Source organism: Microbacterium sp. LMI13-1-1.1, assembly GCF_040815625.1.
GTDB classification, from domain to species: domain Bacteria; phylum Actinomycetota; class Actinomycetes; order Actinomycetales; family Microbacteriaceae; genus Microbacterium; species Microbacterium forte.
Genome location: NZ_JBFPNL010000001.1, coordinates 453,744 through 508,273, shown reverse-complemented (window position 1 = coordinate 508,273; position 54,530 = coordinate 453,744). Strand labels below are relative to the sequence as shown.

The 54,530-nt window shown below is 67.3% G+C and carries 59 protein-coding genes, 1 tRNA gene and 1 other RNA gene (2 of these 61 cut by a window edge); 19 read left to right on the top strand and 42 right to left on the bottom strand.

From position 1 onward, the window contains the following. The 4 genes in view from ilvD to MRBLMI13_RS02400 are tightly spaced (at most 51 nt apart) and all read right to left on the bottom strand, a layout consistent with a single transcriptional unit that may run on beyond the window. A protein-coding gene (gene ilvD, locus MRBLMI13_RS02415; RefSeq protein ID WP_042541745.1) for a dihydroxy-acid dehydratase crosses the window boundary here: on the bottom strand, positions 1-1,288 show its 5' portion. It extends 431 nt beyond the left edge of the window; the window shows 1,288 of its 1,719 coding nt (coding positions 1-1,288); it begins with the start codon at positions 1,286-1,288; the stop codon falls past the left edge of the window. Positions 1,289-1,297: 9 nt separating this feature from the next. Then, a complete protein-coding gene (gene otsB, locus MRBLMI13_RS02410) occupies positions 1,298-2,095 on the bottom strand; it encodes a trehalose-phosphatase (RefSeq protein WP_367820729.1) in 798 nt (265 codons plus the stop codon). Between the two features lie 45 nt (positions 2,096-2,140). Continuing rightward, on the bottom strand, positions 2,141-3,550 hold the full coding sequence (locus MRBLMI13_RS02405) for an alpha,alpha-trehalose-phosphate synthase (UDP-forming) (RefSeq protein ID WP_042541747.1): 1,410 nt from the start codon (positions 3,548-3,550) through the stop codon (positions 2,141-2,143). 51 nt (positions 3,551-3,601) lie between these two features. Next, complete coding sequence (locus MRBLMI13_RS02400) at positions 3,602-4,873, bottom strand: MFS transporter (protein ID WP_367820732.1); 1,272 nt, start codon at positions 4,871-4,873, stop codon at positions 3,602-3,604. 233 nt (positions 4,874-5,106) lie between these two features. On the opposite strand from MRBLMI13_RS02400, the gene MRBLMI13_RS02395 reads away from it, so the two are divergent. After that, entirely contained in the window at positions 5,107-5,385 is a 279-nt protein-coding gene (locus MRBLMI13_RS02395; protein ID WP_042541749.1) for a hypothetical protein, read from the top strand. A 4-nt stretch (positions 5,386-5,389) separates the two neighbouring features. On the opposite strand, the gene MRBLMI13_RS02390 is transcribed toward MRBLMI13_RS02395, so the two are convergent. From MRBLMI13_RS02390 to MRBLMI13_RS02380, 3 genes are read right to left on the bottom strand one after another with little or no spacing between them, the layout of a single operon-like run. Beyond that, the gene (locus tag MRBLMI13_RS02390; RefSeq protein WP_367820734.1) at positions 5,390-6,592 is read right to left on the bottom strand and encodes an acetyl-CoA C-acetyltransferase; all 1,203 of its coding nucleotides are present in this window, start codon (positions 6,590-6,592) and stop codon (positions 5,390-5,392) included. Between the two features lie 23 nt (positions 6,593-6,615). Continuing rightward, entirely contained in the window at positions 6,616-7,266 is a 651-nt protein-coding gene (locus MRBLMI13_RS02385; protein ID WP_194286025.1) for a 3-oxoacid CoA-transferase subunit B, read from the bottom strand. A gap of 1 nt (position 7,267) precedes the next feature. Next, entirely contained in the window at positions 7,268-8,041 is a 774-nt protein-coding gene (locus MRBLMI13_RS02380) for a CoA transferase subunit A (RefSeq protein ID WP_042541751.1), read from the bottom strand. A gap of 103 nt (positions 8,042-8,144) precedes the next feature. Here MRBLMI13_RS02380 and MRBLMI13_RS02375 point away from each other — a divergent pair, with 103 nt between their 5' ends. The 4 genes from MRBLMI13_RS02375 to MRBLMI13_RS02360 all read left to right on the top strand — a co-directional run bounded on the left by MRBLMI13_RS02375 (position 8,145) and on the right by MRBLMI13_RS02360 (position 11,164). Beyond that, positions 8,145-8,930: an IclR family transcriptional regulator gene (locus MRBLMI13_RS02375; RefSeq protein ID WP_309687985.1), complete on the top strand. Its 786-nt coding sequence runs from the start codon at positions 8,145-8,147 to the stop codon at positions 8,928-8,930. A gap of 65 nt (positions 8,931-8,995) precedes the next feature. Then, entirely contained in the window at positions 8,996-9,433 is a 438-nt protein-coding gene (locus MRBLMI13_RS02370; RefSeq protein WP_367820737.1) for a MarR family winged helix-turn-helix transcriptional regulator, read from the top strand. Then, entirely contained in the window at positions 9,430-10,656 is a 1,227-nt protein-coding gene (locus tag MRBLMI13_RS02365; RefSeq protein ID WP_367820739.1) for an MFS transporter, read from the top strand. The genes MRBLMI13_RS02370 and MRBLMI13_RS02365 overlap by 4 nt, the downstream gene beginning before the upstream one ends. A 34-nt stretch (positions 10,657-10,690) precedes the next feature. Then, entirely contained in the window at positions 10,691-11,164 is a 474-nt protein-coding gene (locus MRBLMI13_RS02360) for a YbaK/EbsC family protein (RefSeq protein ID WP_042541755.1), read from the top strand. 7 nt (positions 11,165-11,171) lie between these two features. Here the strand turns inward: MRBLMI13_RS02360 and MRBLMI13_RS02355 are convergent, their stop codons facing one another. After that, positions 11,172-11,585: a hypothetical protein gene (locus MRBLMI13_RS02355; RefSeq protein ID WP_153302166.1), complete on the bottom strand. Its 414-nt coding sequence runs from the start codon at positions 11,583-11,585 to the stop codon at positions 11,172-11,174. A gap of 106 nt (positions 11,586-11,691) precedes the next feature. Continuing rightward, positions 11,692-11,764, bottom strand: a tRNA-Lys gene (locus MRBLMI13_RS02350). A 147-nt stretch (positions 11,765-11,911) separates the two neighbouring features. Between MRBLMI13_RS02350 and hisN the strand changes: the two genes are divergently transcribed. Continuing rightward, positions 11,912-12,709: a histidinol-phosphatase gene (gene hisN / locus MRBLMI13_RS02345; RefSeq protein WP_367820742.1), complete on the top strand. Its 798-nt coding sequence runs from the start codon at positions 11,912-11,914 to the stop codon at positions 12,707-12,709. Positions 12,710-12,730: 21 nt separating this feature from the next. Next, positions 12,731-13,294 carry a hypothetical protein gene (locus MRBLMI13_RS02340; RefSeq protein ID WP_309687968.1) on the top strand — a complete coding sequence of 188 codons (564 nt, stop codon included), beginning with the start codon at positions 12,731-12,733 and terminating at the stop codon, positions 13,292-13,294. A gap of 30 nt (positions 13,295-13,324) precedes the next feature. Here MRBLMI13_RS02340 and MRBLMI13_RS02335 read toward each other — a convergent pair whose 3' ends face one another. Further along, positions 13,325-13,639 (bottom strand): hypothetical protein, encoded by a 315-nt coding sequence (locus tag MRBLMI13_RS02335; protein WP_056376632.1) that lies wholly within the window; start codon positions 13,637-13,639, stop codon positions 13,325-13,327. Positions 13,640-13,726: 87 nt separating this feature from the next. Between MRBLMI13_RS02335 and MRBLMI13_RS02330 the strand changes: the two genes are divergently transcribed. After that, positions 13,727-14,581, top strand: a complete 855-nt coding sequence (locus tag MRBLMI13_RS02330) for a transposase (protein ID WP_367820745.1) — start codon at positions 13,727-13,729, stop codon at positions 14,579-14,581. A gap of 61 nt (positions 14,582-14,642) precedes the next feature. Here MRBLMI13_RS02330 and ssrA read toward each other — a convergent pair. Next, positions 14,643-15,012: a transfer-messenger RNA gene (ssrA, locus tag MRBLMI13_RS02325) on the bottom strand. A gap of 142 nt (positions 15,013-15,154) precedes the next feature. On the opposite strand from ssrA, the gene MRBLMI13_RS02320 reads away from it, so the two are divergent. Then, positions 15,155-15,823: an SIMPL domain-containing protein gene (locus tag MRBLMI13_RS02320; RefSeq protein ID WP_079112693.1), complete on the top strand. Its 669-nt coding sequence runs from the start codon at positions 15,155-15,157 to the stop codon at positions 15,821-15,823. A 9-nt stretch (positions 15,824-15,832) separates the two neighbouring features. Here the strand turns inward: MRBLMI13_RS02320 and hflX are convergent, their stop codons facing one another. Then, positions 15,833-17,344 (bottom strand): GTPase HflX, encoded by a 1,512-nt coding sequence (hflX, locus tag MRBLMI13_RS02315; RefSeq protein ID WP_042541761.1) that lies wholly within the window; start codon positions 17,342-17,344, stop codon positions 15,833-15,835. A 68-nt stretch (positions 17,345-17,412) separates the two neighbouring features. Here hflX and MRBLMI13_RS02310 point away from each other — a divergent pair, with 68 nt between their 5' ends. Beyond that, positions 17,413-18,054, top strand: a complete 642-nt coding sequence (locus MRBLMI13_RS02310; RefSeq protein ID WP_042541762.1) for a class I SAM-dependent methyltransferase — start codon at positions 17,413-17,415, stop codon at positions 18,052-18,054. Between the two features lie 18 nt (positions 18,055-18,072). Here the strand turns inward: MRBLMI13_RS02310 and MRBLMI13_RS02305 are convergent, their stop codons facing one another. From MRBLMI13_RS02305 to MRBLMI13_RS02225, 17 genes are all read right to left on the bottom strand, one after another. Further along, positions 18,073-18,726, bottom strand: coding sequence for an HAD family hydrolase (locus MRBLMI13_RS02305; protein ID WP_367820748.1), 654 nt, complete (start codon positions 18,724-18,726; stop codon positions 18,073-18,075). Next, on the bottom strand, positions 18,726-19,598 hold the full coding sequence (gene dapF, locus MRBLMI13_RS02300; protein WP_079112691.1) for a diaminopimelate epimerase: 873 nt from the start codon (positions 19,596-19,598) through the stop codon (positions 18,726-18,728). The genes MRBLMI13_RS02305 and dapF overlap by 1 nt, the downstream gene beginning before the upstream one ends. Positions 19,599-19,620: 22 nt before the next feature. Further along, positions 19,621-20,094 carry a GNAT family acetyltransferase gene (locus MRBLMI13_RS02295; RefSeq protein ID WP_079112690.1) on the bottom strand — a complete coding sequence of 158 codons (474 nt, stop codon included), beginning with the start codon at positions 20,092-20,094 and terminating at the stop codon, positions 19,621-19,623. After that, on the bottom strand, positions 20,087-20,614 hold the full coding sequence (locus tag MRBLMI13_RS02290) for a dihydrofolate reductase family protein (protein ID WP_367820750.1): 528 nt from the start codon (positions 20,612-20,614) through the stop codon (positions 20,087-20,089). The genes MRBLMI13_RS02295 and MRBLMI13_RS02290 overlap by 8 nt, the downstream gene beginning before the upstream one ends. 59 nt (positions 20,615-20,673) lie before the next feature. Then, a complete protein-coding gene (gene miaA, locus MRBLMI13_RS02285) occupies positions 20,674-21,612 on the bottom strand; it encodes a tRNA (adenosine(37)-N6)-dimethylallyltransferase MiaA (RefSeq protein WP_367820752.1) in 939 nt (312 codons plus the stop codon). Positions 21,613-21,626: 14 nt separating this feature from the next. Further along, the gene (gene miaB, locus MRBLMI13_RS02280) at positions 21,627-23,174 is read right to left on the bottom strand and encodes a tRNA (N6-isopentenyl adenosine(37)-C2)-methylthiotransferase MiaB (RefSeq protein ID WP_367820754.1); all 1,548 of its coding nucleotides are present in this window, start codon (positions 23,172-23,174) and stop codon (positions 21,627-21,629) included. A 70-nt stretch (positions 23,175-23,244) separates the two neighbouring features. Further along, entirely contained in the window at positions 23,245-23,688 is a 444-nt protein-coding gene (locus tag MRBLMI13_RS02275) for a regulatory protein RecX (protein WP_367820756.1), read from the bottom strand. Positions 23,689-24,123: 435 nt separating this feature from the next. Then, the gene (recA, locus tag MRBLMI13_RS02270; protein WP_042541770.1) at positions 24,124-25,167 is read right to left on the bottom strand and encodes a recombinase RecA; all 1,044 of its coding nucleotides are present in this window, start codon (positions 25,165-25,167) and stop codon (positions 24,124-24,126) included. 267 nt (positions 25,168-25,434) lie between these two features. Continuing rightward, positions 25,435-25,659: a DUF3046 domain-containing protein gene (locus tag MRBLMI13_RS02265; RefSeq protein ID WP_042541771.1), complete on the bottom strand. Its 225-nt coding sequence runs from the start codon at positions 25,657-25,659 to the stop codon at positions 25,435-25,437. A 24-nt stretch (positions 25,660-25,683) separates the two neighbouring features. Then, complete coding sequence (locus MRBLMI13_RS02260; RefSeq protein WP_042541772.1) at positions 25,684-25,992, bottom strand: helix-turn-helix domain-containing protein; 309 nt, start codon at positions 25,990-25,992, stop codon at positions 25,684-25,686. A gap of 141 nt (positions 25,993-26,133) precedes the next feature. After that, positions 26,134-26,616, bottom strand: coding sequence for a CinA family protein (locus MRBLMI13_RS02255; protein WP_367820760.1), 483 nt, complete (start codon positions 26,614-26,616; stop codon positions 26,134-26,136). Next, positions 26,613-27,188 carry a CDP-diacylglycerol--glycerol-3-phosphate 3-phosphatidyltransferase gene (gene pgsA, locus MRBLMI13_RS02250; RefSeq protein WP_056376621.1) on the bottom strand — a complete coding sequence of 192 codons (576 nt, stop codon included), beginning with the start codon at positions 27,186-27,188 and terminating at the stop codon, positions 26,613-26,615. Before pgsA ends, MRBLMI13_RS02255 begins: the two co-directional genes overlap by 4 nt. Further along, positions 27,188-29,926, bottom strand: a complete 2,739-nt coding sequence (locus MRBLMI13_RS02245; RefSeq protein ID WP_367820763.1) for an FtsK/SpoIIIE family DNA translocase — start codon at positions 29,924-29,926, stop codon at positions 27,188-27,190. The genes pgsA and MRBLMI13_RS02245 overlap by 1 nt, the downstream gene beginning before the upstream one ends. A gap of 82 nt (positions 29,927-30,008) precedes the next feature. Further along, positions 30,009-30,503 carry a GNAT family N-acetyltransferase gene (locus tag MRBLMI13_RS02240; RefSeq protein ID WP_367820765.1) on the bottom strand — a complete coding sequence of 165 codons (495 nt, stop codon included), beginning with the start codon at positions 30,501-30,503 and terminating at the stop codon, positions 30,009-30,011. A gap of 70 nt (positions 30,504-30,573) precedes the next feature. After that, positions 30,574-32,250 carry a ribonuclease J gene (locus tag MRBLMI13_RS02235; RefSeq protein WP_042541777.1) on the bottom strand — a complete coding sequence of 559 codons (1,677 nt, stop codon included), beginning with the start codon at positions 32,248-32,250 and terminating at the stop codon, positions 30,574-30,576. A 68-nt stretch (positions 32,251-32,318) separates the two neighbouring features. Continuing rightward, the gene (dapA, locus tag MRBLMI13_RS02230) at positions 32,319-33,296 is read right to left on the bottom strand and encodes a 4-hydroxy-tetrahydrodipicolinate synthase (RefSeq protein ID WP_042541778.1); all 978 of its coding nucleotides are present in this window, start codon (positions 33,294-33,296) and stop codon (positions 32,319-32,321) included. 28 nt (positions 33,297-33,324) lie between these two features. Then, on the bottom strand, positions 33,325-33,771 hold the full coding sequence (locus MRBLMI13_RS02225; protein ID WP_079112683.1) for an EF-Tu/IF-2/RF-3 family GTPase: 447 nt from the start codon (positions 33,769-33,771) through the stop codon (positions 33,325-33,327). A gap of 36 nt (positions 33,772-33,807) precedes the next feature. Between MRBLMI13_RS02225 and MRBLMI13_RS02220 the strand changes: the two genes are divergently transcribed. Then, complete coding sequence (locus tag MRBLMI13_RS02220; protein WP_311879272.1) at positions 33,808-34,347, top strand: NUDIX hydrolase; 540 nt, start codon at positions 33,808-33,810, stop codon at positions 34,345-34,347. 44 nt (positions 34,348-34,391) lie between these two features. Here MRBLMI13_RS02220 and MRBLMI13_RS02215 read toward each other — a convergent pair whose 3' ends face one another. The 3 genes from MRBLMI13_RS02215 to MRBLMI13_RS02205 are packed head-to-tail and all read right to left on the bottom strand — an operon-like array spanning position 34,392 to position 36,435. After that, positions 34,392-35,153, bottom strand: coding sequence for an SDR family NAD(P)-dependent oxidoreductase (locus tag MRBLMI13_RS02215; protein WP_367820768.1), 762 nt, complete (start codon positions 35,151-35,153; stop codon positions 34,392-34,394). Further along, positions 35,153-35,629 carry a dihydrofolate reductase gene (locus MRBLMI13_RS02210; protein WP_042541781.1) on the bottom strand — a complete coding sequence of 159 codons (477 nt, stop codon included), beginning with the start codon at positions 35,627-35,629 and terminating at the stop codon, positions 35,153-35,155. The genes MRBLMI13_RS02215 and MRBLMI13_RS02210 overlap by 1 nt, the downstream gene beginning before the upstream one ends. Further along, entirely contained in the window at positions 35,626-36,435 is an 810-nt protein-coding gene (locus MRBLMI13_RS02205) for a thymidylate synthase (protein ID WP_042541782.1), read from the bottom strand. Before MRBLMI13_RS02205 ends, MRBLMI13_RS02210 begins: the two co-directional genes overlap by 4 nt. Before the next feature lie 95 nt (positions 36,436-36,530). Here MRBLMI13_RS02205 and MRBLMI13_RS02200 point away from each other — a divergent pair, with 95 nt between their 5' ends. The 3 genes from MRBLMI13_RS02200 (at position 36,531) to MRBLMI13_RS02190 (ending at position 38,045) form a co-directional block, all read left to right on the top strand. Further along, the gene (locus MRBLMI13_RS02200) at positions 36,531-36,944 is read left to right on the top strand and encodes a thioredoxin family protein (protein ID WP_367820771.1); all 414 of its coding nucleotides are present in this window, start codon (positions 36,531-36,533) and stop codon (positions 36,942-36,944) included. Between the two features lie 22 nt (positions 36,945-36,966). Next, on the top strand, positions 36,967-37,530 hold the full coding sequence (locus tag MRBLMI13_RS02195) for a DUF4395 domain-containing protein (protein ID WP_367820773.1): 564 nt from the start codon (positions 36,967-36,969) through the stop codon (positions 37,528-37,530). A gap of 89 nt (positions 37,531-37,619) precedes the next feature. Beyond that, complete coding sequence (locus MRBLMI13_RS02190; RefSeq protein WP_042541785.1) at positions 37,620-38,045, top strand: OsmC family peroxiredoxin; 426 nt, start codon at positions 37,620-37,622, stop codon at positions 38,043-38,045. Positions 38,046-38,051: 6 nt separating this feature from the next. Here the strand turns inward: MRBLMI13_RS02190 and MRBLMI13_RS02185 are convergent, their stop codons facing one another. The 6 genes from MRBLMI13_RS02185 to MRBLMI13_RS02160 form a co-directional block, all read right to left on the bottom strand. Further along, a complete protein-coding gene (locus tag MRBLMI13_RS02185; protein WP_052493003.1) occupies positions 38,052-38,486 on the bottom strand; it encodes a hypothetical protein in 435 nt (144 codons plus the stop codon). Further along, entirely contained in the window at positions 38,486-39,226 is a 741-nt protein-coding gene (gene dapB / locus MRBLMI13_RS02180) for a 4-hydroxy-tetrahydrodipicolinate reductase (RefSeq protein WP_042541787.1), read from the bottom strand. Before dapB ends, MRBLMI13_RS02185 begins: the two co-directional genes overlap by 1 nt. A gap of 59 nt (positions 39,227-39,285) precedes the next feature. After that, the gene (locus tag MRBLMI13_RS02175) at positions 39,286-39,888 is read right to left on the bottom strand and encodes a histidine phosphatase family protein (protein ID WP_042541788.1); all 603 of its coding nucleotides are present in this window, start codon (positions 39,886-39,888) and stop codon (positions 39,286-39,288) included. Between the two features lie 80 nt (positions 39,889-39,968). Beyond that, positions 39,969-40,997 (bottom strand): aldo/keto reductase, encoded by a 1,029-nt coding sequence (locus MRBLMI13_RS02170; protein ID WP_042541789.1) that lies wholly within the window; start codon positions 40,995-40,997, stop codon positions 39,969-39,971. A 215-nt stretch (positions 40,998-41,212) separates the two neighbouring features. Continuing rightward, complete coding sequence (locus MRBLMI13_RS02165) at positions 41,213-43,489, bottom strand: polyribonucleotide nucleotidyltransferase (protein ID WP_042541790.1); 2,277 nt, start codon at positions 43,487-43,489, stop codon at positions 41,213-41,215. A gap of 305 nt (positions 43,490-43,794) precedes the next feature. Next, the gene (locus MRBLMI13_RS02160; protein ID WP_367820777.1) at positions 43,795-45,720 is read right to left on the bottom strand and encodes a GDSL-type esterase/lipase family protein; all 1,926 of its coding nucleotides are present in this window, start codon (positions 45,718-45,720) and stop codon (positions 43,795-43,797) included. Between the two features lie 154 nt (positions 45,721-45,874). Here MRBLMI13_RS02160 and MRBLMI13_RS02155 point away from each other — a divergent pair, with 154 nt between their 5' ends. Both MRBLMI13_RS02155 and MRBLMI13_RS02150 read left to right on the top strand, forming a co-directional pair. Then, positions 45,875-46,447 (top strand): DedA family protein, encoded by a 573-nt coding sequence (locus MRBLMI13_RS02155; protein ID WP_367820779.1) that lies wholly within the window; start codon positions 45,875-45,877, stop codon positions 46,445-46,447. 39 nt (positions 46,448-46,486) lie between these two features. Beyond that, positions 46,487-46,663, top strand: a complete 177-nt coding sequence (locus tag MRBLMI13_RS02150) for a DUF5302 domain-containing protein (protein ID WP_091232420.1) — start codon at positions 46,487-46,489, stop codon at positions 46,661-46,663. A gap of 60 nt (positions 46,664-46,723) precedes the next feature. Here the strand turns inward: MRBLMI13_RS02150 and MRBLMI13_RS02145 are convergent, their stop codons facing one another. After that, positions 46,724-48,163: a cation:dicarboxylate symporter family transporter gene (locus MRBLMI13_RS02145; protein ID WP_056377026.1), complete on the bottom strand. Its 1,440-nt coding sequence runs from the start codon at positions 48,161-48,163 to the stop codon at positions 46,724-46,726. A 160-nt stretch (positions 48,164-48,323) separates the two neighbouring features. On the opposite strand from MRBLMI13_RS02145, the gene MRBLMI13_RS02140 reads away from it, so the two are divergent. Continuing rightward, entirely contained in the window at positions 48,324-49,604 is a 1,281-nt protein-coding gene (locus tag MRBLMI13_RS02140) for a sensor histidine kinase (protein WP_367820782.1), read from the top strand. Next, positions 49,601-50,296, top strand: a complete 696-nt coding sequence (locus tag MRBLMI13_RS02135; protein ID WP_367820784.1) for a response regulator — start codon at positions 49,601-49,603, stop codon at positions 50,294-50,296. Before MRBLMI13_RS02140 ends, MRBLMI13_RS02135 begins: the two co-directional genes overlap by 4 nt. A gap of 70 nt (positions 50,297-50,366) precedes the next feature. On the opposite strand, the gene MRBLMI13_RS02130 is transcribed toward MRBLMI13_RS02135, so the two are convergent. The 3 genes from MRBLMI13_RS02130 to MRBLMI13_RS02120 all read right to left on the bottom strand — a co-directional run bounded on the left by MRBLMI13_RS02130 (position 50,367) and on the right by MRBLMI13_RS02120 (position 53,670). Next, entirely contained in the window at positions 50,367-51,719 is a 1,353-nt protein-coding gene (locus MRBLMI13_RS02130; RefSeq protein ID WP_367820786.1) for an FAD-binding oxidoreductase, read from the bottom strand. An 81-nt stretch (positions 51,720-51,800) separates the two neighbouring features. Continuing rightward, positions 51,801-52,445, bottom strand: coding sequence for an FMN reductase (locus MRBLMI13_RS02125; RefSeq protein ID WP_042541795.1), 645 nt, complete (start codon positions 52,443-52,445; stop codon positions 51,801-51,803). A gap of 1 nt (position 52,446) precedes the next feature. Then, entirely contained in the window at positions 52,447-53,670 is a 1,224-nt protein-coding gene (locus MRBLMI13_RS02120; protein ID WP_367820788.1) for an LLM class flavin-dependent oxidoreductase, read from the bottom strand. Positions 53,671-53,779: 109 nt separating this feature from the next. Here MRBLMI13_RS02120 and MRBLMI13_RS02115 point away from each other — a divergent pair, with 109 nt between their 5' ends. Further along, positions 53,780-54,530: the 5' portion of an acyltransferase family protein gene (locus MRBLMI13_RS02115; protein ID WP_367820790.1), read on the top strand. 407 nt of this gene lie beyond the right edge of the window; only the first 751 of its 1,158 coding nucleotides appear in the window; the start codon lies at positions 53,780-53,782; its stop codon lies beyond the right edge, outside the window.

Below are 54,530 nucleotides of genomic sequence, written 5' to 3'. Positions count from 1 at the left end.
GCTCGCGCTCGAACACGCGGGCGGGGCCCTCGAACACGGCGGCGTCGAAGCCGGCCGTCTTCACGACCGCACCCTCGGGCGCGAGCGAGCCGTGCAGGATCGTCAGGCCGCCGGTCGCGTGGATCGGGTTGTCGAACGTGTGGATGACCTCGCCGTCGATCGGCTGCGGGTCGAGATCCGCGAGGTTCTCGGCGAGCGTCTTGCCCGTCACGGTGAGCGCGTCGCCGTGCAGCAGCCCCTCGTCGAGCATCGCCTTCATGATCACGGGGATGCCGCCGTGGCGGTCGACGTCGTTCATGACGTACTTGCCGAACGGCTTCATGTCCGCCACGTGCGGCACCTTGTCGCCGATGCGGTTGAAGTCGTGCAGGCTCAGCTCGACATCGGCCTCTCGCGCGATGGCGAGCAGGTGCAGCACGACGTTGGTCGAACCGCCGAGGGCCATCGCGAGCGCGATGGCATTCTCGAACGCCTCCTTGGTGAGGATGTCGCGGGTCGTGATGCCCTGACGGAGCAGGTTCACGACGGCCTCGCCGGAGCGGTGCGCGAAGTAGTCGCGGCGGCGATCCGCGGCGGGCGGGGCGGCCGAACCGGGAAGGCTCAGGCCGAGGGCCTCGGCCACCGACGCCATGGTGTTGGCCGTGTACATACCTCCACAGGCACCTTCACCCGGGGCGATCGCGCATTCGATGCGCTTGAGGTCCTCTTCGCTCATGAGACCGGCGCGGCACGCGCCGACGGCCTCGAACGAGTCGATGATCGTGACGTCCTTCTCGGTGCCGTCGGAGAGCTTGACCCATCCGGGGGCGATCGAGCCGGCGTAGAGGAAGACGCTGGAGAGGTCGAGTCGGGCGCTGGCCATGAGCATGCCGGGGATCGACTTGTCGCAGCCGGCGAGCAGCACCGAGCCGTCGAGCCGCTCGGCCATCATCACGGTCTCGACCGAGTCGGCGATGACCTCGCGGGACACCAGCGAGAAGTGCATGCCCTCGTGGCCCATCGAGATGCCGTCGGACACCGAGATCGTGCCGAACTGCAGCGGGTAGCCACCACCCGAATGCACGCCCTCTTTCGCCCCCTGCGCGAGACGGTCGAGGCTCAGGTTGCAGGGCGTGATCTCGTTCCAGCTGGACGCGATGCCGATCTGGGGCTTGTCCCAGTCGGCGTCGCCCATGCCGACGGCACGGAGCATGCCTCGGGAGGTCGTCGCCTCGATGCCGTCTGTGACGACGCGGCTGCGGGGCTTGATGTCGATGGGCGCGCTGGTGGAGGGATCATGCGAGGACATGACGGAAGTCTATTCCCGCCGAGAGGTGCGCTCGTCCGCGAGCGCCTCCAGAAGCAGCGCGATCTGTTGTGGGTTCTCCACACGAAGCTCGGCGGCGCTCTCCCCCGGGCCCACACGCACGCCCAGATCATCGCCGGTGAGCACCCGCATCGCGTCCTCGTCCGTGACGTCGTCACCGGCGAAGAGGATCGCGGTCGCATCGAAATGCTCGCGAAGGGCGGCCATCGCGGCGTCCTTCCCCTCGTTCCGAGAGGAGAACTCCAGGACTCGGTGTCCTGCGCGTCGCCGCCAGTGGGGGAAGCGCTCCGCCACCAGCGCGTCGATCTCGGCGAACACCGCCTTCTCGACCTCGGGAGTGGCCGTACGCGTGTGCACGCCCATCCCGAAGGTCTTCGGTTCGAGCTCGGCACCCTCGTAGCGATCGATGATCGGTCGTGCCGCCTCCCACAGCTCCTCACGGGAGCCCTCGGCGGACTCGGCACCGTCGGTCGAGGCATCGCCGACACCCGGGTACCAGTACTGGGCACCGTGCGAACCGGCCAGAGCGATCAGCGAATCATCCGTGTGCTCGGTGATGACTCTCAGGTCATGCATGCTGCGCCCCGACACGTAGGCGACCACCGTGTCCGGCAGAGCTGCGAGCCGCGTGACCTGCGTCGCGACCTCGGGCAGCGCCCTGGCCGCCATCGGGTCGGGGATGAGCGGAGACGCCGTGCCGTCGAAGTCCAGTGCGACGACCAGCCTGGGCGTCGCGGCGATGGCGCTCAGCGCCGGGTCTGCTTCTCCGGGGGTCCAGCTACGGGTCACAGGGTCTCCAATCGAGGCGGTGTCCTCCCAGTATGACCCGGCGGATCAGCGTCGGCGGACCTCCGCGAGCGCGCGGAGGAATGACGACGACCAGGCGTTCACATCGTTCTCCAGCACACGGCGCCGCAGTGACCGCATCCGCTTGCCCTGCTCAGCCGGCGTCATGGAGACCGCCGTCATGATCGCGTCCTTCAACCCGGCGATGTCGTGCGGGTTGACCCGCACCGCCTGTCGCAGCTCATCGGCGGCTCCCGTGAACTCGCTGAGCACGAGCACACCGCGGTTGTCGGCTCGGGTCGCCACGTACTCCTTCGCCACGAGGTTCATGCCGTCGCGCAGGGCGGTCACGAGCATGACGTCGGCGGCGAGGTACAGCGCGACCATCTCCTCGCGCGGATAGCCCTGGTGCAGATACCGGATCGCCGTGTGACCCATCGTGTCGTGGTCGCCGTTGATGCGCCCGACCGCGAGCTCGATCTCGTCCCGCAGGTGCACGTAGGCATCGACGCGCTCGCGACTCGGACTCGCGACCTGCACGAAGGTGACGTCGTCGACGCTCAGCTGGCCGTCTTCGAGCAGCTCGCCATACGCCTTGATGCGGTGTCTGATGCCCTTGGTGTAATCGAGCCGGTCGACGCCGAGAAGGATCTTCTTGGGATTGCCGAGGCTCGCTCTGATCTCGGCCGCCCGTGCCCGCACCTCGGGGCGGGCAGCGAGCTCGAGATACGGAGCCGTGTCGATGGAGATCGGGAACGCCCGGGCGACCGCGGTGCGGGTGCGTCCGTCGTCCGTCGGGATCGCCACTGCTGATCCCTTGACCTCATAGCGCAGGCGACGGCGCACCGCCGTCAGGAAGTACGTGGCGTCCTGCGCGCGCTGGAATCCGATGACGTCGGCGCCGAGCAGACCCTTCAGCACCTGATCACGCCAGGGCAGCTGGGCGTAGAGACCGTGCGCCGGGAACGGGATGTGATGGAAATAGCCGATCGTGACGTCGGGTCTCAGCTCCCGGATCATCTGCGGCACCAGCTGCAGCTGGTAGTCGTGCACCCAGACCGTGCCGTCGGGCGCGACGACATCGGCGGCGGCCTCTGCGAACCGGCGGTTGACCTTGACGTACGCCTCCCACCACTCGCGGTGATACTGCGGCGGCGCGATCACGTCGTGGTACAGCGGCCAGATCGTGTCGTTGGCGAAGCCCTCGTAGTAGTCGGCGACCTCTTCGGCACTGAGCGGCACGGGAATCAGGTCGATGCCGTTGATCTCGAATCGGTCCAGCTCGAGGTCGGCCTGTCCCGGCCACCCGACCCAGGCCCCCCGCGCGCTGCGCATCATCGGCTCGAGGGCGGCGACCAGACCGCCCGGGGAGGTCCGCCACTCCTCGTCTCCGTCAGGACCCACGACCCGGTCGACGGGAAGTCGGTTGGCGACGACGACGAAATCTGCGACTGACATGTGTGGATGCTCCTGACGATGCAGTGGGGGTGCTCCTCAGGCTACAGAAGCTCAGACCGAGGCTACGCGAGGTCGAGTGGCACTGAGGGGCCAATTGACAAGGGCGGCCGTGAACGCTACGCCGGCGGCGATGATCGGCAGGACGAGGGCGCTTCCTGTGCCCACGTTCTCGGCGAGCTCCCCTGCCACCGCCGCGCCGAGGGACTGACCGACGACGATGCCCGAACCGAGCATCGTCATCACCGTGGCCGAGCGTCCGAGCGGGCCGCGCGCGGCGCCGAAGCTGTACTGGGTCACCAGGGTCGGTCCGATTCCGATTCCCATGATCGCCAGTGCGACCATCATCATCGCTGGCGAGTCGACGAGCAGCAGCAGCAGGCTGCCTCCGAGCAGGATGCCCGAGAACAGCAGCCAGCGCGCCCGCAGCGAGAACCGCACCGGAAGCCAGGCGACACCGAGGGCGAGGATCGCCGAGCCGACGCCCATGACGCCGTAGAGGAGTCCCGCCTGCTCGGGGGCGCCTCGATCGGCCATGAAAGACGTGAGCGCCGTGAGCATCGTGCCGAAGAACATCCCCACACCGAGGATTCCGACGACGACGATCAGCAGATGCGGGCTGAAGAGCTCCGACACCTTGGACGGGGCCCTGCCGTCCTCATCTCGGTGCACGGACACGGCGCGCGCACTCGGATGCAGGGCGAATGCGCCGACGAACACCACCGTGAGCACGGCCGCTCCGATCAGCGGTGCCCAGGGAGCGAGCGCCGACGCGAGGATGCCGACGATGAAAGGGCCGAACACGAACACGGTCTCATCGGCGGCGGACTCGTACGCCATGGTGCCCGAGACGGTGCGGGTGCGGAGCGCCTCCGGCATCCGGTCGGCGATCATCGTGACGAGCCTCGATCGAGACATGGGGGCGACCTGCGGGGCTGTCGCACCGATGCCGAAGGCGGCGATCAGCACCAGGGCATCCGCTCCGCCGGTGTAGACGACGAGGGTGAAGATGACCAGCATCGCTCCGTTGGCGATCGCCAGGATGAGCAGCACCGTGCGCTGGCCGAAGCGATCAGCCGCGGCGCCCAGCAGAGGCCCGAAGCACGCCGTGCCCAGGCCGACCGCTGCGGAGGTGAGTCCGCCGAGCGAGAGCGAGCCGCGCGCCGAGACGACGACGGTGAGGACTCCGACGACCATCATCGCGAACGGCAGTCGGGCGATGAACGCGATGATGAAGTACGGCAGGCCCGCGATGCGGAGCAGTCCTGGTGCATCCGGCGTGGGCGTGGGGGCGTGGTGCTGAGGCGTGGGTGTTGCGTGTGTCATGGGCTCTCGCGCGTCCGCGGACGCGGGGTCGGGTGCCGCCGCTGTCCGCCGGAAAGCCGGCGGCCGGTAGATACACGGATTGCGGCCGCGGGCGAGCCGCGACTCCCCCATTGTACCGCGCGGGTCAGAACCGTCTCTGGGTGCGCTCGGTCGACGAGTCTTCGACCTGACAGAATTCGCGCCGAATTGTCAAGGCTGAGCGCCGTGAGGCGGTCGGAAGGTAGCGTGAAGGCATGAACTACCTCTCGGGAACCGGACTCCTTGGCGCGATCATGACGGGAACCACCCTGCTCCGCGGCTCCCGCGACACGCAGCTCACGTGGCGATCTGCGCTCGCGTGGGTGAGCTGGGGCATCAGCCTGGCCCTCGCGATCGGCGCGGTCGTCGACACCCGGCGGGCGAAGCAGGGACGCCCCGTCTCGCCGGACTCGCCCGTCTACGCGAAGCAGCAGCGGGAGCACGAGAAGCAGGCCAAGAAGGAATCGAAGGGCATCAAGCCCCTCAAGCGCTGACTTCTCAGCGTGTGAGGATCAGCGCCTCACCCTGACCACCGCCGCCGCACAGCCCGACGGCAGCGGTGCCCGAACCGCGGCGCGCGAGCTCATGAGCGACGTGGACGACGAGCCGCGTGCCGGATGCTCCGATCGGATGGCCGATCGCGATGCCGCCGCCGTGGATGTTGACGACGTCGCTGCTCAGACCGAGCTCGACCTGCGATCGTGCGACCACGGCTCCGAACGCCTCGTTGATCTCGACGACATCCAGATCCGCCGCTGCGACCCCCTGCTTCTCACAGGCCCGCTCGATCGCGCGGGCGGGCTGGGCCTGCAAGGAGTTGTCCGGGCCCGCAGTCTGACCACTCGCTCCGACGGTGACGAGCACCGGCCATCCCTTGGCCTCCGCGGTGCCGCGAGTGGTGACGACGACCGCCGAGGCCCCGTCGGAGATCTGAGACGAGTTGCCCGCCGTGATCGAGCCGCCGTCGGCGAACGCCGCCCGAAGACCTGCGAGCGACTCGACGGTGGTGTCGGGTCTGATCCCCTCGTCGGCGGTGACGAGCACCGGCTCTCCGCGACGCTGTGGCACCGCCACCGGCACGATCTCGTCGTCGAACACCGCGGCCGCCTGCGCCGCCGCGGCGCGCTGGTGCGACAGTGCGGCGACCTGGTCCTGCGCGTCCCTCGTCAGGTCGTAGCGGGCGTTGTGGCGTTCCGTCGACGCGCCCATGCTCTCTTTGTCGTAGGCGTCTGTGAGGCCGTCGTAAGCCATATGGTCGAGCACCTCGACGCTGCCGTACGTCCACCCGTCGCGCGAACCCATGAGCAGGTGCGGAGCGCTGGTCATCGATTCCATCCCGGCCGCGACGACGACCTTCGCGTCGCCCGTGCGGATCATCCGAGACGCGTCGATGATCGCGGTGAGGCCGGACAGGCAGACCTTGTTCACGGAGTGAGCCGGAACGTCCCAGCCGATGCCGGCGCCGATCGCCGCCTGTCGAGCGGCGTTCTGGCCGGACCCGGCCGCCAGGACCTGGCCCACGATCACGGCCTCGACGTCCGAGGGATCGATGGATCCCTGTTCGAGCGCGCCTCTGATCGCGAACGCACCGAGCTGCGGGGCGGTGAAGCTCGCCAGCTGGCCTTTGAGCCGCCCCTGCGGGGTGCGCGCGGCGGCGACGATGACGACGTCCTGGTCTTTCGGGTGGTCGTGGGCGCTCATCTCAGCCCCTCCGTTCTCTGGGTTCATCGGTCGAGCATCTCTGCGGGAATGGCGAGCGGCGGCTCGGTCGAGTCGACGACCTGTTCCACTGTCACGCCCGGTGCGAGCTCGACCAGGGCGAGACCATCGGGTGTGACGTCGATGACCGCCAGGTCGGTGATGATCCTGTCGACCACGCCGCGTCCGGTGAGGGGAAGCGAGCAGTCGTGCACGATCTTCGCCGATCCGTCTCTCGCGACATGCTCCATCAGGACGATGACGCGCGCGGCGCCATGCACGAGGTCCATCGCGCCACCCGGGCCCTTCACCATCTTTCCAGGGATCATCCAGTTCGCGAGGTCTCCCGTCGCGGACACCTGCATGGCGCCGAGGATCGCGGCGTCGATCTTTCCGCCTCGGATCATGCCGAAGCTCGTCGCCGAATCGAAGAACGCCGCACCGGCGAGCACCGTGACCGTCTCCTTGCCCGCATTGATCAGATCAGGGTCCACCGCATCCTCCGACGGGTACGGCCCGACCCCGAGGATGCCGTTCTCGGACTGCAGCACGACGGTCACGCCGTCCGGCACGTGGTTGGGCACGAGCGTCGGCAGCCCGATCCCGAGGTTGACGTACGACCCGTCCCGCAGCTCGGCGGCAGCGCGTGCTGCCATCTCATCGCGCGTGAGTGCCATGTCAGACTCCTTCCGCAGCGACGGTGCGTCGCTCGATGCGCTTCGGGATGTCAGTGCCGACCTCGACGACGCGATGCACGAAGACACCGGGCAGATGGATGCGGTCCGGGTCCAGCTCGCCCGGTTCCACGAGCTGCTCGACCTGCGCGATGCAGACTCGTCCGGCCATCGCCGCGAGCGGATTGAAGTTGCGGGCCGCCTTGTTGAAGATCAGATTGCCGTGCCTGTCCCCCGCCAGCGCGTGCACCAGTGCGAAGTCGGTGGTGATGGCCTCCTCGAGCACGTAGTCACGTGGCCCTGCCGGCGTGTCGAAGGTGCGCACATCCTTGGGCGGGGACCCCACCGCAACGCTGCCGTCGGGGTTGTAGCGCCGAGGAAGCCCGCCCTCGGCGACCTGCGTGCCGACACCGGTCTGCGTGAAGAACGCCGCGATCCCCGATCCTCCCGCACGAAGCTTCTCGGCCAGCGTTCCCTGCGGCGTCAGCTCGAGTTCGAGCTCGCCCGAGAGGAACTGCCGCTCGAACTCCTTGTTCTCGCCGACGTACGAGGACGTCATCTTGCGGATGCGTCCGGCAGCGAGCAGGATGCCGAGACCCCAGTCGTCGACTCCGCAGTTGTTGCTGACGACACTGAGTCCTGCCGTGCCCTGAGCGAGCAGCGCCTCGATCAGTGCGATCGGGTTGCCGGAGAGTCCGAAACCTCCGACGGCGAGGGAAGCACCGTCTCCGATGTCTGCGACCGCCTCCGCGGCATTCGCCCACTGCTTGTCGATCACGCATTCTCCTTCGAAAGACGTACCTGTTCAGCATCCGCCTCTCCGGCCCCGGAAGATAGGCGGCTCTTGCGATGTGGACGCATCAGGGCCTAGCGTCCACATTATGGAATCCGCCGTCGTCGTTCCGGGAACGCAAGCGATCGCCCGCGCCGCGAAGCTCCTCCGACTGGTCACCTCCAGCGGGCATGACGGCGCGTCGCTGCACGACCTCGCACGAGCCGCTGAGCTGTCTCGCTCCACCGCCCATCGGCTCCTGTCCGCGCTGCGCGCGGAAGGCCTGGTCGACCGTGATGAGTCCACTGCTCGCTGGATGCCGGGCCCGGAGCTGTTCCTCATGGGATCGGTCGCGGCCGCACGCTACGACGTGACTGCCCTCGCTCGGGACATCGTTCGATCACTCGCGGTCAAGACGGAGGAGAGCGCCTTCCTCTCCGTGCGCAGGGCAGACGAGACGGTATGCCTGCTCCGCGAGGAAGGGTCCTTCCCGATCCGGTCGTTCGTGCTGAGCGAGGGCGTCCGGTTCCCTCTCGGCGTGGCAAGCGCCGGCCTCGCCATCCTGGCCTTCCTGCCTGACCACGATGTGGACGCCTATCTCGAACGACATCCCGATCTGGAGACGGCGTGGGGCCGCTCACACGGCGCTCGCCCCCTGCGTACACGCCTCGCGGAGACGAAGGAGCGGGGCTACGCGGTGAACCCCGGGCTCATCGTCGAGGGCAGCTGGGGCATCGGTGCAGCGGTCTTCGATCGGTCGGGGCGGCCTGAATGGGCCCTCAGCCTGACCGGCGTCGGGTTCCGCTTCGGACCCGATCGGATCGGCGACCTCGGCAGGACGCTCCTCGCCCACGCGCACCAGCTCTCCGCGCGGATCGCCGGGGCACGGCGCTGACCTGACCCGATCTGACCTGACCTGACCTGACCTCAGTACATACCAACGGGTATATACTCGGTGGTATGAATCGTCAGGATGTCATTCCCTCACTCGTGCTCTCGGGGTACGCGCTGGGCCGCATCGCCGCACAGGACGCCGGCAACGACGCACCTGCCGCACAGTGGCGGGTGTTGAGCCTGCTCGAGCAGGCGGGGCCGAAGAGAGTCGGAGAGCTCGCGGCCGCGGCGCGCACGACCCAACCCGGGATGACCCGGCTGATAGGGAATCTGGAGCGCGAGGGACTCGTGCTCCGCTCCCCCGACGCCGAGGACTCGCGCGCGATCGCCGTCGCCATCACCGACCCAGGCTCCCGAGCGCTGCAGGCATGGCGCGAAGAGTTCCGCGACACTCTCGCTCCGCGCTTCGCCGACCTCGACGCCGACGAATGGGACGTCCTGACCCGCGCTGCCGAGATCCTTGCAGCGCACACCACCACAGAGTCGACAGGAGCTACAGAGTGAACACCCCCGCCACCTCAGTGTGGAAGCAGCCAGCCCAGGTGTGGGCCGTCGCATTCGCGTGCGTCGTCGCCTTCATGGGCATCGGACTGGTCGACCCGATCCTCCCGGCGATCGCAGAATCGCTCCAGGCGAGCCCGGTCCAGACCGAGCTGCTGTTTACGAGCTACCTCGCGGTGACCGGACTGGCCATGCTCGTCACCAGCTGGATCTCGAGCCGCATCGGCGCGAAGAAGACACTGCTGATCGGACTGGCGCTGATCGTCGTGTTCGCTCTCTTCTGCGCGCTCAGCGGCAGTGTCGACGCGATCATCGGCTTCCGCGCGGGGTGGGGTCTCGGCAACGCCCTGTTCATCTCCACCGCACTGGCGACGATCGTCGGATCAGCGACCGGAGGCAGCTCCGCGGCCATCATCCTGTATGAGGCGGCTCTCGGCCTCGGCATCGCGATCGGCCCGCTCCTGGGCGGCCTCCTCGGCGAGCAGAGCTGGCGTGCACCGTTCTTCGGCGTCGTGGTGCTGATGGCGATCGCGTTCCTCGCGGTCCTCGTCCTTCTGCGCGGCCCCGCTGAGAAGCGCACACCGGTGCCGTTCTCGGCGCCTTTCAAGGCTCTCGGCAACCCCGCCCTCGCCGTGCTCGCCACGGCGGCGTTCTTCTACAACATCGGATTCTTCATCCTGCTCGCGTTCTCGCCCTTCCCACTCGGCTTCGGAGCGATGGGGATCGGCTTCACCTTCTTCGGATGGGGCATCGCACTCGCAGTCACGAGCGTGTGGGTCGCACCGCTGCTCATGCGCCGGATGTCGCGCACCCGTGTGATCCTCACGGTTCTCCCGCTTCTCGCCGTCGATCTGATCGTCGCCGGGTTCCTGGTGGAGTCGTCCACGGCACTCGTCGTCTGCATCGTCGTCGGCGGACTGCTGCTCGGAGTGATGAACACCGTGCTCACCGAGGCTGTCATGGAGGCGACGGACCTGCCCCGATCGGTGGCCTCCTCGGCGTACTCCTCGGTGCGATTCCTCGGCGGAGCGATCGCTCCGCCGCTCGCGGCAGCCCTGTGGCACGCGTTCGACGCGACGGTCCCCTATCTCGTCGCAGCCGCCGCAGTGCTGGTCGCCGCGCTGACGATCTTCCTCGGACGCAGGATCCTCGCGCACATCGACGACGAGCCGGATGACGCCGCCGTCGAAGACGCCGAAGCGATCCTGCTGGGCGACGCCGCGTGAGACTCGAGCCTGCTGCGTTCGATACCGTGGGGTCATGAACGACCTCCCCGAGCGCAGCAGGCTCGTGCAGCAGCACCTCGTCGACGCCGGTGTCGCGGCAGAGATCCGCATCCTGCCGGATTCCGCGCGGACTGCCCCCGAGGCTGCCGCCGCGATCGGATGCGATGTCTCCGCGATCGCGAACAGTCTCGTATTCGTCGCCGACGGGACGCCGGTTCTCGTGATGACGAGCGGCGGTCACCGGGTCGACCTCGACGTCCTGGCGCGCAGCACCGGCGCGGCCACTATCGCGATGGCACCGGCATCCGTCGTGCGCGAGGCCACGGGCCAGGCGATCGGCGGAGTCGCCCCGGTCGGGCATCCGACGCGGCTGCGCACCTACATCGACGAGGATCTTCGCGAGCACGGAGAGATCTGGGCCGCAGCCGGGCACCCGCATACGGTGATGCCGCTGACCTTCGAGACCCTTCAGCACCTCACCGACGGAGACGTCATAGCGGTCGACTGAGCGACCACTACTTCACGGTCACCGTGATCTCGGCGGTCTGCTGATCGTCTGCGTCTTCGGGAACCGCCCCGCGGAACTCGTATTCGAACTGGATCACCGTCGTGCCGTCGCCGACCGGTGCGAACCGATACGAGACCTCGCTCGGAGCACCGGTCTCGCCGTCCTGGCCGAGGTAGCGGGATCGCTCATCGCCAGGCCCGAGCACGGCCGGGTCTGGCTCGCGAGTGATCACCCACGCATCGCCGACTGTCGGATTGATCTCACCGAAGTCGACCACGAGGGCTTCTCCGGGCTCGAGCGTGACCGATGAGGTCGTGTAGGCGACCGTCTTCTCGGCCGCAGAACAGCCCGTCAGTCCCAGACCGAGAGATGCTGCGACCGCCACGACGGCGCAGGCCTTCACCAGTCTGCCCATGGCCATCCCCCTAGCGTTTGCATCACGCTAGCGCACCGCGCGCCGGATTCCCGGCATCTCCGTGGGTGCAGAAAAGCCCCGATGACTGGCGAGAGTCATCGAGGCTGATCCGTGCACCCCCTCGGACTTGAACCGAGAACCCACTGATTAAGAGTCAGTTGCTCTGCCGATTGAGCTAGAGGTGCGTGGCCCGGGAATTCCCCGGCCGAGGAATTACATTACCAGCGGATCGCCGCCGGACGAAATCGAGCCGGGTCGGCCGCGTCCGCCGCGCGTGTCGCCTCATGTCAAGCCCTCTCAGACTCCCTTGTTCAGGCGGTTATCCTGGATTCGTGACCGCCTCCCCCCGCGTCGACGACTTCTCTCGCGACCTCGCACTCGCCCTCCGACTCGCCGATGCCGCCGACGCGCAATCCCTCCCCCGGTTCGACAGTCCCGACCTCGAGGTCTCGACCAAGGCCGACAACTCGCATGTCACAGACGCCGACCTCGCGACCGAGCGGGCGATCCGCTCGCTCCTGGCGACCGAGCGGCCCGACGACGGCATCTTCGGCGAGGAGTTCGGCGCCGAGGGCAGCACCCACCGGCAGTGGATCATCGACCCGATCGACGGCACCGCCAACTTCCTCCGCGGAGTGCCGCTGTGGGGCACCATGATCGCCCTCGCGGTCGACGGAATCCCGCAGGTCGGCGTCGTCAGCATGCCTGCCATCGGACGCCGCTGGTGGGCCGCTGCGGGTTCAGGAGCGTGGACCGCCACGAACGCCGAGCCGCGCCGCATCCGAGCGTCCGCCGTGTCGTCTCTCGACGACGCCAGCGTCAGCTTCCAGAGCATCGCCCAGTGGGCTGAGTCCGGGCACATCGACCAGCTGCTGAGGCTCGCCGATCGCGTGTGGCGCGATCGTGCGTACGGTGACATCTACGCATACATGCTCCTCGCCGAGGGGCGAATCGACATGGTCGCAGAGTTCGGCGTCAAGGAGTACGACGTCGCCGCCGCTGTGCCGATCGTGCGGGAGGCCGGCGGTCGGATGACCGGGTTCGACGGTGCGGAGACGATCTCGGATCTCTCGACACTCGCCACCAACGGCATCCTCCACGAGGCCTTCCTCGATCTCCTGCACGACTGACCCCCGATGAAGGCTCGCGCGATGAACCGCTTCACCTCCGCCGCACTGGGCGCTCTGCTGCTCGCTGTCGCGCTCACCTCCTGTGCCGGGACGCCGGAGGGATCCGCCTCGCCCACTCCGGACGCGCCGAAACCCTCCCCCTCAGCCACAGCCGAGCCCGTGGCGTCTCCGACCCCCACATCCGCGGCGGAGCCCACCTGCGACACGATCGTGTCCGCCGGCACGGTGAAGGTGCTCACCGATCAGGGGTGGACGTTCGAGGAGAAGGAATTCGTGGTCGGCGGCGTGACGCTCGCCGATGGCCTCCTCTGCTTCTGGGCCGACTACAGCGTCGCCTCCGACCATGGCCAGCTCTACGGATGGTCGACGATCAGCGCAGAGGATGCCGCCTCCGCGCAGTCCTCCCTGCTGGCAGAAGGCTGGACCCGAGAAGACGGCCCCGACGGCATCTACATCACCGAGAACCCGCAGTTCGCCATGGGCACCGACGAAGACGGATACGGCATGACCTATCTGTTCGGCGACGGATGGGTCAAGTTCGCGGATACCCGCCAGGGTCTGATCCTGATCGAATGGGCCGGCTGACGGCACTCCAGTCCACCCGTTTCGGTGCGCTCATCGCACCGGCGCGTCGATCACCTCGTCCACCAGGAGAATGCCGCCGGTGGAGTTCACCGACTGCATGAGATCGTCGATCCAGCGTGGGTTCAGCTGCGGCTGCTCCGGCTCGTCGAAGGTGAAGCGCAGCGGGATCGACGGGTGGATCCAGATGGTGGACCGCCCGCCGGGCTCTCCCTCGGGGTGGCGCCACGACAGCGTGAAGCTCTCCTGTCGGCGGAGCTTGGTCGCGATGACGATCTTCAGATGCGCGAGTGCTCGATCCTCGATGTGGATCGGAACGTCGGACGCGCCATAGAACAGCGTTGCCATGCCAACCAGAATACTGATCGGACGGCGATTGGTGCGCACGCGCCGCGGCCCCGAAGAGCCGATCATGAGCGGTGTATCGTCGCTCGCATGGATTCGGAGCTCGCTGACATCGCGGTGACGCTTTACACCGGTTCGCCGACCGAGTTCATCACCGCACGAAACGCCCGCGCCGCCGACGCCGATGACCCCGCTCTCGCGGCCCGAATCCGGGCCTTGAAGAAGCCGTCGGTCGCGGCCTGGGTGGTGAACGTCTTCGCGCACGAACGCAGCTCGCAACTCGGAGAGGCGTTGCTACTCGCCGAAGAACTGCGCGAAGCGCAGGCGGATCTGGACGCTCGCGCTCTCGCACAGCTCGGACGCGACCGGCGCGCCCTCACCAACAGGCTCGCCGCGGACGCCGCAAGACTCGCCGAAGCGCGCGGACAGCGCATCACGGCGTCGACGAGAGAGGCGGTGCAGCAGACCATCAGCGCCGCCTTCTTCGATCCGACCGCGGCCGCCGCAGTCGCGTCCGCTCGGTTGGTGCGGGAGTTGGAACCCGCCGGCACGTTCGCAGACATCGCCGACAGCATCGTCGGCGGGGGCGTTCCCGATGCCCCCGCGGTCACCGCCAAGCCTCTCGATGAGGTCAAGGCGCGCAGAGAGCGACGGGACGCGGAACGGACTGTCAGAGAAGCGGAGAGGACACACGATCGCGTGGTCCGCGAGGCGGCCACAACGGACCGGGCGCTCAGGGATGCATCCGTGCGTGTCGACGAGCTCACACATCGCGAGCAGGAACTCGAGGCAGAACTGGCGAAGGTGCGGCGCGATGCGAAACGTGCACGAGGTGAGGCCGAGAAGGCGGAGACCGAGCAGGCAGCACTCGCGCAGCGCGTACGAGACGCGGAGGACGATCTCCGCGCCGCACGGGAAGCCCTCGACGGGCTCGCAGTCGATTGAAAAGGCCCGCCTCCCTGGTTGATCACCAGGGAGGCGGGCCTTCTTGCTTGTGACAGCGACGTGGTGGAGCTGGGGGGAATCGAACCCCCGTCCAACGCTGAGTCTCCACGCCTTCTCCGGGCGCAGTCTGTGAAGACGTTCTGCTCGGCTCCGACCTTTGTCACAGACACCTAAGTCGACGAGCCCAGCCTGGGAAGAGTCCCACGTGACGTCCAGACGCCATCACGCAGCAAGATTCCTAGATGACGCCAGGATCCGTACCGGAATCACATACGGCCTGACGGACTATCGGGCTCGCTTATGCAGCGAGGGCGAAGTCGTTGCGCTTGGTTTCGGCAACTATTGTTTTGCAGAGAGCGTTTACGAGATAACTCTGCATCCTCGGCCCGCTTCTCGTGGATTCACAGGCGCTGTCGAAACCGATCAGCCCCGTGGTCCTTCTCTCGAAGGAGCCGCTGTCACACTGTTGATTTTTCACCTCGGGAACCGGAGTCCCCGAGCCTCATAGACTACAACGTTCGCAGCGGCTGCGCCATTCCTGGGCTCCTCAGTGCGCTGGCGTAGAGTCGCGACATGAGCGAAGTCACCGTCACCGTCCGGGGCGAGCATGAGGCGCGGATCGCGCCCGAGCGCGCCACCATCCGCGTCAGCGTCCGCGCCGAAGGCGCCGAGCGAGCAGCAGTCGTCGACCGCGTCATGCGTCTCACCGAGCCTGTGCGCGAGAGCATCGTCGCACGACATGACACCGGTGTCGTCGTCGACTGGTCGAGCAAGCGACTGTCCGTGCGCGCCGAACGTCCGTGGAACAACGAAGGCAAGCGTCTCGCCCCCGTGCACTACGCCAGCATCGATCTGACTGCGACCTTCGCCGAGGCGTCCGAGCTCTCGCTCTGGGTATCGGACGTCTCGCCGTGGGATGGAGTCGAGGTCGGATGGGTCGACTGGCATCTCACGACCGAGACGCGCTCGCGGATCGAGCGCGAGGTCGCGGCGGCGGCAGTCGGAGTGGCTGTCACACGCGCGCAGGCGTACGCGACGGCGCTCGGACTCGGCACCGTCGTGCCTGTGGAGATCGCCGATGTCGGGCTGATCGCGCCGACACCCGTCCAGCCGTTCTCCGGCATGGCGAAGGTGCGCGGCGCCATGATGCAGGAATCCGACACAGGCGGTGCGTCGATGGAGTACGAGCCTGACGAGATCGTCATCTCGGCCACCGTGGAGGCGCGCTTCCTCGCTCGCTGATCCGGGCCGTCAGGCGCTCACGGCGAACGGTGCGAGATCGGCCGCGAGCCGCTCCGACACACGCGCATGCACGACCGTGCCCTGCTCACTGTGGTCCACAGACAGGAGCATCCCCGTCTCGTGGATCGCCGCGACCAGATCGCCGCGGTCATACGGAACCACCGCGTGAACCTCGACAGCGGGCTTCGGAAGCGCCTCTTCGATGGCTGCTCGAAGCTCCTCGATGCCCTCACCCGAACGCGACGAGACGAAATGCGCTTTGGGCTCGAGGCCCTGCAGCACGAGACGCTCATCGTCGGCGATGAGATCCGCCTTGTTGAAGACGACGATCTCCGGCATGTCACGCACGCCGACGTCGCCCATCACGTCACGCACGGTCTGCAGCTGACCGGCGGGATCGGGGTGCGATCCGTCGACCACATGCAGCACGACATCCGCCTCGCCGACCTCTTCGAGCGTCGAACGGAACGCCTCCACGAGCTGGTGCGGAAGGTTGCGAACGAACCCGACGGTGTCGGTCAGCGTGTACACACGTCCGTCTGAGGTCTCCGACCGGCGCACCGTCGCGTCCAGCGTCGCGAACAGCGCGTTCTCCACGAGCACCCCGGCGCTCGTCAGAGCGTTGAGCAGGCTCGACTTGCCGGCGTTGGTGTAGCCCGCGATCGCGACGGACGGAATCGTGTTGCGCTTGCGCTCGGCCCGCTTCGCCTCTCGCGCCGGGCCGTAGTCGCGGATCTGTCGGCGCAGCAGCGCCATCTTGGTGCGGATCCGGCGACGGTCGAGCTCGATCTTCGTCTCACCGGGGCCGCGCGAGCCCATACCGGCGCCGCCTGCACCGACCTGGCCACCCGCCTGGCGGCTCATCGAGTCACCCCAGCCGCGCAGACGCGGCAGCAGGTATTCGAGCTGCGCCAGTTCGACCTGCGCCTTGCCCTCGCGGCTCTTGGCGTGCTGACTGAAGATGTCGAGGATCACGGTGGTGCGATCGATGACCTTGACCTTGACGACGTCCTCGAGGGCTCGTCGCTGGCTGGGGGCGAGTTCGGTGTCGGCGATCACGGTGTCGGCGCCGGTGGCTGCGACGATGCCCTTCAGCTCCTGCGCCTTGCCTCGGCCGATGTAGGTCGCGGCATCCGGATGCGGTCGTCGCTGCAGAACGCCGTCGAGCACGACCGCGCCTGCGGTCTCAGCGAGGGCCGCCAGCTCACGAAGCGAGTTCTCCGCATCGTCCTGGGCCCCCTGCGGGTACACGCCGACCAGTACCACGTTCTCGAGGCGCAGCTGCCGGTACTCGACCTCTGTGACATCTTCGAGTTCGGTGGAGAGACCGCCGACGCGCCGCAGCGCATGACGATCCTCGAGGTCCCACTGGTCGCCGTCCGACGAGGCATGCGAGGCCGTCGACTGGTCTTGCAGCGCCTGCGCGGCGCCGAAGACACGAGCCTCCGTCCGCTTCTCCGCATTCGCGAGTACGCGATCGACTGCTTCGTCACCTGTGGAGTGTGTGGTGGTCTCCGTCATCCGTCCCTAATCTCTGGGTTTTGTTGCGAGCCTTAACCTTAGCCCGCGCTGTCCGCTACGCTCACGGTATGGGGTCCGACCATTACTTCACCGCGGCCCCGGCAAGCCCCGAGAACCTGCGATCGATCCGTGTGACGCTCGCAGGCCGAGAGCTGGACGTCACCACTGCTGGCGGCGTCTTCAGCCCGGATCGGCTGGATGCCGGTACAGCCGTCCTTCTCGCAAACATGCCCCCGGTTCCGCCGGGAGGCCATCTTCTCGACCTCGGAAGCGGGTGGGGGCCCATCACGCTGTCGATGGCGCTGGCTGCGCCCCACGCGACCGTGTGGGCCGTCGACGTGAATGAGCGGGCTCTCGATCTCGTGCGACGCAACGCCGCGGCTCATGGTCTCAAGAATATCAACGCCTCCTTGCCCGAAGATGTTCCCGCCGACGTCACATTCCGCTCGATCCGTTCGAACCCGCCGATCAGAGTGGGCAAGAACGAACTTCACGGACTGCTCGAGAAGTGGATCCCCCGGCTCGACGAGCGCAGCGACGCCTGGCTCGTCGTGCAGCGCAACCTCGGCGCGGATTCGCTGCAACGGTGGATCGGCTCGACGTTCCACCCTGGTTTCAGCGTCCATCGGACCGCCACGTCCAAGGGGTACCGCATCCTGAAGGTGCGCAAGCACGGAACCCCTCCGACCGAGCCGATCACGCTCGTCTGAGCCTTCGCAGCGACGACGTCACCGACCCGCGAGTTCGGGAAGATCGCGCATATCCGTGAACACGATGGCGCCCTCGCGCTCCAGCCAGTCAGCTGGGGTGAGTCCGCCGGCATAGCCGAGAACACGCATGCCCGCGGCGCGGGCGGCCTGGACTCCGAATCGACTGTCCTCGACCACCACGCAGCGTTCAGGGTCGACTCCGAGCCGCTCAGCCGCGTGCAGGAAGAGATCAGGGGCAGGCTTGCCGTTTGCGACGTCGTCTGCGCTGAAGATCCGTCCGTCGAATCGCGGCAGGAGCCCCGTCTGGCCGAGCGTCCGCCGGATCTTCGCATGGGCGCCACTCGAGGCGACGCACGTGGCCGTCGTGATCTCGTCCAGCGCTGCCTCGACCCCATCCACCGCCGTCAGCTCGCGCGCGAATGCGTCGAGGTACCACGGCTGGTAGGGCGCCTCCCAGTCGTCGGAAAGCGGTCGTCCCCGGTGCGCTTCGACCTCAGCGCGGAAGTGCGCGGAGGAGCGTCCGACGAACCGGTGCAGGATCTCGTCGTGGGAGAGAGACCACCCGAGGTCTGCGAGAACCCTGCGATCCACCTCGATCGACAGCTTCTCGCTGTCTACGAGCACTCCGTCACAGTCGAAGATGACCAGGTCGATCTGGCCGGTCGTCGACATCAGATCAGGTCGACCTCGCCGCTGAAGACGAGCTGGGCCGGCCCGGAGAGGGCGACGTGCTCACCGTCCTCTGCAGGGAACATGCGCACACCGAGAGTGCCGCCCGGGACCTCCACGCGCCAGTTGTCGGGTGCCTTCGAGCCGGCCCAGTAGCGCACGGCCAGCGCCGTGGCCGCGACACCCGTGCCGCAGCTCAGGGTCTCCCCCACGCCGCGCTCTGAGACGCGCATCGAGACGTGTCCGATGCCGTCCCTCACCAGCGGCTCCCCCGGGACGACGAACTCGACGTTCGCCCCCGCGGGAGGGGCGGGATCGAGCACGGGAGCGCGGTGCAGCTCGAGAGACGACAGCTCCGCCTCGGAGGCGAGTGCGACCACGACATGCGGATTTCCGACGTCGATGCCCAGACCGGGTCTCGTGACAGGGAGCCCGTCGGCAGTGACGAGCGGGTCATCGCCGGAGAGCTTCCACAGGCCGAGATCCACCTGGTACCCCGTCTCGCTGCGCGTCACGTCGCGGACACCCGCACGCGTTCCGATCGGGAGTGTGGAACCGGGCTCGATCGTGGCGAGGCCGGAGCGCACGAGGTAATGCACGAAGACGCGGATGCCGTTGCCGCACATCTCAGCGATGGACCCGTCTGCATTGCGGTAGTCCATGAACCACTCGGCGGCGGGCTCCTCCGCGAGAGCAGCCTGCCCGTCTGCGATCGCCGCAGAGCGCACCACACGAAGGATGCCGTCGGCGCCGATGCCTCGGTGTCGATCGCAGAGGACGGCGACCTGCTCGGCGCTCAGTTCGAGAGCGCCGTCGGGGTCGGCGATGATGACGAAGTCGTTGCCGGTGCCGTGTCCTTTGGTGAATGCGACCATCCACCCAGTCTAGAGATCGCGGCTATGCGTCGACGATCAGACGCCTGCCCGTGTTCGACACCGAGAATCGCTCGTATCCGAGGTCGTCGTAGAAGCCCAGCGCTTCCTCGTTGCCCTCTCTGACCATGAGCTGCACCTTCGGGCAGCCCATTTCCAGAAGGAGTCGCTCGGCTTCGCGCACGAGAGAGCGCGCGATCCCCTGATGACGGTGCGACCGGGCGGTGGCCAGGTAGTACAGCCATCCCCTGTGCCCGTCGTAACCCGCCATCACGGTGCCGATGATCCGCGCTGATGTCGACCGTTCCTCGTCCTCGACGACCAGGAACAGCTCGGGCTGCACCGTGAGCTTGCGCTCGATGTCGAGCCGGGGGTCGTTCCACGGCCGCGTGAGGCCAGCCTCGGTCCAGAGAGCCACCACAGACTCCGTGTCCGCACGATCGAATGCGCGGACCTCCCAGGTCTCGCCCGAGCTCACGGGAGTCGACGACTCAGCCATGCAGCACACGGTAACGGCCGCACATGAAGTTGCGGTTGCGTGCGACCTCGAGAAGCTCGAGGTCCAGTGCTCTCGGCAGCAACGGCGCCCCCGAGCCGAGTGTCACCGGCGCGTACTGCACCCACACCTCGTCGAGAAGACCGGCATCGGCGAACTGCCCGGCCAGGTCGCCACCGCCGACGACCCACAGATCCTTGCCCCCGGCGGCGGCGACCATCTCGGAGTGCACGGCGGCGACGTCACCCTGCGCCGCGCGAATGTCAGCGCCGGCCGGAAGCTCGAGCGGTCGGTGGGCGAAGACCCATGTCGGCTGCTCGTACCCCCATCGCCCTTCCTCGTGGCGCATGACCCATTCGTATGTCGATGCTCCCATCGCCAGAGCACCGATCGTCTTCTCGAAGCCGGCGTACGACATGGGTCCTTCTTCGTCGATGTCCTGCCTCAGGAGCCAGTCGAGGGAGTGCTGATCAGTCGCGATGAAACCGTCGATGCTGCTCGCGGTGTAGAAGTGGGTGGCCATTGATCAACCATCTCACCAGGCACCGACATCCAGCCACCGAGATCGGTGAGTCTGCGGGCTCAGGGGGCGACGAGCGAAGCGGCGTCCACCGGTGGTTCGTGCCACGTGAGGCCGGGATAGCGCTTGAACCACGACACCTGGCGGCGGGCGTAGCGGCGGGTGAGCGCCTGCGTCTCGGCGATCGCCTCGGCCTGAGTGAGCCGGCCATCGATCTGCGCGAGCGCCTGGCTGTAGCCGATGGCGCGCTGAGCTGTCGCGCCGTTCTCGAGCCCCTCGCGACGGAGACCCTGCACCTCGTCGACCAGGCCCGCTTGCCACATGCCCTCGACGCGGGCGTCCAGCCTCTCCACCAGGGCTCCGCGGTCGACGTGCAGGCCGATGAGACGCGTGTCGGCCCGCCAGAGCGCGGGCTGTTCCGGCAGAGACGCGCCGTGCGTGACGCTGCCCTGCTCGAGGACTTCGAGCGCACGGATCACGCGTCTGGCATTCTTGGGGTCGACGCGGGAGGCCGTCGCGGGATCAAGCTTTCGCAGCCGGTCGAGCATGCCACCGACACCCTCGCTTTCGAGCTCGCGTTCGAGCCGCTCCCGGATCACCGGATCACGCGGCGGGAAGGCGAAGTCGAACACGACGCTGGACACGTACAGACCCGATCCGCCCACGAGGATGGCGTCGGCCCCGCGTCGCTGGATGTCGGTGATCACGGACCGCGCCAGCGGCTGGTACCAGGCGACGGCGGCTTCCTCCTGCACCTCCCGCACGTCGAACAGATGGTGGGGAATCCCCCGGCGATCGTGCGGGGCGAGTTTCGCCGTGCCGATGTCCATTCCGCGGTAGAGCTGCATGGCGTCGGCATTCACGATCTCGGCGGCGTTGTCTCGGCTGCGCAGCACCTCAGCGAGATCGAGGGCGAGATCGCTCTTGCCCGTTCCTGTCGCGCCCACGATCGCCCAGAGCCGCGGAACCCTGTCCGCGTCGCTCGACGCCGGATCGGTCATTCTTCGAGCAGTGTTCACCTGCCGACGCGGAGCGTCGGCAGACCGAGGGATACGGCACGGGTGCCATCGCCGGACGTCGGTGCCGGCACAGCACAGGACTCCGCCTGTCCTCGGTCCCAGGCGTCCCCGCCACGCGTGCGACGGATCCGCAATGGGAGGCCTGTCGGGTCGTCTGCGAGCAGGTGGAAGGGCGCCGCATGGGTGATCGTCACCGAGACGACATCACCGGGCCGTGGGACAGCGGAACCGGGAGTGACCTCGAAGTGGACGAGTCGGTTGTCCTCGGCGCGTCCGGTCAGACGGTGGGTCTCGGCATCCTTCTTGCCTTCGCCCGTCGACACGAGGACATCGACCTGGCGTCCGACCTGCCTCTGGTTCTCCTCGAGGGAGATACGCTCCTGAAGCGCCATGAGCCGGTTGTAGCGCTCCTGCACCACAGCCTTGGGAATCTGGTCCTCCATGGTCGCGGCGGGTGTGCCCTCACGGATCGAGTACTGGAACGTGAACGCACTCGAGAACCGGGCCTGTTCGACCACCCGCATCGTGTCTTCGAAGTCCTCCTCCGTCTCACCGGGGAATCCGACGATGATGTCGGTAGTGATCGCGGCGTGCGGAATACGATCACGGACTCGATCGAGGATCCCGAGGAACTTCTCGCTGCGGTACGACCGGCGCATGGCCTTCAGGACGCGGTCGCTGCCGGACTGGAGCGGCATGTGAAGCTGCGGCATCACGTTGGGAGTCTCTGCCATCGCGTCGATCACATCGTCGGTGAAGGCGGCGGGGTGAGGACTCGTGAAGCGGATCCGCTCGAGCCCGTCGATCTCGCCTGCGGCGCGGAGCAGCTTGCCGAAAGCCTGTCGATCCCCGAACTCCACGCCGTAGGAGTTGACGTTCTGTCCGAGCAGAGTGACTTCGATGGCGCCGTCTTCGACGAGCAGGCGGATCTCATTGAGGATGTCGCCTGGGCGGCGGTCCTTCTCCTTGCCCCGAAGACTCGGAACGATGCAGAAGGTGCACGTGTTGTTGCACCCGACCGAGATCGACACCCAACCGCTGTGCGCAGAATCGCGCTTCGTCGGAAGCGTCGAGGGGAACACCTCGAGCGACTCCAGGATCTCGAGCTCGGCGTCACCGTTGTGGCGCGCGCGCTCGAGAAGGCCGGGAAGCGAACCCATGTTGTGCGTGCCGAAGACGACGTCGACCCACGGCGCTTTCTCGAGCACGGCCTGCTTGTCCATCTGCGCCAGGCAGCCGCCCACGGCGATCTGCATCCCGTCCTTGCGTCGCTTCACCGAGGCGAGCTGGCCCAGGGTGCCGTAGAGCTTGCCTGCGGCATTGTCGCGCACCGCGCACGTGTTGATGATCACCACGTCGGCCTCGGCACCGTCAGTCGCGCGGACATATCCTGCGCTCTCGAGAGAGCCAGAAAGTCGCTCGGAATCGTGGACGTTCATCTGGCAGCCGAAGGTGCGGACCTCGTAGGAACGCTGGCGTCCATCAAGATCGATTGCTGCGGACGATGACGCGATGATCGTCGGCTCACTGCGAGGGATATTCATGATCCCCCCATTCTACGAGCGGTTGCGCGCCACCGCCGCTGAGGCGAGGGGCTCGAGCCCCTCGCCTCAGTCAGTCCGAGTCGACGAATCGAACCCCGGATGAAGACGAGCCGAAAGAGGCCTCAGCAAGGGCAGACTTGGCGGCTGTCATCGCGACCGAGCCGTTGTAGCCACGGCGGGACAGCTGACCGACCAGACGTCGCAGCGCTGTGTCGCCGTCGAGACGAGACATGGCTCGTGCTTTCGAGCGTGCGTACTCGAGTGCGCGCTCGGCGTCATCGTCGGGAATGTCGTCAAGGGCCGCATCGATCACATCGCGAGGGATGCCCCGCTGCGAGAGCGCCCTCGACAGCGCAACTCGCCCCTGCCCCTTGCGCTCGATCCCGGATGTCACCAGCTGGCCGGCGAGGAGTGTGTCGTCTAGGTACCCTCGTCGACAGAAATCATCGATCACATCATCGATCGCACCCGCATCGAGCCGCACGGCGTTCTTTTCATAGCCCCTCAGCACCATCCGCGCTTCCGACAGAGAGAGCGAACGAGTCCGCAGCTTGCGGACGAGTAGCTCTTCTGCGTCGGCACGCAATTGAGAGGGGTCGACGCCCGGGACATCGTCGGATCCCAGATCCTGCAACTGCAACGCGCGCAGACGCGGTGCGGACCGAGCCGCTGCGCCGCGAGCAGGATGACGCTCACTGGGCCCACGAGAGTCGATGGGCGCGACGGGATTCGAATCTCGGCTCGAGATGCCCCCTGTCGACTGCCACACCCCGGCGTCTGGCGCCGAACGAGCTATCGCGCTTTCGACCTCCGGACCTTCCCGGTCGACCGACTTCGCGCGTGTGTCGTCACGACCGAAAAGGGGGATGATGGGGGCGAGCTGCTCAGGCCCGCCCCCGCCATCACTCATGGTTCACTCCGGGTGTTCCCCAACCGCGAACCATCACGCTCATGCCGGACGACGCTCGGCGAGCTCGTCAGCAGGCGCCTCGGTGGCTCCTCCGATGCCGAGCTTCTGCTTGATCTGCGTCTCGATTGCAAGCGCGACATCCGGGTTCTTGAGGAGGAACGTCCGCGCGTTCTCCTTGCCCTGGCCCAGCTGGTCGCCGTCGTAGGTGTACCACGATCCGGACTTCTTCACGATGGCGTGCTCGACACCGAAGTCGATCAGGCTGCCCTCGCGCGAGATGCCGACGCCATACAGGATGTCGAACTCCGCCTGCTTGAACGGCGGTGCCATCTTGTTCTTCACCACCTTGACCCTGGTGCGGTTTCCGACTGCATCGGTGCCGTCCTTCAGCGTCTCGATGCGGCGGATGTCCATGCGGACCGACGCGTAGAACTTCAGCGCCTTTCCACCCGCGGTGGTCTCGGGCGATCCGAAGAAGACGCCGATCTTCTCGCGCAGCTGGTTGATGAAGATCATCGTGGTGTTCGTCTGGTTGAGTCCACCCGTGAGCTTTCGCAGTGCCTGCGACATCAGTCGAGCCTGCAGACCCACGTGGGAGTCACCCATCTCGCCCTCGATCTCAGCCCGAGGCACGAGAGCCGCGACGGAGTCGATGACGATCAGATCGATGGCGCCGGAGCGGACGAGCATGTCCGCGATCTCGAGCGCCTGCTCACCCGTATCGGGCTGCGAGACGAGAAGAGCGTCGATGTCGACACCGAGCTTCGCGGCGTAGTCGGGGTCGAGCGCATGCTCGGCATCGATGAAGGCGGCGATCCCGCCGGCACGCTGGGCGTTTGCAATCGCGTGCAGCGTGAGCGTCGTCTTACCCGAGGACTCGGGGCCGTAGATCTCGACGATTCGTCCACGCGGGAGCCCTCCGACGCCGAGGGCGACATCGAGAGCGATCGAACCGGTCGGGATGACGGCGACGGGTGCGCGCTCGTCGCTGCCCAGTCGCATGACCGAGCCCTTTCCGAACTGACGGTCGATCTGGGCGAGTGCTGTCTCGAGGGACTTCTCGCGGTCAGCGGGTGATGGCATGACGTGCTCCTTATGCTCGCGTGGTGCCGCCTGTAGGCTGTCGCGGTCCTCCCGGCTGGGCGGAACTCTCCGACAAGGCGTATGGCTCTTCGGCTTGCTGTTCACCGTACGAGGGGCCTCGGACATTGCGTCGTCAGCTCCGCGAAACAGGGAGAACACCGTCTCCGAACCACTTGTGCAGAAGACTACGCCCGTTTCGAACACATATTCGACGACACGCCGTCACGGCATGTCGTTAGTCGAACGCTCGTCGTATGCGTCGGAGGGTCATCGCTTGCGCGGCTCGAGGCGCCCGGCGCCGTGCCGCCGCTCCTGAGGCACATCGGTCTCGGCGCACAGCGCCAGCCAGATGTCACGCGGGGGAACGCCCGCGTCCAGAGCCTGGTCCGCAGTGCGTCCGGCGAGCTGGGTCAGAATGAGGTCACTGACGAGCGACGACCCTCGACCGCCGAATTCCGCGTCGACTGCGCGGAGGAACTCACTGCGACGCATCAGAGAACGAAGAGAATCCGACGCTCAGTGAAGCGAAAGCTCTGGCTCGACGGAAGCCACGAGGTCATCGGGAACGACATCGGGGAAGACCTGGATGCCCTCGAGAACGGAGATGCGGTCGCCGACCTCTCGCATGATGATCGAGATGGGAACATCCAGAGCATCGGCCACCGAGGCGAGAATCTCGCTCGACGCCTCTTTCTGGCCCCGCTCGACCTCACTGAGATAGCCCAGGGCCACGGATGCCTTGCTTGCAACCTGCCGGAGCGTACGCCCCTTCTGCAGGCGGAAGTCCCTCAGCACATCGCCGATTTCCTGTCGTACAAGAATCATCGGAACCTCCTCCCAGATCGCCTTCTCGAGGTCTCCCTCGAGGAGACCGCCAGTCTAGTCCTACCGACCTTCACAAAATCTACCTTCGCACGCTGTGCTTTCGGTGTGAGCACATAGGACATAACGGAACCCGCGCATCAGCTATTCCCGCAGGATCCGCGCGAGCATGGCCACGGCCGCATCGACCGTCTGAGCGCGGACCTGGGCGCGATCGCCGTCGAACCTGAATGCCTCGCTCACGGACGTGTACGGGGTCACCACGGCGATGTGCACCGTGCCGATGGGCTGACCGTCGGGTGTGTCCGGTCCCGCGATCCCCGTGGTCGAGACGCCGACGTCAGCAGGGACTCCGGAGACCTGCAGCGCGCGACGCGCCCCAGCCGCCATCTGCAGCGCCACATCGGGGTGCACGGGCCCGTGCGCATCGAGCAGGCCGTCGTCGACCCCCAGAAGCGTGTGCTTCACAGGGGTGGCGTAGGCGACGATCGCTCCTCGCAGCGACGCCGACGCGCCTGGCACCGAGACGAATTCCGCAGCGAGAGCTCCGCCCGACAGCGACTCCGCGATACCGAGGGTCCAGCCACGCTCGATCAGCGCGGCGAGCACCTCCGACGCCGACGTCACGACGGCTGCCGTGCCCCTCGCACCTGCGCCACGATGTAGTCGATGCCACTCGCGACGGTGAGGATCAGCGCCAGGATCATCAGGATCGCCGTTCCGACCACCCACAGCTGGGGTCCTATCACCACGTGCAGCGGGAGCAGCGCCCAGGAAAGAGCCACGGCCTGAACCGCGGTCTTGATCTTGCCCATCCACGCGGCCGCCACGACGTGCTCCTTCGCGACCATGAGGCGGTGGATCGTGATGCCCCACTCGCGGATCAGGATCACGATCACGACCCACCAGTTGAGCTCCCCGAGCACGGCGAGTCCGATGAAGCCCGCTCCCGTGAGCAGCTTGTCAGCGATCGGATCCCACAGCTTGCCGAAGTCGGTGACGATGTTGTGGCGACGCGCGAGATAGCCGTCGACCCAGTCGGTGGAGATGCCCACGACGAACAGGATCGCCGCAACCCAACGGATGACGATGTCATCGAGCCCGTAGGTACCGCCCATCAGGAGCAGGATGAAGAAGATCACCGCAAGCGGTATACGCGCGATGGTGATCGCGTTGGGGAGCTGCCGTGGAATAGCCATCAGTCTCGTCCTGTCAGTCCCCAGGCGTCTTCGTCGCCGTCGTCTTCAGCTTCGACCACCGGCAGCCCCTGGAACTGGGCCTCGACCGGGTCGTGCGGTGCTCCGGCCGCGGTTGCGGCAGAAGTGGGAGCGGCCGGCTTCTGTGGAGCGTCGTCGCCGCGCAGTTTCGCCATGACCTGGGGCAGCTGCTCGGCCGTCGCCAGCACGTCACGCGCCTTGGAGCCCTCAGACGGGCCGACGATCTCTCGCGACTCGAGGAGGTCCATCAGGCGACCCGCCTTGGCGAATCCGACGCGCAGCTTGCGCTGCAGCATGGATGTCGATCCGAACTGCGACGACACGATGAGTTCGGCGGCCGCGAGGAGAAGCTCGAGGTCGTCCCCGATGTCCTCGTCCACCTCCTTCTTCTTCGTGGGCTCGAGTGCTTCCTGCACGTCCGCGCGGTAGTCGGGACGAGCCTGACGGGTGACGTGCTTGACGACCGCGTCGATCTCCTTCTCGTCGACCCACGCTCCCTGCAGACGGAACGGCTTGGATGATCCCATCGGCGAGAACAGCGCATCGCCCTGGCCGATGAGCTTGTCGGCACCGGGGCTGTCGAGGATCACTCGGCTGTCTGTGACGCTCGTCACCGCGAACGCGAGGCGCGACGGGACGTTGGCCTTGATCAGACCGGTCACGACGTCGACGCTGGGGCGCTGGGTGGCGAGCACCAGGTGGATTCCGGATGCTCGCGCGAGCTGGGTGATGCGGACGATCGAATCCTCCACATCGCGCGGGGCGACCATCATCAGGTCTGCGAGCTCGTCGACGACCACCAGCAGGTACGGGTACGGCTTGAGCACGCGTTCGCTGCCGACAGGGAGCTCGACCTCACCGGCGCGCACCGCCCGGTTGAAGTCGTCGATGTGGCGGAATCCGAACGACGCGAGGTCGTCGTACCGCATGTCCATCTCCTTCACGACCCACTGCAGCGCCTCGGCGGCCTTCTTGGGATTCGTGATGATGGGCGTGATCAGGTGCGGAACGCCCGCATAGCTCGTCAGCTCCACCCGCTTCGGGTCGATCAGGACCATCCGCACGTCCGTGGGCCGAGCGCGCATGAGCAGGCTCGTGATCATCGAGTTGACGAAGCTGGACTTACCCGACCCTGTGGAACCGGCGACCAGGAGGTGTGGCATCTTCGCGAGGTTCGCGATGACGATGTTGCCGCCGACGTCCTTTCCGACGCCGATCGTCATCGGATGCGTGCTCTTGTGCGCCGCGGGCGACCGCAGCACATCGCCGAGCGCGACCATCTCCTTGTCGGCGTTGGGGATCTCGATGCCGATCGCGCTCTTGCCCGGGATCGGCGAGAGGATACGCACATCGTTGGACGCGACCGCGTAGGCGAAGTTGTTGCTCAGCTGGAGGATCTTCTCGACCTTCACGCCGTGGCCGACCTCCACCTCGTACTGGGTGACTGTCGGACCACGAGAGAATCCGGTGACCTTCGCGTCGACCTTGAACTGGGTCAGCACGCTCGTGATCTGCTCGATCACCTTGTCGGTCGCTTCAGAACGCATGACCGGCGGCGGTCCTTCGACCAGCAGCCCCGGCGAGGGAAGCACGTAGGGGGTCACGGGCGCCTGCGGCCCCTTCTCCCCCGGCCCCGGGGTTCCGAAGCCGTCGAGTCCGGGCAGCTCGGGCATCTCGCCCGTGTCGGACTCGTCGTCGAGGAGCGCGGTGGTCTGCTGCCCGGCCAACGACTCGGTCACCGAGCGCACGTCGGACAGCACCTCCGTCGCGGCATCCGAGGCGTTCTCCACGACGACGGCCTGGTCGTATGCAGGAGTCGGCTCCGAGGTGGTGAGCAGAGCGGTGATGTCGTCGGATCCGAGGGTGCCCTCTTCGGGGTCCTCCTCGCGGCCGGTCTTGTTGCGTCGCCACCATGGCAGGACATCAGGATCATCGACCTTGTCTGCCTCGTCGATCGCGGCGGCATCCTTCGCGGGCTTCTCGGGCCGCTCGGCGTCGAACATCCACGCATAGAGATCCCCGAGCCGCTGACCGATGCGGTTCGGCGGAGTCTTGGTCAGGATCAGGACGCTGAGAGCAGCGACCACCGACAGCACGATGTACGCGCCCACCGGGGTGAGGTACGACAGCGGCTCCCCGAGCATCCACCCGAACAGCCCGCCTGCCTCGCTGAGTGCGGGCATGCCGTCCTTGGGCTGCGGTCGCACGAGCAGGCCCGCGGAATCGATGCGGCCGGCCGCGGTATGGCAGAAGCCCGCGAGAGCGAGGATGAACAGTCCGAACCCGATGCCGATTCGACCGTTGTCGTGCACCGACGACGGATGCCGGAACAGCCAGCCGGCGAGCAGCAGGAGCAGGACCGGCATGACGAAGGCCACGCGTCCGACGAGAAGCCCTACCGAGTAGGCGCTGATGTTGGCAGCGACCTCGTTGCCGATGAAGAACCATTCGTTGACCGCACCGGCGATCGCCAGCAGCACGAGCAGGAACGGGAAGCCGTCGCGCCGATCATCCTTCTCGAGGGTCTCGGGTCCGAAGGCTCGGAACAGTCCGCCGACACCGTGGGCGAGCCCGTTCCAGGCCCGCACCGCCACCGGGGGCTTGTCGATCTCGTCGATGTACTTCTTGGGCGCTGCCTGAGCCTTCGGAGCAGCCTGCCTCTTCGGGCGAGGCGTGGCGCTCTCGGACGCGCGCGCTGACTTCGTGGTACTCCTGGCCATACTCTCACGTTACGTCCAGAGGGCGACATAGGCCCGTAATGACGCGGCATTCCGCGGTCTTCCGCCGGCGGGCGGCGATGGTTCAGGACGTGCGGTACACCATCGTGTCGCGGACGCTCCCTGCGTCGGTGACCACGAAGCCCTCCGATCGGTACAGGGTCCGCGCGAAGTTGTCCCGTTCCACGCTGAGGCTGAGCCGAGGGTGCCCCTGCTCGCGAGCGTGGACCACGAGACGTCGGAGCAACGTGCGCCCGACGCCGTGAGCACGCCAGATCGGCTGCACGCCGATGATGAGCTCCGGCACAGCGGTCCCGACGAATCCGAAACCCGCGTCGTCCGGCGACAGCATGCGATACCACGCGGCGCCGATCGGGCACCCGTCGGCGTCGACGGCGAGGAAGCCCGCATCCGCCGGCCGCATCCATCCGGCCACATAGCGCCGGTGCTCGACCGCGGTGAGGATCTCGTGGCGTGGTCGTGCTCCGCCCGAACGCCAATTCGCCGCCTCGACGACCATGTCGCCGAGGAAGCTCCCGTCCGCCTGTACGGCGGGTCGGATCGAGAAGACGTCCGGCATGAGGAGAGCGTACGCCGCCGGCGTTACAGCCGAGTGTCGGTCGACTGTGAACCCGCGAGCGCAGCTCCGATCACGCCTCGATGACGAGTGGGACGATCATCGGACGACGACGCAGCTTCTGGTTGACCCAGCGCCCGATCGTGCGGCGGATGACCTGCGAAAGCGCATGGGTGTCGCGCACGCCGTTGCCGGAGGCTTCCTTCAGCGCTGCGATGATCTTCGGCGTCACGTCGTCGAAGACGGAATCGTCTTCAGCGATGCCGCGCGCATGGATCTCGGGTCCCGAGATGATGCGCCCCGTCGCGGCGTCGACGACGACGATCACCGAGACGAAGCCCTCTTCAGCCAGGATCCGGCGGTCCTTGAGGTCGGCGTCGGTGATCGCTCCGACAGTCGAGCCGTCGACATACACGAACCCGAGGTCGAGCTGACCGACGACGCGAGCGTCGCCGTCCTTCAGATCGATGACGGTGCCGTTCGAGGCGATGATCGTGCGCTCGGCGTCGATCCCCGTGTCCTGAGCCAGTTTCGCGTTCGCGATCAGGTGACGGTACTCGCCGTGGACGGGAAGCACGTTCTTGGGCTTGAGGATGTTGTAGCAGTAGATCAGCTCGCCGGCCGCGGCGTGCCCCGAGACGTGCACCTTGGCGTTGGCCTTGTGCACGACGTTCGCGCCGAGCTTGGTCAGTCCGTCGATCACGCGGTACACGGCGTTCTCGTTCCCGGGGATCAGGCTGGAGGCCAGAATCACAGTGTCGCCCTCACCGGGCTCGATCGCGTGGTCGAGGTTGGCCATCCGGCTGAGGACGGCCATGGGCTCGCCCTGCGAGCCGGTCGACATGTAGACGATCTTGTCGTCGGGAAGGTCTCGCGCCTTCTTGTAGTCGATCAGCAGGCCGCTCGGCACCTTCAGGTAGCCCAGGTCCTCGGCGATCGTCATGTTGCGCAGCATGCTGCGCCCCAGCAGTGCCACCCGGCGCCCGTGCGCCGCTGCGGCGTCGAGGACCTGCTGCACCCGGTGCACATGGCTGGAGAAGCTCGCGACGATGACGCGCCTGGGAGCCTTGCCGATGACCTGGTCGAGCACGGGTCCGATCGAGCGCTCGGTGGGCGTGAAGCCCGGCACGTCGGCGTTGGTCGAGTCGACGAGGAAGAGGTCGACTCCCTCCTCGCCCAGGCGGGCGAAGGCACGGAGGTCGGTGATGCGTCCGTCGAGCGGCAGCTGATCCATCTTGAAGTCGCCGGTCGCCAGCACGAGGCCGGCGGGGGTGCGGATCGCGACGGCGAGGGCATCGGGGATCGAGTGGTTGACCGCGACGAACTCGAGGTCGAACGGTCCGACCTTCTCGCGCTGCCCCTCTTTCACGGTGAGCGTGTACGCCTTGATGCGGTGTTCCTTGAGCTTCGCCTCGACGAGCGCGAGGGTGAGGCCGGAACCGATCACGGGGATGTCGCTCTTCAGACGGAGCAGATACGGGACCGCGCCGATGTGGTCTTCGTGCCCGTGGGTGAGGACGACGCCGACGATGTCGTCGAGGCGGCCCTTGATCGGCTCGAAGTCGGGCAGGATCAGGTCGACGCCCGGCTGGTGCTCCTCGGGGAAGAGCACGCCGCAGTCGACGATCAGGATCTTGCCGTCGAACTCGAAGATGGTCATGTTGCGACCGATCTCGCCGAGGCCGCCGAGTGGGGTGACCCGCAGCGTCCCCTCGTCGAGTGCTGCGGGTTCTGCGATCGGGGTGGACATGCTGTCTCCTCAGTCGGACACTCCACGCGTCCGTTCGTTCGTTGTGACGCGGCTCGCCGCGCCCGGTGTCAGCGGGTCGTGCCGTGCACCTTCGGCAGGGCACCGCCCGCGGCCGCGTTGCGGTCGGGGCGGAAGTTGGAGAAGTCTGCGCCGGGGACGTCCTTCACGAGATCGAGCTCGTCCTCGATGAGAGCGGCCTCCCACTCTTCGGGACCGACGAGCGGCAGACGGACGCGAGGGCTCGAGATACGGCCGAGCCCGTGCAGGATGTACTTCGCCGCGACGGTGCCCGGCACGTGCGTCATGACAGCGCGCACGAGAGGCTCGAGCCGCTTGTGCTCAGCGGTCGCGGTCGTGAGGTCGCCGCGGTTGACGGCATCGATGATGGTCCGGTACGGCGCCGCCGCGACATTCGCGGTCACCCCGATCAGACCGGTCGCGCCGATCGCGAGGTGCGGCAGCACGTTGGCATCGTCACCCGAGAAGTACATGAGGTCGGTCTGATTCAAGACGCGGCTCACCTCGGAGAAGTCGCCCTTGGCGTCCTTCACGGCGAGGATGTTCGGGTGCTTCGCGAGCCGGAGGATGGTCTCGTACTTGATCGGCACGCCCGTGCGACCGGGGATGTCGTAGAGGATCACCGGGAGGTCGGTGGCATCTGCCACGAGCCGGAAGTGGGTCAGGATGCCGGCCTGCGTCGGCTTGTTGTAATACGGCGTGACGATCATGATGCCGTCTGCGCCGGCCTTCTCGCTGGCCTTGTACAGCTCGATCGCGTGCGCGGTCTCGTTGGATCCGCCGCCCGTGATGATCTTGGCGCGGCCGGCGGACACCGACTTCCCGACCTCGACGAGCTTGAGCTTCTCGGGGTCCGTCAGGGTCGAGGTCTCGCCGGTCGTTCCCGTCACGACGATCCCGTCAGCACCGGCGGTGATGACGTCATCGATGTGCTTCTCGACGGCGGGCCAATCGACTTCACCGTCGGCCGTCATCGGAGTGACGAGCGCGACGAGAACCTGTCCGAAAGGGTTGCCCGAGTGCGTCATGCCCCCAGCGTATCGGTTCGCGTGCCGCTCACCCAGACGGGGCCGGGCGGATGACGTCTCCGCGGGCGATCTCGATCTTCTCGCGGAGCACCAGACCGGACAGCTCTCCCGCCGTCACCTCTTTCACGTGCTTCCGGAACATCTCGATGCCGGTGATCCGCGTCTGCGCCTGCAGAGCTCCGTCGCGCACCACCACGATGTCGTCATCCACTCGCAACACGCCAGACGTGACCGTGCCCGTCGCCACTGTTCCGCGTCCGGTGATGGTGAAGACGTCCTCGACCAGGAACTCGGTCGACCCCGAGGGCACCGACAGCGAAGCGGGCGCCGGAACGCGAGTGCTGTCGCCTGTCACCGTCTCCCCCGCGACGCCGGAGGTCATCGCAGCGAGTCGCGCGGCCTCCGCTTCGTTGTATCGGCGCAGCATCTCGTTGGCATCCTCAGAGTCGCGCTTACGCCCGAACAACCATCCCATGCAGTCGATACTAGGGATCCGAATAGGCTCGACTCCATGGCATGGGTCACACGCGCGTCGTCGACGGTGTACGAGAACCGGTGGATCGAGGTGCGCGAGGACCAGGTCACGGGCCCCGCGGGCGACGGGATCTACGGCGTGGTGACAATGCGGCATCCGGCGGTCTTCGTGGTCGCGCTCGATGACGAGGACCGTGTCTGCCTCGTCTCCCTCGAGCGCTACACGACAGGCATCTCGATCGAGGTGCCTGCCGGGGGAAGCGACGGCGAAGATCCGCTCGTTGCCGCGCAGCGAGAGCTGCTCGAGGAGACGGGGTTCGTCGCCGACGAGTGGACGTCGCTCGGGACCATGAACGCGCTCAACGGGATCGCCCACGCACCCGAGCATGTGTTCCTCGCCCGCGCCATGACACGGGCGGATGACTCGACGCACACCCGAGCGGAGGAGGGCATCGACGCCGTCACCTGGGTGCCTTTCTCCGAGGCGCTCAGCATGATCGCGGACGGCCGGATCACCGATGGAGAGACCGTGGCAGCGATCGCCTACGCCGGCATCCGCCTCGGTAGATTCCGCTGATCCGCACAGCGATCGCTCGTGCCGGAGTGCCGTCGGCCTTCAGATCAGACGCGGCCTCGTCGTGCGACACCGGCGGTCAGCGCGCTCGGCAGCAGACTCGCGATCGCCACGATCGCCTTGTAGCGCAGCGAGGGAATCGAGACCGCCCTGCCCCGCGCCGCGTCCCGGAGCCCCTCGCGCACCACGTCACGTGCGTCGAGCCACATGAACGCAGGAACACCCTCGTGCCCGGGTGCGAGACCCATCCGCTCGTGGAACGACGTATGCGTGAAACCGGGGCACACCGCGGTCACGCTGACCTTGTCGGAGGCGTACTCGACGTTCGCCCAGCGGCTGAAGCCGATGAGCCAGCTCTTGCAGGCCGAGTAGGTCGAGCGGGAGATGAACCCGGCGACGGACGCGACGTTGATGATGCGGCCCCCGCGGCCGCGCATCGACCCGAGTGCCGCATGCATGAGACGCATCGACGCCTCGACGTGGACGCGGAGATGACGCACCTCGTCGTCGATGTCGTTGTCGGCGAACTGCAGCGGCAGGCCGAATCCGGCGTTGTTGATCAGCAGTTCCACCGGATCGGAGGCGTCGCGGAGACGGTCGGCCACGCGGTCCACATCGGCGACCTCGGCGAGATCCGCGACGAGGACCTCGACTGCGATGCCGTATTCGCTGCGCAGCTCGGCGGCGACACTCTCGAGAGCGTCCGCCGACCGCGCGACGAGCACGAGGTCGGCGCGCCGACGGGCGAGCTGACGAGCGAACTCGACACCGAGTCCGGCGCTGGCACCTGTGATCAGCGCGGTGGGCATCAGCGCTCGTATCCGAGGAAGCGGTAGCGGATGCCGGAGCGGGACGTCTGCCACTCCCCCTCGTCGACGAGCCGCCACCCGGCCTTGGACGGCGCGTAGGCGTCACCGGTGACATCGATGTCGAGCTCTGTGACCTCGAGGCGGTCGGCGTCGGCGATCACGAGTCGGAAGATCTCGGCTCCGCCGATGATCCAGACCTTGTCATGGCCTCGCACCGCATCGGTCACGGCCGCCGCACGACGGGCACCTTCTGCGGACCAGTCCTGCTGGCGGGTGATGACGATGTTCTCGCGTCCGGGGAGCGGACGGAAACGCTCCGGAAGCGAGTCCCAGGTCTTCCGTCCCATGATCACGGGCGCGCCGAGCGTGATCTCCTTGAAATGCGCGAGATCCTCGGGGACGTTCCAGGGCATGCCGCCCTCTGCTCCGATGACGCCGCCGTGGGCCTCCGCCCAGATCAGTCCGACCCACGTCATACCGCCACCGCCGCCCGGATCGGAGCGTGGTGCTGGTAGTCCTCGACGATGAAGTCGTCGTAGCCGTAGTCGAGGATCGACTCCGGCTTTCGAGCGAACCGCAGTGTCGGGTACGGGTATGCCTCGCGAGTCAGCTGCTCGTTCACCTGCTCGAGGTGGTTGTCGTAGATGTGGCAGTCGCCGCCCGTCCAGACGAAGTCGCCTGGCTCGAGTCCGACCTGCTGCGCCACCATGAGTGTGAGCAGGGCGTAGGACGCGATGTTGAAGGGGACGCCGAGGAAGAGATCGGCGCTGCGCTGATAGAGCTGGCAGGAGAGCTTGCCGTCTGCGACGTAGAACTGGAAGAGCGCATGGCAGGGAGCGAGCGCCATGTCAGGGATGTCCGCCGGGTTCCAGGCAGACACGATGAGTCGACGCGAGTCCGGAGTCTGACGGATCTGCTCGATCACCTGCGCGAGCTGATCGATGCTCTCGCCGTCGGGAGTCGGCCAGCTTCGCCACTGGACTCCGTAGACGGGACCCAGATCTCCCGAGGCATCGGCCCACTCGTCCCAGATCGTGACGCCGTGGTCCTGCAGCCATTTCACGTTCGAGTCGCCCCTGAGGAACCACAGGAGTTCGTACGCGATCGACTTGAAGTGCACGCGCTTCGTCGTGATCAGGGGGAACCCCTGTGAGAGGTCGAAGCGGATCTGCCTGCCGAAGACGCTGGTGGTCCCGGTGCCGGTTCGATCCGACTTGTGGGTGCCCGACTCCAGCACGTCTCGGAGAAGGTCTTCGTACGGCGTCGGGACGGCTGCGCTCATGTGTGCCAGACTACCCGCCCCGAGGACGGAAGAGTCGGATCGTCACGATGCGACACATCGTCCTCGACGCTCTCAGATCGCCGTATTGTCGAGCCATGTCTCCCGTGCTCGCCCTCGGTATCGCCGCAGCGCTGCTCGTGCTCGCCGTCGCCATCGGCGTCGTGCTGCGTCTGCTCGACGGACGGCGTCGCCGCGGCGGTCACCTGCGTTTCGACCCGGTCGATGCCGGTGACTCGCAGCTGGGCGCCCGAGCGACCTTCGTGCAGTTCAGCACGGAGATGTGCACTCGCTGTCCTCAGGTGCGGCGGATGCTGAGCGGCTACGCCGCCGAGACAGACGGGCTGAACCATGTCGAGGTCGATCTGACGCATCGGCCCGATCTGTCGGCCCGGTACAGGGTCCTGCAGACACCGACGACATTCGTCGTCGACGGTTCAGGCGCCGTCCGCGCACGATTCCACGGCGTGCCGCATCGTCACGCTCTGCGCGAAGCGCTGGCCGCCGTATGAGACAGACGAGGACGGAACGCAGATGACCACACCCGCAGGCATCGACCCGCGAGGGCCGCGCTTCGCAGCGACGATCACGACGGTGCTGCTGCTCGTCGCGACGTTCCTCGGGCTCATCGGCATCTCGACCGCCAGGACGTTCGGCTGGTTCGCCTATCAACCGCTGGCGTCAGCCGACCTGGATTCGGAGACCTGGGCTGTCAGCTCGGCGACGCTCGCACAGCGCGCGCTGGACCCGGCGTTCCTCCTCACCGTCGTGATCGCCTTGCTGTTCCTGTGGGGTGTGCTGTCGCCGAGGACCGCGCCCTGGGGTGTGCTCTTCCGAAGGCTGGTGCGTCCGAGACTGGCACCTCCGAGCGAGCTCGAGGACCCGCGCCCTCCCCGCTTCGCTCAGGGGGTCGGTCTCTTCGTCGTGACGATCGGTCTCCTGCTGCATCTCGCCGGCGTGCCCTGGGCGCTGCCCATCTCGACCGCTGCCGCCTTCATCGCGGCGTTCCTCAATGCCGCGTTCTCGTTCTGCCTCGGCTGCCAGATCTATCTGCTGCTGCAACGAGCAGGCGTCATCGGCCGCGCTGCCTCCGCCTGAGGCTGCGGTTCCGCCGCGAGCGACCGGTCGATAGGCTGGCCGAACACGCGATCCGCACATCGAGCAGCGCGCGAGACAACGGAGGAATCATGCCCGTCACCAGCGAAGCCACCACCACCTGGACCGGATCCCTCGCAGAGGGCTCGGGCACAGTCGCGTTCTCCTCGTCGAAGCTCGGCACCTTCCCGATCAACTGGAAGGCTCGCAGCGAGGGCAGCGACACCACCACCACCCCTGAAGAGCTGATCGCCGCGGCTCACGCCTCGTGCTTCAGCATGGCGCTGTCTCACGCGCTCTCGGAGAACGGCACTCCGCCGGAGCGCGTCAACACGAGCGCGTCGGTCACCTTCAAGCCCGGGGTCGGAATCAGCGGGAGCCACCTGAACGTCAACGCCGTCGTTCCGGGGCTCTCCCCCGAGGACTTCCAGAGGATCGCCGCTGAGGCGAAGGTCGGCTGCCCGGTCTCCCAGGCGCTGGCCGGCATCGAGATCACGCTCGAAGCCACGCTCGCCTGAATCGGATCAGCCGCGAGCGACGCGAATAGCCTCGCGGATGCTGGCGCGGGCGTCCTTGCGGCGCCCCGCCGCATCCTGAACCACGCCGAGTCGGTACCGCGCGCGCCAGTCAGTCGGCGCGGCGTCCGCTTCCTCCGCATACCTCGCGATCAGCGGGTCGGCGTCGGCTCGGGCGATCCGACCGCTGGGAGTGAGTTCGGACTCCGCCTCAGGCATTCCCCCTTCGGCATCGAGCGCGCGCCCCAGCCGATCGGCTGCGAACCCGAACTGCATCTCGCGGACGAGCGCCCAGGCGCCGATCGGAGCGAGCACGATCAGCGCCACGCCCATGCCGATCGACACCGGTGTCCCGACGGCGAAGAACATCACGGCCAGCCACACGGAGACCGCCAGATAGACCAGAAGCGCCGCGGCCATCAGACCGACGCCGATGCGCGACATCACGAGCGGATGCCGATATCGATCATGCTCTCCAGCCCGACGAAGACCCCGTTCGCCTGAGCCGCGAACGGGACCGCCAGACGGATGCCCGGAGCGTACGCGAGCGCCGGCTCTACCGTGTCGTGAGTGAACGTCAGGGATTCGCCCGGCCCTGAGAGGATGACCTCCTGCTTGGCGATGACGCCAGGGCGCCGGAGCGAATGGATCGGCACGCTGCCCACCTGCTGCCCCCTCGCACGCTGGTCGGCATGCGGAGCACTGACGGGACCCTGCTCGGCTCGAGCCGCGGCGATCAGTTCCGCGGTGCGCACCGCGGTGCCGCTCGGAGAGTCGACTTTCGCCGCGTGATGAGCCTCGACGATCTCCGCCGATCCGAAGAACGGCGCAGCTGCCGCAGCCAGCGCTGAGCCCAGCACCGATCCCAGCGAGAAGTTCGGGATGAAGACAGCCCCGGTTCCTGCGTTCTCGACCAGCGGACGCACCAGAGCGATGCGCTCCGTGGACCACCCGGAGGTCGCGACCAGGACGTTGATCTGGCGTTCCACCGCAGCGCGCACGACATCGACGCTCACCTGAGGCGTGGTGGCGTCGATCACGAGATCCGCCCCGTCGAGTTCAGCGAGGTCGCTCCGAGAGGTGAGCACGCGACTCACCTCGAAGCCCTCGAGCCCGTCGATCACCGCACCGATGATCGATCCGAGCTTCCCGGTTCCGCCGACGAGTGCTACCTGCGTGGTCATGCGTTCAGTCTATTTCTCGGGGGCACCACGACCGCCGCGGCGGGCCGGGGTATCGGGAATCAGACCGACATCGCGTCAGGGATGCCGGTGCGCAGCTCGAACGGAAGATGCCCGGTGTCGTTGTGAGTGAGCAGCGTCCACGGACGCCCCTGCTTCTGCGCGATCACGGTCAGCCCGCAATGCGCCTGATTGAGAGTCATCCATCGCCACTCCGGTGCGCCGAGGACCTCCCGCACGAACCACGAGATCACGAAGTTGTGGGTGATGAGCACCTCGTGCACGTCGCCCGGCTTGCGCACCAGGAACTCGTTGACGGCGTCGAACATCTGGGCACGGCCGGCGTCGAGCTCGGCCTCGGTGACCGAGCCGAAGAACGGCTCGTACGCTGCGGGCGTCTCGTCGGTCATTCCCGTGGGCACGCAGTCGAAGAGGAGCGCGGTCGGTTCGGGGTCGACCGACGGGAGTCGGTGCGCGATCGCCCGTGCCGTCTCGTTCGCGCGCAGGAGAGGCGAATGCCACACGGCATCGAGCGGAAGTCCGGAGAGCCGGTCGGCGATGAGTTCGGCCTGACGCTGGCCGCGTGGCGACAGGGGGCCGTCGGCGAGACCGTGTTCGGCGTCCTGATGTTCACCGTGTCTGACCAGATATATGTAATGCGTCACAAACTCGCTCGCTTCATCGACAGCATCCGCCGGGATTCACTCCACCCTATGCCAGGTCTGTGACAGAGGCGTTACGACGCTCAGTTGCCGGCGCGGGTGAGTTCGGCGACCTGTGCGCGCGAGAGCGTGACGCCGGCGCCCTGCATCAGCTCGTCGACATGGTCGCTCGCGAAGGCGTTGACGATCGGTGCCGCGATGGTGCGCTGCGCGAGCAGCCAGGCGATCGACACGGCTGCCACCGGAACCTCGAGTTCGATCGCCACCTGGTCGAGAGCGCGCAGGATCTTCGTGCCACGACGGTTGAGGTGACCACGCAGCTGCTCTCCGCGCACGCCCTGCGAGGTGAGCGCCTTGCTGCGGTGCCTGCCGGACAGGAAGCCGTGCTCGAGAGCGTGCGACGGCGTGACTGCGAGGCTCTGTGCGCCGGCGACGAGACGCAGATCGCCCTCGAACGGCTGACGACGGATGAGGTTGTACGGGGAATCGATCACCTCGATGCGCGGGTACCCCGCGGATGCGAGGATGCGCGCCTCGACGAGCCGCTCGGGTGCGAATCCATACGCCCCGAGGGCGCCGATCTTGCCTGCGTCGATCATCCACTCGACGGTCGCGAGGGTGTCTTCGAGGTTCGTCGTCCGGTCGAGCGTCGCGTCGAGATACAGCACGTCGATACGGTCGACGCCCAGACGCGTGAGCGAGCCTTCGACCGCGCGCACGAGGTTCACCGAGCCGAGACCCGGGTTGTCTGCGTGGGCGCCGATCCGCACACTCAACAGGGCGCGATCACGTCGCCCCCTGGACTGCAGCCACTGGCCGATGATGTGCTCGCTGCGTCCGCCGGAGAACCCGTCTGCCGTGTGGATCGCGTTGCCGCCGAACTCGACGTAGCGGTCGAGGATCCCGTGGCTCGTCTCGAGATCGACGTTCCAGCCGAACTCGGCCGCGCCGAGCATCAGCGGGAAGGTCTCGAGTCCGGTCTCGCCGAGAGGTACGCGGATGCTCTCTCCTATTCCCGGGCCGACGATGGGTATGGGCGCGGAAGGGTGCTCTGCCGTGCCCTGCTGCGCGCGCTCCACCGACGCTCCTGCGCCTACGCCGAACAACCGCATATCCTCACCCCCGTCGATCGGTGCGTACCGACCTACGTCACTGCCTCGAATGCACCCCCCGGTGCGTACTTTCGAGAGTAAGCGAGATCCGCGAACGCGCTGACCAATCCAGGGAACGGCGCGAGAACTTCCGATAACGGTTTGGTCACATCGGATACGACGAAGCCCGAGCCGTCCGCGAGGACGACCCGGGCTTCGTCAAGAAGCGCCGTCGATTACTCGGCTGCGGCCTCTTCGCCTGAAGCTGCGTCCGCTGCGGGAGCGTCATCGAGCACGGGCTCGAGCGACAGCTTGCCGCGGTCGTCGATCTTCGTGATCTTCACGAGGATCTTCTGGCCGACCGAGAGCACGTCGTCGACGTTCTCGACGCGCTTGCCACCGGCGAGCTTGCGCACCTCGGTGACGTGCAGCAGGCCGTCCTTGCCAGGAAGCAGCGAGACGAATGCACCGAACGTCGCGATCTTGACGACGGTTCCGAGGAACTGCTCGCCCACCTCGGGGTTGGTCGGGTTGGCGATCGCGTTGACCTGGGCACGGGCGGCCTCGGCCGAGGGGCCGTCGGTCGCGCCGATGTAGACGGTGCCGTCCTCCTCGATGGAGATCTGCGCACCGGTCTCGTCCTGGATCGCGTTGATCGTCTTGCCCTTCGGGCCGATCAGCTCGCCGATCTTGTCGACCGGGATCTGCACGCTGATGACGCGAGGCGCGGTCGGCGCCATCTCGTCGGGAGCGTCGATCGCGGCGTTCAGGACGTTGAGGATCGTCAGACGAGCGTCGCGGGCCTGCGTGAGCGCCCCCGCGAGGACCGACGTCGGGATGCCGTCGAGCTTCGTGTCGAGCTGGATGGCGGTGATGAACTCACCGGTGCCCGCGACCTTGAAGTCCATGTCACCCAGAGCGTCTTCCGCACCGAGGATGTCGGTCAGCGCCGCGTAGCGGGTCTCACCGTCGACCTCATCGGAGACGAGACCCATGGCGATGCCGGCGACGGGTGCACGCAGCGGCACGCCCGCGTTCAGCAGCGACAGGGTCGACGCGCAGACAGAACCCATCGAGGTCGAGCCGTTGGAGCTCAGCGCCTCGGAGACCTGACGGATCGCGTAGGGGAACTCCTCGCGGCTCGGCAGAACCGGCACGAGGGCGCGCTCGGCGAGGAAGCCGTGCCCGATCTCGCGACGCTTCGGCGAGCCGACACGGCCGGTCTCACCGGTCGAGTACGGCGGGAAGTTGTAGTGGTGCATGTAGCGCTTGCTCGTGACGGGCGACAGCGAGTCGATCTGCTGCTCCATCTTGAGCATGTTCAGCGTGGTGACACCCAGGATCTGGGTCTCGCCGCGCTGGAAGATCGCGGAACCGTGCACGCGCGGGATGACCTGCACCTCGGCGTCGAGCGGACGGATGTCCGCCAGGCCACGACCGTCGATGCGCGCGCCCTCGGTGAGGATGCGGCCGCGGACGATCTTCTTCGTGACGGACTTGTACGCCGCGGAGAACTCGAGCGGCGCGGCGGCAGGAAGGTTGCCCGCCTCGGTCGCCTCGATGAGCTCGGCCCGGACGCGGTCCTTGATCGCGTCGTCCGACGTCTGACGCTCGACCTTGTCGGCGATCTGGTAGACGCCGACGAGGTCGTCGTAGGAACGGCCTGCGACGAAGTCGTAGACCTCCTGGCTGTATGCCGGGAAGACCGGGTAGACGCCCGGCTCCTTGGACGAGGTCGCTGCCAGCTCTGCCTGAGCCTTCACGAGCTGAGCGATGAACGGCTTCGCTGCCTCGAGTCCCTGCGCGACGATGGTCTCGTCGGGCTTCGTGGCACCGGCCTTGATCAGGTTCCAGCTGCCCTCGGTGGCCTCAGCCTCGACCATCATGATCGCGACGTCTTCGGTGCCATCGGACTTGGTGACGACGCGGCCGGCGACGATCAGGTCGAACACGGCCTCCGACACCTGCTCGGCGTTCGGGAACGCGACCCACTGGTCGGCGTGCTCGCCGTGACCGGGGATGAACGCGAGGCGCACACCGGCGACGGGACCCGAGAACGGAAGGCCCGAGATCTGCGTCGACGCCGACGCGGCGTTGATCGCGAGAGCGTCGTAGAACTCTCCCGGAGCGATCGACATCACGGTGATGACGACCTGGACCTCGTTGCGCAGACCGTCGACGAACGACGGGCGCAGCGGCCGGTCGATCAGACGGCAGACGAGGATCGCCTCGGTGGAGGGGCGACCCTCACGACGGAAGAACGAACCGGGGATCTTGCCTGCGGCGTACGAGCGCTCTTCGACATCGACCGTCAGCGGGAAGAAGTCGAAGCCCTCGCGGGGGTGCTTGCCCGCGCTGGTGGCCGAGAGGAGCATGGTCTCGCCGTCGAGGTACGCGGCGACTGCGCCCTGAGCCTGCTGCGCGAGGCGGCCGGTCTCGAAGCGGATGGTGCGGGTGCCGAAGCGGCCGTTGTCGAGAACGGCCTCGGTGGCGGTGATTTCAGGACCTTCCAAGAGGTCTCTCCTTCTTTGTTTAGACTCGCGAGTCCGTGTGACGCGCGAGCGCATTCATGAAGGAGCGGGTTCTGACGGATATGGGCGCGCGGGCATTCCCGCGAATCTCACCTGCGCTGGCCACCAGTAGAAAGCCACCCGACGTCGCGCCGAGGAACCCACCACAGGGGACCAGCTCTCCGCCGATCGCTCCATGAGTCGATATGAAATTGTCCGGTCGACATACGCCGACCGCGTCCAGCCTATCAGCGGGGCATTGAAAGTCCTCGCTCCGGCTGTCCTTCCACGCCGCGACAGCCCGGAAGTCAGCCGACCGTGACATCGCTCGGGGCGCTCGATCGCCCGAGATAGACGTAGTCGTCGTGCTTCGCGACCCGCCCGTCTCCCGCCGTGCGTCCGTGCAGTCGTCGCCATACCCATGGCAATGCGTGCCGACGCCACCAGAGCCCTGCCCCGATCGGCTCGTTCTCGTGCAGAGCCGCGTCCAGGGCTCCGAGGGCGTCGGCATGCGGCACGGCGAGCATCTCCCCCGCCCGGTACGCGAGGAATCTATGTCCTCGGCTGCTCAGGTGCACGAGGTCCTCACCCCAGTTCGGGCGGTCGGGGAGCGAGGGGTGCAGGTCCGTGTCGATCAGGATCGCGCCGGTGCGTGCCGCGACGCCCGTGAGTGCCGTGGCGAACGCCGCGAACCGCTTCGTGTACATCGCGGCCGCGCGCCGACGGGGAAGGAACGGGGTGACGAGGAGGACACCCGCTCCGGTGCTCCGGAGGCGCGTGACCGCACCCTCGAGCTCTGCGGCGAGCGCCGCCACGTCGACGTGGGGCTTCACGAGATCGTTGGCCCCGATGAGGATCGACACGAGATCCGGTTCGAGTTCGAGTGCCCGGGGAAGCTGCGTGGCGCACACGTCGCGCACGCGCTTGGACCTGATGGCGAGGTTCGCGTAGTGGAGCCCCCCTCGTGCGGCGAGCAGAAGCGCGAGTCGGTCAGCCCATCCGCGCAGCGCTCCGTCCGGTGCAGGGTCGCACAGTCCCTCGGTGAGCGAGTCTCCCAACGCCACGTATCGCTGCCAGCGACGCGCGTCGACGGGGACACTGGGCTCCGGGCGCGTCAGGCGGCGAGCGCGCAGTCCGGCATCCACAGCACGGAGCTCTCGTGCCTCGTCGAAATGTCCCAGCAGCTGATCGCAGATGCTCGACCAGCTGCGCCCCTGCACCGCCGCGAGTCCTGCTTCGCCGAAGGCCCGGCGTTTGCGCGCGTCTCCGGTGAGATCGGCGACGCGCATGCGCAGGTCGTCGAGATCGCCCGGCCGATAGAGCCATCCGTCGATCCCCATGCGCACGAGGCCGAGGGGACCGCCGCGTCCGGTGGCGATGACGGGCACCCCGCTCGCGTGCGCCTCCTGCAGGGTCTGGCCGAAGGTCTCGCTCTCCCCCGGGTGCACGAACACGTCGAACGATGCCATCGCTTCCGCGAGTGCATCGCCTTCGAGGTGCCCGAGGAAGAGAGCGTCGGGCAGCAGCGCTTCGAGCCTGGGCCTGCTCGGGCCGTCACCGACGATCACGAGACGCGTCCCCGGGATCGTCTGCAGCACACCCAGGTCCTCGACCTGCTTCTCCGGGGCGAGTCGGCCCACATAGCCGATCACGACCTCCGTCCCCCACTCCGCGCGCAGTGTCACCTTGCGTCGGTCGGGTCGGAAACGCTCAGCATCGACGCCTCTGCCCCACCGGCGGATGCGATCGACACCGAGTTCGGCGAGCTGCTGCGCCGAATCAGCCGATGGTGCGAGCGTCAGGGTCGCCCGCCGGTGGAGCCGAGCGATGTGCGACTGCGTGACGCCCGTCGCCGCGGGGATGCGGTACCTCTGCGTGTACGCCGCCACATCGGTCTGGTACGCGGCGACCGATGCCACGCCGACGTGCTCCGCGGCGAGCGCGCCTCGCCAGCCGAGGGCGAAGGGCGAGGCCAGATGAACGACATCCGGACCGAAACGGCGCAGCGATGCCGCGACCTGGCGTGCCGGCGAGGTGCCCACCCGCACGTTGCGGTAGCCGGGGAGCGCGAGGCTGGGCATGGATTCGACAGCGGCACCGTGGACCCGAGCGGGCATGCCGACCGCATCGGGCGCGATCACGTGCGCGTCATGGCCCGCGCGTTCGAGGTGGCCGAGGATCTGCAGCACGGATCCGGTGACACCGTTCATGTGCGGAAGGAAGGACTCTGTCACGATCGCGACTCTCACAACCTCAGGATGCTGCCAGCGTCAGCCGCGAGACGCGGGAAACGACCCCTGGCACCAGAAGTTCACCGGATGCTGGAGCGCTGGTCACCGGCTATGCGGACGTTGGTTCCCGTTCACCTGCGCCGACCACTGTGGAGGCGTGCCGTCCGATCTGCTCAGCAGTCCGTGGGCCCTCGTGATCATGGGCCTCCTCGTGCTCGGCGACTCGTTCTTCGTCGTCGTCCCCGGAGAGATCGCTGTGACCGCCCTGGGGGCCATCGCGTCGACCACGGGCGCTCCCCCGCTCTGGGCGGTGATCGTGTGCGCGGCAGCGGCGGTCGCAGTCGGTGACACCGCCTGCTATCTCATCGGTCGCACCGTCGGCACCGAGCGCTGGCGATGGATGCGTGCGCCGCGTGTGCGCCAGGCCCTCGACTGGGCTCGACGCCGCCTCGAAGGCGGGACAGCGACGGTGCTCTTCACCGCTCGGTTCGTGCCGTTCGCGCGATTGGCGATCAATCTCGTCGCCGGCGCCTCGCATATCGCCCCGGGTCGATACCTGCTGCTCGTCGCAGTGGCGGCTCTCGGATGGGCTGCGTACCAGGCGTCCGTCGGTGCCGTCGTCGCCGCGCTGGTGCCGGGCGGCCCTGTCGTCGCGATCGCGGTGTCGGTCGCCATCGCGGTGGGTCTCGGTGCTGTGATCGACGTGGTGTCCCGCCGGTCCCGGAAGTGATCCACCCACCGGTCAGGAGCGTGCCCTAGGCTGGCGAGCATGAGCACCGAAGAAGGCGCCTCCTCCAGCGAGGAGATGAAGCGCAAGTTCAAGGAAGCGCTCGAGAAGAAGAACGCGCACCACCGGCAGGGCGAAGCCCACCTGGATGGCGACTCCGCCGTCCACGGCGCGCCCGCCCCGCAGACGCGGCGCGAGTTCCGACGCAAGAGCGGTTGACCACACGGATGCGGGAGCCGACCATCGTCGACTCCCGCATCCCTCTCACCCGCTCGCTGCTCAGTTCTGCGCTGCTCGAGCCCGCGCTCGCTCCTCCTTCGCCGCCATCTCATCGAGCGCCGACTCCTTGAGACCCTGGATGTCGACGGCCTTGCTCTCGTCTGCCATCCCGTGGTCGTCCACACCGTCGAGCGACGACTCTTCGAACGGCAGCGCGCCGCTCAGCACCCGCTGCACCCGTTCGCGATCGATCTCGCGGGTCCAGGTGCCGATGAGCAGGGTCGCGACCGCGTTGCCGGTGAAGTTGGTCAGAGCGCGCCCCTCCGACATGAACCGGTCGATGCCGACGATCACGCCGACGCCGTCGACGAGATCAGGGCGGTACGCCTGCAGACCGCCCGCGAGCGTGGCGAGTCCTGCCCCGGTGACACCGGCGGCTCCCTTGCTCGCGATGATCATGAACACCAGCAGCCCGATCTGCTCGCCGATCGTCATCGGCTGGCCCATACCGGTGGCGATGAAGAGCGAGGCCATGGTCAGGTAGATCGCCGTGCCGTCGAGGTTGAACGAGTATCCGGTGGGCACCGTGATCCCGACGACCGGCTTCGAGACGCCGATGTGCTCCATCTTCGCGATGAGACGCGGAAGAGCGGACTCCGACGACGAGGTGCCCACGATCAGCAGGTACTCGCGGGCGAGGTACTTCACCAGGCTGAAGATGTTCACCCGGGTCACCGCATAGAGCAGCGTCCCCAGAACGACCACGATGAACAGGATGCAGGTGATGTAGAACGCGACCATCAGCACCCCGAGGCTCCAGATGGCGGCGATGCCCGTCTTCCCGACGACCGCCGCGATCGCTCCGAACGCGCCGAGCGGCGCCAGCCACAGGATCATGCCGAGGATGCGGAACACCAGCTTCTGCAGGTTCTTGACCGCATCCATGATCGGGGCGCCCTTGTCGCCGAGCCCCTGGAGGGCGAAGCCGACCAGCAACGCGATGAAGAGCACCTGCAGCACGCTCTCGCCGGTGAAGGCGGAGAAGAAGGTCGTCGGGATGATGCCGAGGATGAACTCCGTGGTGGTCTTCGCCTCGGTCTCGGTCGCGTCGTAGCTGGAGTTCGCCATGTCGAGGCCCGCACCCGGGTGGATGATGTTGCCGACCACGAGTCCGATCGCCAGCGCGAACGTCGACATCACCATGAAGTAGAGCAGCGCGAGTCCGCCGATCTTGCCCACGGTCGCGGCCTTCGCGATCGAGCCGACACCCACGACGATCGTGCAGAAGATGATCGGCGCGATCATCATCTTGATGAGCGATACGAAGCCCTTGCCGATCGGTTCGAGACTCTGACCGACCTCGGGCCAGATGAGGCCGACCGCCGCTCCGAGCACGACCGCGATGATCACCGAGACATACAGCCATGTGTGCCTGTCCCACGCCTGCTTGCCGCGCCGCCAGTGGAATCCGGGAAGCGAGAACCCTGTCGTGATGGCCATGTTTTCCTCCTTGATCATGAACGTCTTCGTCTCATGCCCTCTGGCGCCCTCGCCTTCGGTAAGCTCACCGTCGCGGACTTCACACGGCAGCGCCATTTGTGGTCGTATTGGTCACCACCGATATGCCGGCTCCGCGATCACCGACGATCGGAAGGACGCGATGAGACCCGCCCGCGACTCCAGGAGCATCGCTTCCCGGGTCTTCCTGGTGCTCCTCGCGTCCGCCGTCGTGGTCGGCGCACTGGTTGCGGTGTTCCTCGTCGTCGATGCGCAGCGCAGTGCACACGCGGAAGCGGAGCGTGTGACGGCGGCCACATCGGTGTCGCTCGCCTCGTCACCCCTCGTCATCGATGCACTCGCGACCCAGGAGCCGGACGCAGCGACCCGGGTGCTCGAGCCCTACGCACTCGACGTGATCGCCAACGCCGATCTGGACTTCGTGACGATCATGACGCCGGATGGCCTCCGACTCACCCACCCTGATCTCGACCAGATAGGCGGTGACTACCTCGGCACCATCCCGGATTCGCCACGGACGCTCACCGAGGTCTTCACCGGCACGCTCGGCCCGTCTGTGAGAACCATCGTGCCGGTGCTCGCCGCCGACGACGAACTGGTCGGATGGGTGTCGTCCGGAGTGACGATCGAGTCGATCTCCGAGACCCTGATCCGCCGCCTGCCCCTCTCGATCGGCATCACGGCCGGACTGGTCGCCCTGGGCGGCCTCGGCGCCTGGATCGCACGTCGATTCACCCGAGGCATCGCCGGCGATCTGCCACCGGGAAAGGTGCGCGACGCCGTCTCGTCGTACGAATCGCTGCGCACACTCGGCGACGCTCTGCGCGCCCAGACGCATGAGCACGGGAATCGGATGCACACCGCCGTCGCGCTTCTCGAGCTCGGACGCAGCGACGAGGCGATCGAGATCCTGACCGAGACCTCACGCCAGAGCCAGTCGCTCGTCGACCAGGTGACCGCACGGCAGGCGGGCGATCCTGCCGTGGGCGCACTGCTGCTCGGCAAGGCATCGCAGGCCAGGGAGCGCGGGATCGACTGGCGGGTCCACATCGACCCGGACACCCCCGCGTCGCCCCTCTCGCCCGTCGACAGCGTCGCCGTGCTCGGAAACCTGATCGACAACGCCATGGATGCCGCAGCGGCGGGCACCGAGCGCTGGGTCGAGGTCGTGCTGCGGCCGTCGACGGAGGGGGGAATCGTCCTCGAGGTGTCGGACGGCGGTGACGGCATCCCCTCGGCGCTGTACGAGCGGGTCTTCACCCACGGCTACTCGACGAAACCGGCGGGCGCGCAGGGACGGGGCGTCGGGCTCGCCCTCGTGGAGGCGGTCGTCGTCGGGGCCGGCGGCTCCGTGGATCTCACCTCTCATCCGACCACTTTCACCGTCGTCCTCCCGCCGGCACGAGGACGGAGGACACCGTGATCCGGACCCTGATCGTCGACGACGACGCTCTGACCCTCGAACTCCATCGCTCCTATCTCGAGAGAATCGACGGCTTCGTCGTCGGCGGCGAGTGCACCGGAGCCCGTGCCGCGCTCGCGGCGGTGCTCGAACAGCCACCGGACGAGCCCTTCGACCTCGTGCTCCTCGACATCACGATGCCCGACGGCTCGGGCATCGACGTGCTCCGCGGACTCCGCGCCCGTGCGGCGGCGGTGGATGTGATCGCCATCACCGGTGTGCGCGACGCCGCGACCGTGCGACACATGGCCGCCCTCGGGGTGTACCAGTACCTCGTGAAGCCTTTCCCGTTCGCGGTGTTCCACGAGCGCCTCACTGCCTATCGAACGTATCGGGAGCAGGCGCGTTCGACGGCCGGCGAGGCGACCCAGGCCGAGATCGATGCGCTTCTCGGACGCACCACCGGGACCATCCCGATTCCCAAGGGCCTCTCAGCGGCCACGCTGCAGAAGGTGACCTCCGAGCTGCGTTCCTCGGGCGCCCCGGTGTCGGCGAGCGAGGCGGCCGCACGGCTCGGGATGTCGCGCGTGTCCGTGCGGCGATATCTGGAGCATCTCACGGATTCGGGCATCATCTCGCGCAGCGCCCGCTACGGCGCGCGAGGCCGCCCCGAGACGGAGTACCGCTGGATCCGCCGCACCGACGCGGACTGACGTCGATCCGGCGCCGTTCTCGGGCGCTCGCGCTGTCGGTCGTGAATCCGTCCGCGAGCACGGATCGCAGTCAGCGCGGGAGCCGCCCCTCGTGGATCAGCGACTCGGGATCCGCGGCAGCCCTGACGTCGCGGAGGCGATCGATCGACGCCGGATCACCGCACCGCTCAAGAGTCTCGCCCGGACCGAGGAAGGTCGGGACCGTCTGCGGTGCGGCGACCCTCGCCAGCACCTCCCGAAAGCCGGCCATGCTCGCCTCACCGGGTTCGCTCGGCACCCCCGGGAAGACGGGTACGAGGGCGTGGAGGAGCCAGCCGACCCCCTGAAGCGTCGCGAACCCGGCCCGTCGAGGTTCATTCAGGGCGCCACCGAGCATCCGGATGTCGATGCCCATGATCGGCCACTGCTCCGGCAGCTCGCGGAAGCGGAAGAGGTCGTCGATCGTCGCGTCGTCCAGCGACGAGAGCGCCGCCGACACGCCTTTGCCGGGCGTCGGCTCGGTGGGCTCCCCGCTCGACGCGGCGACGGTCTTCGGCGTCGTGGCCCCTGACACCTCACGGCGAACAGTGCCGGCTCCCCGAACGCGCTCGATCAGGTCGTCGGCGGCTCCGGCGGTGGACAGCGCCTGCACGGTGAGGAAGCTGCGTCCTCGGATCTCCTCGGGAAGCTGGGGAGCGTCAGGCATGCGCATCGAGCTCACGAACACGTTGAGTGACGCCGGGGCCTCTGCGGACAGGTCTCGGACAGCCCGCATCACCGACCCGGCGTCTGCGGCCTCGAATGTGAGCTCGGTGCCCCACAGCGCCGGGGTGGGAACCAGGTCGATCTCGAGTGCCGTCACGATTCCGACGATGCCGCCGGCCCCGCGAAGCGCCCACATCACCTCGGGGTCGCTGTCGTCATCGACACGCTCGTGGGTCCCGTCGCTGCGCAGCACCCACGCGGCCCTGAGGTTGTCGGACCCCAGCCCTGCCGTGCGGCTGAACCAGGAATGGCCGCCGCCCAGGCTGTACCCCGCGACGGCGACGACGGGGCTCGTACCGGCCGGAGCCGCCCAGCCGGTGCCTTCGAGCGCCTCGACCACCGCCCCCCAACGGACTCCGCTGCCGACCCGGACCACGCCGGAACCCAGGTCGACCGACAGCTCGTCGAAGGCGGCCATGCGGACGACGACGGCGTCGGCCAGATCTCCGTCGGCCCCGTGACCGGTGGGCTGCACCGAGAGCGTCGCTCCCGCGTCGCGGGCGGCTTGGAGAAGCGTTCGCAGATCGTCGACATCGACCGGCACGGCAACACCCGCCGGATGCTGTTCGATCGCCAGGTTCCAGGGACGGCGCGCGGCTTCGAAGGATTCGTCGCCGGGAAGGATGAGATCGCCGCGCAGGGCATCCCGCGCGGATTCGAGCACAGAGCGAAGGGCCATGAGGTCACCGTACGACGCCCTACGGACATCGTCTACGGCCTCATGGCCCTGTGCGCGTTTCCCGGTCGAGCCGGGGATGGATCACTCTCCGGCGAGACCGCCGAGCATGTGACCGAAGGATCGGCCCTCTCCGAGATACGTCGCAGGGTCGTAGGGGTCGGCGGTCGCAGCCACCTCGCGCTTCGCGATCGCCTCGGCCAGCTCGCGCGCGCCCTTCTCGACGCGCTTCGCGAGAGGAGCGACCTCGTCACCAGTCCCGCCCCAGTCGCTGGATGCGGCGAAGACGCCGGTCGAGACCGCGTCGGCATGCAGGTATGCGAAGAGCGGTCGGATCGCGTAGTCGATCGCGAGCGAGTGCCGCGCCGTGCCGGCGTTCGCTCCGATCAGCACCGGCTTGCCCGTGAGCGCATCCGGGTCGAGCACGTCGATGAACGACTTGAACAGACCGTTGTAGCTCGTCGAGAAGATCGGCGTGACGGCGATGAGCGCGTCCGCCGAGACCACGGTGTTGATCGCGGTCTCGAGTGCGGGCGGCGCGAATCCGGTGAGGAGGTTGTTCGTGATGTCGTGCGCGTAATCCCGCAGCTCGATCACGTCGACGCTCGCCTGGATGTCGTGACCGGCGAGGGACTTCACGGTCTCCGCCGCCAGACGATCCGCGAGCATCCGCGTGGAGGACGGATTCGAGAGCCCGGCGGATACGACTGCGATGCGACGAGTGCTCATCTCAGGCCCCCTTCCGGCTGAGTCCGAACGCTGCCCCCGCAGGAGCGGGAGAGTCCTGATAGGGCGAGTCACCCGTCAGGTTGTCGCCGCGGTTGGCGCCGGGCCGTGCCTGACGCGTCGGACCGTCGCCGAACTCCGCCTTCACCCGTGCCGCGTGCGTGGGAGCATCCGGCACGCCGGCCGGGCGGTCCTGCGCCATCTCCTTGCGGAGCACGGGCACGACCTCGGAGCCGAGGATGTCGAGCTGCTCGAGCACCGTCTTGAGCGGAAGGCCCGCGTGGTCGATGAGGAACAGCTGGCGCTGGTAGTCGCCGTAGTGCTCGCGCATCGCGGCATAGCGGTCGATGACCTGCTGAGGCGAACCCACCGTCAGCGGAGTCATCTCGGTGAAGTCCTCCATGCTCGGTCCGTGACCGTACACGGGGGCGTTGTCGAAGTACGGGCGGAACTGGTTCACCGCGTCCTGCGACTTCGCCGCCATGAAGACCTGGCCGCCGAGGCCGACGATCGCCTGCTCAGGCGTGCCGTGGCCGTAGTGCGCGTAGCGCTGACGATACAGCTCGATCAGACGCTGGTAGTGCTCCTTGGGCCAGAAGATGTTGTTCGCGAAGAAGCCATCTCCGTAGTACGCGGCCTGCTCCGCGATCTCGGGTGTGCGGATCGATCCGTGCCACACGAACGGTGCGACTCCGTCGAGGGGGCGCGGCGTCGAGGTGAAGCCCTGCAGCGGGGTGCGGAACTTGCCCTCCCAGTTCACGACGTCCTCACGCCACAGCTTGTGCAGCAGGGCGTAGTTCTCGATCGCGAGCGGGAGACCCTGCCTGATGTCCTGGCCGAACCAGGGGTAGACCGGTCCGGTGTTGCCGCGGCCGAGCATGAGGTCCATGCGGCCGTCGGAGACGTGCTGCAGCATCGCGTACTCCTCGGCGATGCGCACGGGGTCGTTGGTCGTGATGAGCGTGGTCGACGTCGAGACGATCAGACGCTCCGTCTGCGCCGCGAGTGCGGCGAGGAAGGTCGTGGGACTCGACGACCAGAAGGGCGGGTTGTGGTGCTCGCCGATCGCGAAGACGTCGAGACCTACCTCTTCGCTGTGCTTGGCGATCGCCAGGGTCGCCTTGATCCGCTCCTGCTCACTCGGCGTCTCACCGGTGGTCGGGTCGCGGGTGATGTCGCTGACCGACATGATGCCGAACTGCACCGGGACGCCTGCCTGCTCACTCATGATTGCTCCGTCTTCTCCGAATCGGGTGCCCTGCATCCGGTTCTATTCATTTGAATGTATCTGAGTCAACGCGATGCGGCCAACTTTATTCCCCGAGTAGCCTCAGAGGATGCACAGCGACGGAGCCGCCACGACGAACCCCGCCACCGGATCCGTCCAGAAGCCTCGCAAGCGCGTCCCGTTCTGGGACAACGCCCGCTACGCCTGCATCGTCCTGGTCGTCCTCGGTCACGCCATCCAGCGTCTCACGTACGATTCGGACATCGCGCTGGCGGCGTATCTCGCGCTCTACGCCTTCCACATGCCCGCGTTCGCGATCATCTCCGGCTACTTCTCGAAGTCCGGGTCGCCGACGCGAGTCCAGATGGCGCGCGTGATCACCGACATCCTGCTCCCCTATGTCATCTTCGAACTCCTGTGGACTCTGACGAAGTGGCTGGTCGAGGGTCAGGCCGACCCGAACCTCACAAAGCCCTCGTGGACGCTGTGGTTCCTGCTCGCACTCGGCATCTTCCGCCTCGTACTCCCTTACCTCGCGCTGCTGCGCTGGCCGCTGCTGTGGACGGTGATCATCTCAGTCGGGGTCGGCTACCTCCCCAACGTCGACAGCACGTTCTCGCTGTCGCGCACACTCGGCCTGCTGCCCTTCTTCGCTTTCGGATGGTGGCTGCGCGAGCGCGACGTGGTCGCACGCCTCCGTCTGCTGGAGACGCGTCCCTGGTGGACCCGCGTCGCCAGTGTCGCCCTGCTCGGCGCGGCCGGCTTCGCCGCCTGGCATTGGATAGACCTCTGGAAAGAGATCGACCTGCGCCACTGGCTGTTCTACGAGGATGCGTACGCGGACCTCGGCGGAGAGCAGT

Excerpts from the sequence above, each read along its gene's own strand:
- MRBLMI13_RS02405 (WP_042541747.1), bottom strand. The coding sequence starts at position 3,550 with ATGTCAGTCGCAGATTTCGTCGTCGTCGCCAACCGACTTCCCGTCGAC.
- MRBLMI13_RS02400 (WP_367820732.1), bottom strand. The coding sequence starts at position 4,873 with ATGACACACGCAACACCCACGCCTCAGCACCACGCCCCCACGCCCACG.
- MRBLMI13_RS02395 (WP_042541749.1), top strand. The coding sequence starts at position 5,107 with ATGAACTACCTCTCGGGAACCGGACTCCTTGGCGCGATCATGACGGGA.
- MRBLMI13_RS02390 (WP_367820734.1), bottom strand. The coding sequence starts at position 6,592 with ATGAGCGCCCACGACCACCCGAAAGACCAGGACGTCGTCATCGTCGCC.
- MRBLMI13_RS02385 (WP_194286025.1), bottom strand. The coding sequence starts at position 7,266 with ATGGCACTCACGCGCGATGAGATGGCAGCACGCGCTGCCGCCGAGCTG.
- MRBLMI13_RS02375 (WP_309687985.1), top strand. The coding sequence starts at position 8,145 with ATGGAATCCGCCGTCGTCGTTCCGGGAACGCAAGCGATCGCCCGCGCC.
- MRBLMI13_RS02370 (WP_367820737.1), top strand. The coding sequence starts at position 8,996 with ATGAATCGTCAGGATGTCATTCCCTCACTCGTGCTCTCGGGGTACGCG.
- MRBLMI13_RS02360 (WP_042541755.1), top strand. The coding sequence starts at position 10,691 with ATGAACGACCTCCCCGAGCGCAGCAGGCTCGTGCAGCAGCACCTCGTC.
- MRBLMI13_RS02355 (WP_153302166.1), bottom strand. The coding sequence starts at position 11,585 with ATGGCCATGGGCAGACTGGTGAAGGCCTGCGCCGTCGTGGCGGTCGCA.
- MRBLMI13_RS02340 (WP_309687968.1), top strand. The coding sequence starts at position 12,731 with ATGAACCGCTTCACCTCCGCCGCACTGGGCGCTCTGCTGCTCGCTGTC.
- MRBLMI13_RS02335 (WP_056376632.1), bottom strand. The coding sequence starts at position 13,639 with ATGGCAACGCTGTTCTATGGCGCGTCCGACGTTCCGATCCACATCGAG.
- MRBLMI13_RS02330 (WP_367820745.1), top strand. The coding sequence starts at position 13,727 with ATGGATTCGGAGCTCGCTGACATCGCGGTGACGCTTTACACCGGTTCG.
- MRBLMI13_RS02320 (WP_079112693.1), top strand. The coding sequence starts at position 15,155 with ATGAGCGAAGTCACCGTCACCGTCCGGGGCGAGCATGAGGCGCGGATC.
- hflX (WP_042541761.1), bottom strand. The coding sequence starts at position 17,344 with ATGACGGAGACCACCACACACTCCACAGGTGACGAAGCAGTCGATCGC.
- MRBLMI13_RS02310 (WP_042541762.1), top strand. The coding sequence starts at position 17,413 with ATGGGGTCCGACCATTACTTCACCGCGGCCCCGGCAAGCCCCGAGAAC.
- MRBLMI13_RS02305 (WP_367820748.1), bottom strand. The coding sequence starts at position 18,726 with ATGTCGACGACCGGCCAGATCGACCTGGTCATCTTCGACTGTGACGGA.
- dapF (WP_079112691.1), bottom strand. The coding sequence starts at position 19,598 with ATGGTCGCATTCACCAAAGGACACGGCACCGGCAACGACTTCGTCATC.
- MRBLMI13_RS02295 (WP_079112690.1), bottom strand. The coding sequence starts at position 20,094 with ATGGCTGAGTCGTCGACTCCCGTGAGCTCGGGCGAGACCTGGGAGGTC.
- MRBLMI13_RS02290 (WP_367820750.1), bottom strand. The coding sequence starts at position 20,614 with ATGGCCACCCACTTCTACACCGCGAGCAGCATCGACGGTTTCATCGCG.
- miaA (WP_367820752.1), bottom strand. The coding sequence starts at position 21,612 with ATGACCGATCCGGCGTCGAGCGACGCGGACAGGGTTCCGCGGCTCTGG.
- miaB (WP_367820754.1), bottom strand. The coding sequence starts at position 23,174 with ATGAATATCCCTCGCAGTGAGCCGACGATCATCGCGTCATCGTCCGCA.
- MRBLMI13_RS02275 (WP_367820756.1), bottom strand. The coding sequence starts at position 23,688 with ATGGTGCTGAGGGGCTATGAAAAGAACGCCGTGCGGCTCGATGCGGGT.
- recA (WP_042541770.1), bottom strand. The coding sequence starts at position 25,167 with ATGCCATCACCCGCTGACCGCGAGAAGTCCCTCGAGACAGCACTCGCC.
- MRBLMI13_RS02265 (WP_042541771.1), bottom strand. The coding sequence starts at position 25,659 with ATGCGTCGCAGTGAGTTCCTCCGCGCAGTCGACGCGGAATTCGGCGGT.
- MRBLMI13_RS02260 (WP_042541772.1), bottom strand. The coding sequence starts at position 25,992 with ATGATTCTTGTACGACAGGAAATCGGCGATGTGCTGAGGGACTTCCGC.
- pgsA (WP_056376621.1), bottom strand. The coding sequence starts at position 27,188 with ATGGCTATTCCACGGCAGCTCCCCAACGCGATCACCATCGCGCGTATA.
- MRBLMI13_RS02245 (WP_367820763.1), bottom strand. The coding sequence starts at position 29,926 with ATGGCCAGGAGTACCACGAAGTCAGCGCGCGCGTCCGAGAGCGCCACG.
- MRBLMI13_RS02240 (WP_367820765.1), bottom strand. The coding sequence starts at position 30,503 with ATGCCGGACGTCTTCTCGATCCGACCCGCCGTACAGGCGGACGGGAGC.
- MRBLMI13_RS02235 (WP_042541777.1), bottom strand. The coding sequence starts at position 32,250 with ATGTCCACCCCGATCGCAGAACCCGCAGCACTCGACGAGGGGACGCTG.
- dapA (WP_042541778.1), bottom strand. The coding sequence starts at position 33,296 with ATGACGCACTCGGGCAACCCTTTCGGACAGGTTCTCGTCGCGCTCGTC.
- MRBLMI13_RS02225 (WP_079112683.1), bottom strand. The coding sequence starts at position 33,771 with ATGGGATGGTTGTTCGGGCGTAAGCGCGACTCTGAGGATGCCAACGAG.
- MRBLMI13_RS02220 (WP_311879272.1), top strand. The coding sequence starts at position 33,808 with ATGGCATGGGTCACACGCGCGTCGTCGACGGTGTACGAGAACCGGTGG.
- MRBLMI13_RS02215 (WP_367820768.1), bottom strand. The coding sequence starts at position 35,153 with ATGCCCACCGCGCTGATCACAGGTGCCAGCGCCGGACTCGGTGTCGAG.
- MRBLMI13_RS02210 (WP_042541781.1), bottom strand. The coding sequence starts at position 35,629 with ATGACGTGGGTCGGACTGATCTGGGCGGAGGCCCACGGCGGCGTCATC.
- MRBLMI13_RS02205 (WP_042541782.1), bottom strand. The coding sequence starts at position 36,435 with ATGAGCGCAGCCGTCCCGACGCCGTACGAAGACCTTCTCCGAGACGTG.
- MRBLMI13_RS02200 (WP_367820771.1), top strand. The coding sequence starts at position 36,531 with ATGTCTCCCGTGCTCGCCCTCGGTATCGCCGCAGCGCTGCTCGTGCTC.
- MRBLMI13_RS02195 (WP_367820773.1), top strand. The coding sequence starts at position 36,967 with ATGACCACACCCGCAGGCATCGACCCGCGAGGGCCGCGCTTCGCAGCG.
- MRBLMI13_RS02190 (WP_042541785.1), top strand. The coding sequence starts at position 37,620 with ATGCCCGTCACCAGCGAAGCCACCACCACCTGGACCGGATCCCTCGCA.
- MRBLMI13_RS02185 (WP_052493003.1), bottom strand. The coding sequence starts at position 38,486 with ATGTCGCGCATCGGCGTCGGTCTGATGGCCGCGGCGCTTCTGGTCTAT.
- dapB (WP_042541787.1), bottom strand. The coding sequence starts at position 39,226 with ATGACCACGCAGGTAGCACTCGTCGGCGGAACCGGGAAGCTCGGATCG.
- MRBLMI13_RS02170 (WP_042541789.1), bottom strand. The coding sequence starts at position 40,997 with ATGCGGTTGTTCGGCGTAGGCGCAGGAGCGTCGGTGGAGCGCGCGCAG.
- MRBLMI13_RS02150 (WP_091232420.1), top strand. The coding sequence starts at position 46,487 with ATGAGCACCGAAGAAGGCGCCTCCTCCAGCGAGGAGATGAAGCGCAAG.
- MRBLMI13_RS02145 (WP_056377026.1), bottom strand. The coding sequence starts at position 48,163 with ATGGCCATCACGACAGGGTTCTCGCTTCCCGGATTCCACTGGCGGCGC.
- MRBLMI13_RS02140 (WP_367820782.1), top strand. The coding sequence starts at position 48,324 with ATGAGACCCGCCCGCGACTCCAGGAGCATCGCTTCCCGGGTCTTCCTG.
- MRBLMI13_RS02130 (WP_367820786.1), bottom strand. The coding sequence starts at position 51,719 with ATGGCCCTTCGCTCTGTGCTCGAATCCGCGCGGGATGCCCTGCGCGGC.
- MRBLMI13_RS02125 (WP_042541795.1), bottom strand. The coding sequence starts at position 52,445 with ATGAGCACTCGTCGCATCGCAGTCGTATCCGCCGGGCTCTCGAATCCG.
- MRBLMI13_RS02120 (WP_367820788.1), bottom strand. The coding sequence starts at position 53,670 with ATGAGTGAGCAGGCAGGCGTCCCGGTGCAGTTCGGCATCATGTCGGTC.